Origin of the sequence: uncultured Proteiniphilum sp. (assembly GCF_937873925.1) — a bacterium.
Taxonomy (GTDB): domain Bacteria; phylum Bacteroidota; class Bacteroidia; order Bacteroidales; family Dysgonomonadaceae; genus Proteiniphilum.
Map to the genome: position 1 here is coordinate 1 of NZ_CALNAT010000229.1, position 44,790 is coordinate 44,790.

Consider the following 44,790-nt stretch of genomic DNA (forward strand, 5'->3'; position numbering starts at 1 on the left):
ATAACTGGGTGATGTTTTTGGGCGAATTGCCGTTTGCTCAACATATATGATCAAGCAATAGGTGACCTTGAGAAGACTGGTGACTTGCTTCCGGTGAACATAAAAACTACTGAGTATTATCACATAATTAAACATCCTAATAATTTTATATGAAAAGTTTAAAGTTTTATTTCCTATTTTTACTTGGTGGAATCCTATTTACCGGATATAATGCGGAAGCGCAAACCTGGCAAAAAAAGGAACCTAAACTCAAGACAGATTGGACAGACAAGGTCGATCCCGGCAGGGTATTACCCGAATATCCCCGTCCTCAAATGGTGCGGGACAATTGGGTTAATCTGAACGGTATTTGGGATTTCGCTAAGAAAGACACGCCAAATATTGGTAATTATAACGATTTCACCTCTTTCGATCAGAAAATATTGGTGCCATATCCTATCGAATCTGCCCTTTCTGGAATTATGGATGATGATTATACCAATATGAATAAATCGTATGCTTATAAACGCACTTTCAATGTTCCTGCAAGCTACGGGGACAAAAGAATTTTACTGCATTTTGGTGCAGTAGATTGGCGGAGCGTAGTCTTTATAAACGGACAAAAAGCAGGAGCCCACGAAGGTGGTTATGATCCTTTCTCATTCGATATAACTGACTATCTGAATCCTTTAAACCAGGATCAGGAAGTGGTGGTGCAAGTGTACGATCCAACCGAAGAAGGTCAGCCAGTGGGAAAACAAGCCAAAAAGCGTGGTGGAATCTTTTATACCCCATGCAGTGGCATTTGGCAAACAGTATGGTATGAAGCGGTCAATACTCAATACATAAGCGATTTTCTTATTGTTCCCGATGTAGATAACAAAGCGGTTAAAGTTACTATTAATACAATCGGCGCTGCAGAAGCAGATGTTGAAGTAATAGTCTTGGATAGCGATAAAGAAGTAAAGAAACAAACAATTCCCGTAGGAGTCGAAACTTCTATTAAAATCAACAGTCCTAAATTGTGGTCGCCCGACAGTCCTTTCCTTTATAAACTAAAATTCAGCTTAAAAGACGGAAATAATGTAGTTGATAAAGTTGATAGTTATTTCGGTATGCGGAAGATTCATTTGGGAAGAATCCGCGGTGTTCCTTATACGTTCTTAAACAATGAGCCTATTTTCCATTATGGACCACTGGACCAGGGTTACTGGCCGGATGGAATTTATACTGCTCCTACCGACGAAGCCTTACTTTATGATTTGGAAATAACCAAGGGCTTTGGTTTTAATATGACCCGCAAGCATATTAAAGTAGAGTCTGCCCGCTGGTATCACTATTGTGACTCGATAGGTTTGATGGTGTGGCAGGATATGCCTTGCACCGGTTATTTGGGTGGAGGCAGGGAATACCTCGGGGATGAAGAGTGGAGCAAGCAGAACTTTTATCGGGAAACCGAAAATATTGTCAAAAGTTTGATCAATTACCCGTCCATTGTGATGTGGGTGCCTTACAACGAAGGATGGGGGCAATATACCGGGCAATCGCCTTATCGTCCCGACCATAGCAAGGAAATATATGCAGAACACACTCGAAATGGAGTGGAAGTTATACGCCGAACAGATCCTACCCGCCTAATCAATCAATCCAGCGGCTGGGGAAACTTCGAAATGGGCGATATTATCGACGTACACTCTTATACGCAGGTTGGTTTATGGCCTAATCCATTTGACCATAGAGCTAATATGTGCGGAGAAACGGGTGGTTTTGGTCTAAAAATCCACGGAAATATCTGGCCTAAAGTGGGTACTCCGTACGGAGAATTGGAAACTACGGCTCAACTTGCTGATGAGTTGGAAGCATTTAATGAAAGAGCTTACGGATTAACTTCCAGGGGATTATCTGGTATCGTGTATACTCAGATTACCGATTTGGAAGAAGAAATAAACGGTTTGTACACTTACGACCGAAAAGTTTCCAAATTAGATCTCGCACAAAAAGCATGCTTCAAAGCTGGTGTAGAAAAACTGTTGACACAAACTTGCTATTCAAAAGCCATTACTCCAACGGCTATGCAATCGGGAACTATGTGGAAATATACATCTATAGATCCGGGACCTGGTTGGAATACTTCTGAATTTAATGATTCCAAATGGCATGAAGGCGCTGCTGGTTTTGGAGCGGGTGATCCTCCTGGTACAAACATTCGCACCATTTGGAATACGTCCGACATTTGGTTGCGACAAAACTTAGTTGTGCCTGCTTTAACCGGGCAAAACTTAAAAGACCTGAAGTTGCTTATCTACTATGATGAAGATTATTCCGTATATATCAACGGTGTATTGGCGGCCTCTGGTAGTGGATGGACCAGCACTTACACTCCTGTCGATATCAACGATGAAGCTAAAGCTGCAATCCGTTTCAATCAGGAAAACTTGATTGCTGTTACTTGTCATAATACAGAAGGCGGACAATATGTGGATGTGGCTTTATCTCTGGTTATTAAAGATATTCCTATTAACGAGGATATAGAGTTTGCAGAAGCAGCAAAAGAATATAAGGAGATTTCTGATCGTGCAGGTCTTGAAGCCATAAAGAATAATCTTTCCGGTTCTTATATCTTAACGAAAGATATTGATCTAAGCGGTACTGATTTTATTCCAATAGGATCAGAAACCTCTCCTTTTACTGGTTACTTTTCCGGGGGAAAGCATACAATCAAAAATCTAAAAATAACGAACAACGCTGACAACCAGGGTTTATTTGGCTATACAAAAGGGGCACAAATAGAAGACCTGATTTTGGGATCGCCTCAGGTAAATGGAAACGAACATGTGGGCTCACTCGCAGGAAAAGCAGTCAACACTACCATACAAAGAGTTCAAGTAAACCGTCCGGTTGTGTCAGCTCAGGAAGTTGCTGGAGGAATTGTTGGCACCTTAGGAGACATGGACAAAGGAATAAGTGGTGTGTCCTGGATGCTTGATTGCTATGTTGTTGATGGTACAATAAGCGCTTCAGCTTCTCGTGCAGGTGGTCTTATCGGACAAGCCTATGATATAAGTTTACAAAGATCTTACTTTACTGGCACGGTCAGCGCTTTAGATGGAGCTGCAGGTGGTATTTTGGGTGAGATAGGAAACTTTAGAGTTCAATTCAAGGGTGTTGCCTCTTTAGCAAGCACTGTGGCAGGTCGTACTGCAGGAGAATTTGCCGCAAGTACTGCAACTGAAAATGTTGTTCTGGTTGAGCGCGAGAAAATATATACGCGAAACGATATGGATATTGTAGGTAGTAGTGAAGGACTTCGGGCAGTGGATTTTGAAGTAAAAGAATTGAACGTATTCAAAACCCAAGCATTATACGAATCTATGGGATGGGATTTTAACTCTGTGTGGACAATGTCGGCACAGGGATACCCTGTGTTTCGGTGATTAATAATTGTAATTGACACAAAAAGATGAGGCTGTCCGATTGATAGCCAATCTTTTTATATGTCGGGCATGCTACTAAGCTGGCAGGATGTAAGTTCCTGTATGTGCCGGGACTGGTTCTTTTAAGATATACTCCCGATCTTAATGATCATTTCTTCAAATTGGTCGCTCTCGATCACCGCTTTCCCTTTTACTTTACTTTTATAGTTGTAAACGGTCTGCACCGAATAGTGCAGGAAATCGGCGATCTGCTTCATGTCTGTGATCCCTAACTTGATCAAAGCGAATATACGAAGTTCATTGTTTAATTCCCCTCTTTCAGGAGAATATTGCTCATCGGGCCTGAGCAGGGAATTGAACTCCGAAACAAAATCGGGGTAGAGGGCCAGAAAAGTTTTGTCGAAGTTAGTATGTAATTCGGAGATGTCTTTTTCCAATTCGTCCGTGGATAATTTAAAAAGATTGTTTATCTGGCCGGTCTTGATGTTCAGGTTTACATTTTTGCGGTACTTGTGGAGTTTATTGACATAGACCGAGCATTGGTTCATGAAATAGCCGATATAGTGTTCCTTCACGGTATTGGCTTCATCCAGCTTCCGGTTCAGTTGCAGGAGATCTTCGTTCATTATCCTGAGTTCTTTCCGGGCTTTTGAAACGGCTTTGACCTGGAGATACAGATAGAATAAGGTGATAATCAGCACTAATGCAAATAAACTGGTGATAATTGAATAGTTCTTCAAATTCTTTTGTTGGGAATAGATCTTTTGCAGATAGGTGTCTTCAATAATGGGTTGTACCCGTGCAATGACGGAATTTTTAAATCTTGCATTGTAAAACAACGCATCATCCAATGCTACCCTGATATACTCGTAAGCCCTGTCTATATCGCCGTTTTCATACAGGTTCACGGCCAAAGACAACAAAGCTTCATTTTCTTTTACTGCCAGCTCGATATCGGTAATTGCTGCGATGGTCAGATAATGATTTTCGAGTTCCTTTTTACCTGCCTGACGGTATAATTTGGCCAGGTTCATCGCAGCCATTGCATGGTCGTGTGTCTCAGGTGTCTGATTATAAAAGACAGGTAATAATAAATTTTCCGCTTCGGGAAACCGCCCTTCCTGTTGTAATTTATGTGCCAGCTCTTTCTTGTATTCTTCGGATTCTTCATACAACAGCCCCATCACTTTATCCCTGTATGCTTCCTTCTCTTTTTCATATTGTTGGGAATACTTTATATCGGCAGTATAGAATATAAGATTCTCAAAATACCGGATGTAATTCCAGCAGTACCATACCTTGTTATTATCCGTCAGATCTTCATAATCCAGAGACTCGAAAATTTCGGAAGCTTGTAGGAATAAGCCGGATAGTGAATAGATATAAGACAAGCGCAACAGATTTTCCACAATAATATCCTGCTTATTCAATTTGTTTGCAAGAGATAGGTTTTCGTTGATATAAAATTCAGCCGAGTCACAGATGAAACTGTTGTACTGATCAATGATCTCCCGGTTGATATTGATTATATCATCTATATCCTCCAGTTGTTTTTTTCTCTGTTTTAGCTCCATTATCTTAGCTTCCCTTATCTTTGTGTAGTGGGAACGTTCCGAAATTACTTTATCCAGGACTTTCAGCAAGGAATCGGTTTCCCTTTCCATACTGGAAACGGACATTGGAAAAATAATCAATAAAAGTATAATGAGGGTATGCTTCATAGTAAATAATCTCTCCTGTTAGTTCACTAATATGCTTTTAAGTATTCATGACGGTTTACCCCTTTGATCAAACACTGAGGGACAAATATAATAAAATTTTGTGGTCTGTTGCCCTTTTTAACATAATAATCTTAGTGAGAGTTGTAAATATTTTTTTCATTGAGTATGTTGGAGTTGACATATATTAATTTGTATACCTGATAGATTTTACCTAGCTTTGGTACTATCAACAACAGTTCGGGTGTTTTCAGATATTTGTCTACAAGTATTTGATTATTAATAATCAATTCTTTTTATGTCTGCGTTGCTTATCTTGTTAAGTAGCCTTTAAACAAAAATTTACCGAATTATTATACGACAAGTCGAAAATAGGAAGAAAATAATACTTGAAACAGGCACAAAGAATGTTTCAATCGATTGTAAATGAAATAAAAAATAAATTGAAGATTTCCGATAAAGAAAATAAAAAGAAAAAGGATTGGAAATCGGAACGCCTCCATGAACTTGAAATACACAGGTTACATCTTGATACCCTACCGTTCAAAATTGTGGAGGTGAAAGAGTATGGTTTTTTAGCCAAAGTGAAAGGGATATATGCTTATATCTCCTTCCATCATATGCCATGGAAATATGTGAACAGGGATGCATGGAATCATGTTGCTCCCACGTTGATCGGGAAAATTTTTTATTCTAAGGTTATCAAGGTCGATATGGAGCGCATCTCTATTCATTTGGATGCTGACCTGCCTCAATTCAAGCAGGCGGAACTGTCCATAGGAGAATTGTATAGGGGGGTGATCATCAATAAGAAAAAATATGGGTTGTTCATTGATATTGGTTATCATTTCAATTGGAGATATGGCTCTATTGTAGGCCTAATGCACAAATCGCAGTTGGATGTATTGGTGAACTTCGATGATATGGAGGCTGGTTCTACGACGGTGGTGATATATTTGGGAGAAAATGAAGAGGGTAAGGTAAGTCTTACACAAAATGAGACAGATGTGGACTGGGCCTTGGGTATTCCGCAACAAATGGTTGGCCAAAACGTATGGGTGGAGGTCGGCTCAAATGAAGTCCCTCCTGATAGGAGGTTTATAGTGTTGGGTAAGTATAGAGGCAAGATTATCATCAACAGGATATTATATCCCACAGGGAGCAAAAAAATGGGCCGGGCAAAAAAGGCTTTACCGGAGGGTGAGATCATCACCTGCGAAGTGCTCGGGTTTGACGAAAAAAGGAGGGTCCTGGAATTGAAATGGCTGAAGAAAAATCAACCGGAAAAAATACCCCTTTATGGATATTCCATGAATGAGTTACTTGATTATCAGTCCCTGGTAAATTTGTTGCATATCAAAACAGAAAACGATTATAAAGTCGAAGAGAAATGAAAGACCGAATTAATTTCCTTTTTTTGCCAATTTTTCAAATTTCAAGTATTTCTTTCTTTGTTCATCGTTTAAACGGTTCGTTTTAAAATAGTTCTTAGTCTTGTTATGCCAATCGTGCAACATCTTCTCAAGACCTTTGCTGTCTGAGGAAGGCATTCGTTGGTTATTGGATACAAAATTAATGAGCATGTTGTACTTGCTATTCCACTCATAGGCTCTTTTATCTGTATCAAGATCGGTATATTGATCTTTAATTCTTTCTATTTCATCTTTTTGCTTTTCTTCCAACTTATCGAAATGCATGCGCTGTAATCTCCACCATCTATACAGCGAAGTTTCATTTTGATCGGTTGAAGCAGAAAAAGGAAAATGCCAGTTTTGTGATAAGAATCTTTCCAAATCAGCCAGCCTCTCGTTAAACAAGCTGTCGGAGATGTTTGTCGTTGGCTTGATACCGGCGGGATAGGTTTTATTGCTCAGACCGAAACACCCCCTTCCGAATCTCGAAAAACGTTTCCGGGTATCGTTATACATTATTGTGCGGATACTTTTTTCATTGGTTTCAGGATAGTGCACTAAAACATGATCCGTGATTACTTTGATCGTTTGCGGAGTATCATGTTCCTCTAAAAAATCAACAATGGTATCCCCGATAGTGCCCGATTTGATGTGTTCCCATTCTTTGAGCATATATGTGTTATTTTGCCCTTTATGGGATATTATTTGGTTATGTTGCGATAAGCGGTAGCGGAGTTGTACAGGGGCTGTATATTTGTGTTGGGGAAATTGTTTTTTGAATTCTGTGAAGATAGCATTGATGTACATAGGTTTTTCTTGTTGCTTCAATATTTCGAATAATATTCCGGGAATTTTTTCGGGTGGGGAGACGGATCTATGACTTTTCCCGAAACGATTGACAAACCAAACTCATATTGCAGTATATCTTTCGCTACCTCTACTATACCTCCTATTATTCCGTTCTTGTATTTTTTCCATCCGGGAGAGCCCAATATATAAACCTCGAGGTCTGATATAATGTCTATCCTGTTAATTGATACAAGCTGTTTTATATCAGCAATAAATCTGTCGAAATTGAAAGCGTCTGCCAGTCCTGTCGGAATCAATACACTGTTTTTCCATGTTTTATCGTCTCCCCGGGCAACAAAGCTACCCCTATACGTGTGTCTAGAATCGGTAAACAAAGAAAGTAACTTCAGTATACAATCCCGGGTAAAATGAATATTTTCCTGTTCAATGAATGCAGATATGCGTTCATCGTTTTGCCACAGAATATCGTCGTCCTTGATTGAATTTTGATAAAAGGGCCACTCTTCTTTCAATTGTTGAATTAAAGGATTATCCGCTGAAAAGAAGTGCTGGTATGTTTTATTTTTTATTTGATTGACACGTTGGGTTGATAGATTGTGTATTTCCCCTAATGATTTGTTTGTCAGGTGCTCATCGTTTTCGAATATGCGGTATGAATGAAGAAGAATGTGGATTTCTCTTGTGTCATTTGACTTTAACTCCTTTTCGAGTATCCAGAACAGGGGCATATGGCCCTGTTGTTGATGGTAATCGTATACAAAATCTTCCCTGAACCATTTACCCTTTTCTAATATTAATTTCTCCCGCTGAAAAGCTTCCTCCGGTGAATGGATAATATTTAAAAGTTCATTTTCGAGCCTTCTTTTCAACGCGATGAGTTCAGGGTACGCTTTCTTTCCTAAGTTTCTGATATTCATAAGAGTTTTGTCCTGCTCGATTAGGTAATCATACATAAAATACTCAAAATCGATTGTACTTAACCATTTGGCTGTCCGTTTAGAACAAGATGAAACAAGTTCTTTATATCTCTTTTCAACCAATATCTTTTTTAGGGGAGACAAGTAATTCAATAATTCGGCAGGAGAAATAAGTTTGTGATTGATGGTATGAAAAAAATCATTTTCAATCAACTCTTTTACTTCTGATACTCTGTTAGCTACCGGACTTGTTTCTTTCGGATCATCCAACTGAAGAATAAATTTGTGACATAGCTCTCCCAATTCCTGCGAGGTCTTACGGCCTACATTTCGCATTTTTATAAAAGAACCCCCTTCTTCGTAATACGAGACAATATCGTAGACTGTGTGTAAATCGATAGAAAAACAACAGTTGAGCGCACGTACGGATAATCCGCGATTTTGATACAGGTCGTGGAGGGAGATAGTCTTCAGTGATTCTTTTAACATAGTAAATCATAAATAATAGGTTATACAAAATATACACCAACTTGTTATGTATTAACCCCAAAGATAGATATATAAACGATAAATAAAAATTTGAGAATAGGAAATTTCTTTCTATTCTTATTTTAATTACTATTTTTGTGTTATCGAAAGGGACAGTTACCTCGATAGAACAAGGTGGGTCTGTTGGTAAAGTGAAAGTCATGAGTACCTCGGTCGGATGGATTTTGGAAATGATGTGTCGGGTGTAAATGGGATTTAGAATATATATAAACAATGACTAAGTAGAATTTATAGGGGTGAGTGCTAAGATAAGGATAAATATATTGACGGTATTTTTCTTCATTCTCTCTGTTATTTTGGCTGTTCTGCTTCTGGCGGGCAATAAAAGAGCGGAGAAGGAGAGAGGATACGACAGTTCGTCGGTGATGAATCGTATTTCATATATACAGGAATTGGCATTGGTAAGGTATAACTATGCGGGGGTTATCAGTTATAAAGACTACCGTAAGTTTTTGAATATCAATGTGCCGCTGACCGACAAGTATTTTCTGCTGAAATATAACGGATACATTAAAGCGGGAGTGGATTTCAGCCGGATAAAGGTGACTGTGGATAACGACACTACTGTACATATTTCAGTCCCCAAACCCAGAATACTGGATACAGTGATCGATGAAAAATCGATACAGGTGTATAATGAAAGCGAGAACGCGTTTAATCCCATTAAAATATCGGATTATAACGAGGCGCTTTCCCGGGAGAAAAATGTGATGATCCGCGATGCTATTGAGCAGGGGGTTTATAAACAGGCGACCGATGAGGCGAAGATAGCCATCACTTCGCTTCTGAAAGAAATGGGTTTTACGGATATCCATATTACCGAAGAGCTGGTTATACCCCAACTGCATTGAACGAATGTGACTAATGAGACTAATGTGCCAATGAAACTAATGTGATTAATGTGGCGATGTGAAAAAGAGGCAAGATAATTAAGTTTTTAGTTTTTCACTTTTAGTTTTTAGTTTATTTTAATTATATGAGATTTACCTTCAGGCTGTACTTATATTGGGTCTCTATTTTCCTGATTTTTTTTGTCGGGATTATTGTTGTGGTCAGTTTTTTGTGGGGGACGCGTGTGAATCTCTGGCAGGCGGCGCTGGTGTTTTTTATTGTCGGGATGATCCCGCCCGCGGTCATTACACGCTGCTTCTCAAAGCGACTCGATTATATGGAATCCGACGACCCGGATCCACCTTCTTTCTCCGGTCAAAAAACGGGCTTGTTCCATTTTAGCGGACGTACCGAGCAGCCTTTCGATGAAGTAATGCAGCGGATTGACCGGCAATGGATCATCTCTTATTCAGACAGGAAAAAAGGCATACTGAAATTCAGAACCGACGCGAGAATGGCTTCCTGGGGGTTAGGGGGATACCTGAAGATGGAGGATAAAGAAACTATCTTAGTAATTATCTATCCCGTGTATCCCCGGTCCCAAAGAGAAAAGCTGATGATGGATCAACTGCTTCACCTTATGAAATCTGTGCTTGGTTCTTAACCTCTTCAAACGGATAATCTTCAATTATATTAGTTGTTCACAATACCGGATCACCTCCTCATTCACAAACCGGAGAAAATCATGGTGCTGTTCTTTTGTGATCATATGGGGATAGCTTAATATAAGCAGTTCCTGGGGTTGGGCCTCCAGACGGTAGGGAAGGTGTACAAACCTATAGGGGGTAAGCGTATAACCTGCCCGTTCGTAAAACTGTAACCGACGTACCGATAACTCGTTGCTGAGAGGATCGATCTCGAGGATGATGGTATGCTCGGAGTCGCGCAGATACCTCAGCATCTGCGATCCGAAACTTTGTCCCCTGAGCTTCGGGTTTACCGCAAGATACTCCAGATAACGATAGGAATTCCATTCCCAGAAGAACATCAATCCTATCAGTTCCTGCCCTTCCCAGGCCGACAAGGGAAAGAATCGTTCATCTGCGTAAGCACGCAGGTGATCTTCCTTTTTCCGCCTTTCCGCTAAAGGAAAGCTCTCTTCATACAGTTCCCAGACACTGTTCCAGCGTGCTGTATCGTTGGGGTCGATCCGCAAGTATTCCATTGATAGGCCTCTTTTAAAAAAGTCGGTAAATGACCTGTTGGTCTTAATTGGTTGTGCGGCAAAGATACCATAAACCTTTCAAAGATGAAAAATTTAAATCTCACACATCCCGTCTGCATTGCATGATTTGCCTTTGGTTACTTCCGGTCCCGGCGTAGTTTTTTTTTCTGTCCGGTTTTTCCAGTCGCCATACGCTTTGTTCAGCACTTTTACGAACAGGTCCACCGGTTCGGAACCTACAATGGCTTGCTGCCTGTCCATCAGGAAAGTGGGCACGGTATCGAATCCAAGGTTGGCAGCTTCGTGCATATCCTGCTTTATCTCATACAGGTAGTCGCGGCTGTCCAGCATACGACGTATCTCTTCTTCCTCTAGACCCGCTTCTTTCCCGATAGTTACGAGCAATTCCCAATCGCTGTAATCTTTGGCCTCCTCGAAATAAGCTTTCGACAGTTTTCCCAGGACAACGGAATCCAGCTCCTTTTTTGCTGCCAGCTTGATCAGCCTGTGCGCATCGCGTGTATTGGCGGCAATCGCATTGGGAAGAGCAAAAGGAATCCCTGCGTCATCAGCTAACTGCTTGATTCCGTCAAACATGTGGTCTACATTTTCCACGGGATATCCCGCCATTTTCGTCAGATATTCCCTGACAGGGATGCCGTTCCCTTTATCGGGAAGGTTCGGGTTGAGCTGATAGGCCTTCCATTCGAGAATCACTTCATCGGCATGATCGAACTGCCGGAGCGCCTTCTCATAATGTATTTTACCGATATGGCAATAGGGGCACATGATATCGGTCCAGACTTCTATTTTCATTGATCTTAATTGTCATTTCTGTAATTGAATTAAACAAGTTTTCTGCTGTTTTGTTTATCAACAGGTATGTGTTTATCGATTTTCGGGTTAATGAACTTTTTCGTTCAACGGGCACAGAGGCAAAACTTGTTTTGACTATGTCCAGCGCAGATGACTAATTTTAATGAGCTGTTTCGTTAAGCGGCATACAAAAGAAGAATTTTCTCGTTTAAAGTAAACTCGCCGGAAGTGGTTTTTAGGTATAGGATAATCCTGTGCCTGAATCCTTTAAAAGCAATAAAAGTCTTATGTTGGTGGCCATCTTTAGAGTTCCGAAATGAAAAAGCAAAAAGAAGATAAAAGCATTTTTACAGAATATTTTAAAGCTTTTTACCTGCAATATGCGGGAGATCTGGTCTTTTTTGCCCGGCAGTTTGTAGATGTCTATGCGGGGGAGGATATTGTCCACGATATTTTTCTGAAGATATGGGATAAAAGGTCGACGATCATTGTGGAAGAAAATATCAGAAATTACCTTTTGTCTATGGTTCAGCACGCGTGTTACGATTATTTGAAACATCAACAGGTGGAGGACACTTTTATGAATAAAGCCGTTCAACAGATTAAACTGGATGAATTAAAATATTACGAATCGCCGAAAGATTATTTGTGGGATAAAGACAAAATGGAAGCCGTCTATGACTCTATTGAAAAATTACCGTCCAAAAGCAGGAGTATTTTTAAAAAAGCCTACCTCGAAGGGCAAAAGCATACCGATATTGCCAAAGAATTGGATATTTCCGTCAGAACGGTGGAGACCCATATTTATAAAGCGTTGAAATTTCTTCGAGACAGTCTGAGTATTTTTCTCCTTCTTTTGCCTTTTTCGATATAAAATTTTTACTTTTTCTATCAATATTCTGAAAAGACCCTGAGATGGTTGATCAATACATTGTGATTTCAATCCCCGGCGTGCGGCCGGAGATATCAGTAAGTTTACCGTTGAAAAAGCTATATTCGAAGCGGGTATTGCCGATGCGCGATATCTTTTCCGTATGGAAATCATACTCTACCGGGTAATCGCCGATCTTTTTGACTCTGTCGGTATGAAAATCGTACTCGATAGCGTACCCGCCGATTTTTTTCACCCGGTCGGTGTGAAAGTCATATTCGATTTCATGACGGCCTATTTGTTTTAATTTGCCGTTCATTTTATCATACAGCCTTGATCCGCCCGTCAGGATAGAAAAATCTTCTAATTGGCCGTTATGTAAGAAAATCATGATTTCTTCCCCTATGAAGATACGGGCTTTTTTTCCGCTTTCTCCCGCCCCCTGCGGATGATGTTCGGGGATGTGCAGATATTCCCATGTCCCGTCCCTGTGAAGGATGACCCTTCTACCGTCTTCGGTAACGGCATACTGCTGCGCGTATGTCGATGGAATATAAGCGATTGTTGATAACAGCAAAAATAGGTAGAGACATAAATGTTTCATGATTCAAAAATACAGTATAATATTGATAAAATAAAGGGATTCACTCAAATTATTATAACCCGATTGAAGGAACTCCCCCTCATTTTTCTGGTATCTAATATAAATTTTTCACAAAAATAATACGTAATTGTCTTTTAACAATCGTATATATAATATATCGAAAAGAAATAATCAATGAATAACGATGTTCCGGAAATAGTAGTGCGTGTGCTCCATGGAATCCAGACGGAGGAGGAGATGCATGTTTTTTTGCAGTGGTACCATGCCTCGCAGGAGAATAAGAATATTTTCTTCCAATTAAAGCATATCCATGATCTTCGCAAGGAAGGGCAGAGACCCGATGGGATAGAAATGGACACAAGCTGGGAACGTTTATGGGAAAAACTGAAAAAGCGATCTGTAACCCATTCGCCATCTCCCGAAACGGTTCGTAGGAGGCGCTATACCGGCATCGTACGATATGCAGGCGTAGCGGCGATCGCTGTTTTACTGATTGTTGCAGGTATTCGTTTCTTCTATAAGAGACATGACCGGATGATATGGGTTGAAGTCAGGACCGGCGCCAAAAGTAAGCCGCAAACCATCCGGTTATCCGATGGTTCCGTCGTTTGGTTGAATGCCTCCTCACTGTTCAGGTATCCGGAAAAATTCGGTACAAAGAACAGGGAAGTATATCTGGACGGAGAAGCGTATTTCAGTGTAATGAAAAGTGAACTGCAGGCTTTTGTGGTCCATACCGATAAACAGGAAATCAATGTGTTGGGGACCGAATTCAACGTCCTCGGCTATTCTTCCGACCCCTATACCATTACAACGCTGGTAACGGGTAAAGTGAAACTTGGGACATATGATAACGAAAAACACCTGAAGAGTGAGATTGTGATGCAGCCCAATCAACAGGTATATTTTGACAGGGAGTTTCATCAAACGACCCTCTCGGAAGTAAATGCCCTGGACGCTACATCCTGGATGAAAGGGATCTATTCTTTTAGAGACGCACCATTGGAGGAGATCACCCGCCGGTTGGAAAAGATCTACGGTGTTGCCATTATTATTCCGGATGAAGTGAACAGAAAAGAAAAATATACGGGTAAATTCTTTTCCCATCAAACCATAAAAGAGATTCTAGACGTACTGAATTTCAAAGATCAATTCCGGCTACAATTCAGTGATGATACGATTTTCCTTCGGAGAAGATGATCAATGTAATTCATAATAAATAATAACTAAATAACTTAATAAAAACAAATGCCTATGGAAGAAACCTGAGAATAATAAAGAAAGCCAGGAAACTGCGCCAACAGCATCCCGGCTTAATTCGTTTTCAATCAATTAGATTATCCCTATTGTCTAGCGAACAACAGTAAAATACTATTTTTTAATTCATTAAAAACATACAAATATATGAATAAATTAACAGATACCCATAGACTTATATGGAAAAAAATACCTTTAACCGTAAAGTTCATTCTTGCCTTTTTGATTGCCGGGCATATTACTGCTTTTGCCGGTAGTTATACCCAAAATGAAAAATTATCGGTAAAGGTACACCAAGTAACTTTTGATGAGATTGTTTCCGTTATCGAGAACCAGTCTGATTACGTGTTTTTCTATAAAAGCAGCGATGTGGACCGTACCATACTCTATGATGTGGATTTGGAAAACAAAAGTATCCATGAAATTCTGGATCAGTTAATGGAGCATTCTTCCCTCACTTACCGGGTATCCGGAAAATATATTTTTATCGATAAAAAAGAGATCAGAAAGGATAAAGAGGTAGTGAATAAGGAAAATTTTGTGCTCCAGCAGAGAAAGCAGATCACCGGAAAAGTTACCGATGAACAGGGAGAGCCTGTCATCGGAGCGAACATTATAGAAGAGGGTACGACCAATGGAACGGTGACCGATATAGACGGTAATTTTTCATTGCTGGTTGAACAGGACAATGCTACCATCCGCATCTCTTATATCGGCTATATCGAGCAGGCAATCGATATTACCGGAAGAAACTCCTTCAATGTTGTTCTACAGGAAGATACGAAATCGCTGGACGAATTGGTAGTCGTAGGGTACGGGGCCATACGCAAATCAGACGTAACGGGTTCTATCTCTACCGCTAAAGGCAGCGATATTATCAAAACCCAGTCGTTCAATGCACTGGAAGGATTAAAAGGGAAAGCGGCCGGTGTGAACATTTTCTCCAACACGGGACAGCCGGGTGGTGAGATGCGTGTTATTATCCGCGGTATTTCCACCATCAATGCTTCGGCCAGCCCGTTGTACGTAGTGGACGGAGTGGTTATGTCGAACTTCCAGTTCCTCAACCCGAATGATATTGAATCGATCGAAGTACTGAAAGATGCTTCGTCGGCAGCTATCTATGGAGCCCGCGGGGCCAATGGCGTGGTGCTGGTAACCACCAAGCGGGGAGGTAACACGGGAGACCGGGCACGTATCTCTTATGACGGCTCGATATCCGTCAGTACAATGTCAAGATATATGGACGTGATGGATTCCAACGAGTGGATGGCTACCTTCAAGCAGGGACTGGAGAATGCCAATGCCTGGCAGGGCAGGAACTTCACGACCGACCTGTCGCAGATATTCACCGATGAACGTTTTTTCAATGCCGACGGTACGCCAATCTATAATACAGACTGGCAACGGGAAGCATCCCGTACTGCTCTTTCCCACAACCACCAGATCAACATCCAGCGCGGCGATGAAAACTCGTCGATGGGTGCGTTCCTGAACTATACCGATCAACAGGGTATCCTGCATAACTCCTATTTCAAACGGTTGAACGCCAAAATGGCGTATGACGACAAACCCACCAAGTGGTTATCTACCGGTGTGAACCTGATGGTGAACCATACGTGGGGGAACAGGACCTCGGACAACCCGTACGGGCAGGGGGCGTTGCGTACCATGGTGGAATTGTCGCCCTTTTTGCCGGTAATGCTGGATGGGGTGTATATCCAGACGAACGATGTAGAAACAGAATCCATTTATAACGATAAGGACAATCCCGATCCGGAAAGAATGCAGGGGTATAGCCCGGAGGGTGTCGGTAACCCGGTGGAACTGTTGAAGCGAATGGTGGCTATGCAGTACCGGACACAGATCTTCGGGAATGCGGCCCTCACCTTTCATCTCACCGAAGACCTGGAATTGAAAACGCAATTCGGTATTGATTATCACAACAACCGCAATGTCAACTACACGCCATTTACCCCGCGCCCGCTGATCAATCAAAGTTCTACGGGAAGGGCAGAAGGGGTAAACGAAAATATCCTCTACTGGCAGGAAGAAACGTACCTGACGTATGATAAGGAGTTTGACAAGCATTATATCAACGCGTTGGCGGGTATCTCGTGGCAGGAACGTACCTTCACCCAGTTCAATGCGGTTGGGACCAATTTCACGGACGATTTTTACGGTTACTATAACCTGGGAGAAGGAGAAGACAGGCCCTCCGTGGGCAACGACCACGACCGGTGGGCAATGAACTCTTACTTCCTCCGCGGGGTATATTCATACGACAGCAAGTACATGGCTACCGTGACAAGCCGTTGGGACGGTTCCTCGAAATTCGGAGCCAACAACAAATATTCATGGTTCCCTTCTATAGGTCTTGGGTGGATGATCTCCAACGAGGAGTTCCTGAGAGATCACCCGGTGATCAGCCGGTTAAAACCGCATACCTCTTTCGGGGTAACGGGTAACTCCGAGATAGGGACTTACGCGTCGTTGCCAACCATCGGGCAGGCTACCACGATTATCGGAGGCACGTTGCGAACGGTGTCTTATGTGGGCAGGATGCCTAATCCCGACCTGAAATGGGAGCGGACAAACCAATGGGATGTGGGCGTCGAGCTCGGCCTGTTCAACAACCGGCTCAATCTGGAAGCTTCCTATTACTATAAATTTACCACCGACCTGTTGCTCAGCCGCCCCCTTCCGAGGTCTACCGGCCATTCGTCGATCACGAGTAATATCGGCCAGGTTTCAAACCAGGGAGTGGACCTGCTGATCAACGCGTACCTGATCGATACTTCCGACTTTCAATGGAACAGCACGTTTAACGTGAGCTTCAATAAGAATCGGGTCGAAAAACTGGACGAGAGTTCATCGGTGGACCCGGTTACCGGCAAACGCCAGATCCTTCTCGACGGTTTCGTGGGGTATGACATGCTGATCCGCGAGGGAGAAGAGCTTTCCACGTTCTACGGGTATAAGCGGGCCGGTATCTACGATGGCAACCCTGACAACTGGGATCCGGAAACAATGAACGTGCCTTCCACGATCGGTGAGAAAGTCACTTACAAGGAGCGACAGATTCTTGGCAATGGCCTGCCCGACTGGATGGGGTCATTTATCAACACTTTTAACTACAAGGGATTAGACCTGACGATCGACCTTCAGTTCTCGCTGGGCGCTGATATCATGCAGGAGTTTTTCCATTCCACCGAAGGACGTTTCCTCACGAGCGGTATCGATCGTTTGTGGCAAGAGGCATGGCATCCCACGTTGAACCCTGACGGCGAGGCACAAGCAATCCGCCTGGCTAACTTCGGGATGGGTAACAACGCCAATGCTGATGACACCTGGGTGGCCGACGGTTCTTACCTGCGGGGTAACCTGATCCAACTGGGGTATACCTTCAACCCGGACCTTCTACGGAAAATAGGGCTTTCTGCGTTGCGCCTGTACGGGAACGTGAACAACTTGTTCCTGATTACCTCGTCGGATTACCTGGGCTACGACCCGGACAACTCTTCCCGGTTAGGGGACAACAAGTGGGGTACCAACCGGCAGTTCTTCACCTACCCGCGTCCGAGGACATTCACGTTCGGCCTCAATGTGACATTCTAATTCATAGCAATAAACCAATAAAAACAGTATCATATGAAATTATATAAATATATATCCATCCTTTGCCTGTTTGTATTTTCGTTGTGGATGAGTTCATGCACCAGTTTTCTGGAAGAGAATCCACTGGATGAAAAAACCGAAGGCCAGTTCTGGAGAACCGAATCGGATGCTCAAACGGGTGTTAACGGGCTTTATTTTGGAGGGGTTCCTTACTTGCATAACATCGATGTGGACGGTGGCTGGACCCCGAAAGCTACCATGTGGGGAGGCGTTATGTCAGGGCTATTCGTGGACAAGCGTAAAGACAGAACCTTTACCAATGCCTCTGAAGGAGCCAATTTTAATATCGAATCCTTCGATGCTACTGCCCAGAAGATATGGACCGAGTTTTATATCGGTGTTTCCCGGGCGAATTTCGTGATCGCCAATATCCCGGAGATGACCGACGTGCTGACCCCTGCCCAGATAGAAAACTTTGTCGCCCAGGGCAAGTTCTTCCGAGCCTACGCTTATTTCTACCTGGTGAAAGAGTTTGGCGACGTGCCGTATATCGACTTTCCGTATACCTCCCTGGAGGGAATCTACCAGGAGCGCGTCCCGGCGGCACAGGTATACCAGAATATTGAAAACGACCTGCTCGATATCATCGGGGGGAACGCGTTGCCCAACGTGGCGTTTTACGACAATGACGGATATGCGACCCGCCCGATGGCGCAAACCTTGCTGGCACAAGTATACCTGCAGTGGGCCGGCGTACCGGTCAACGGCGGGAACGAATATTATACCAAGGCGGCCAACATGGCCCTTAACGTGATCAATGGCGGGCAGCACGCGCTTATTCAGCCTGGTGGAAGCAGCAACGGTCTCAATTCGGCGTTCAACGTGATCAAGACCACGAAATCGTCCAACGAGATCATCTTTGCCAAGGAATACGATCAAACCAATTTTAATATAGGCAACTCCTATGCGGTCCGTTCCATCGGGACCGACGCGTTTCAATGGCGGGACGGTAATAACAACAATGTTTTCAGTCCGGGAGGAGATGTGTTGTATAATGCCTACCTGCCATGCGACATGTTGATCAATAGTTATCATCCTTCCGATATACGTAACATGGAGAAACAGTTCTTTTTCCGTGAATATACCGATGTTACCGGTGTCTCGCATACATTGAACAATGTAGGAAACTGGGCATGGTTCGACGAGAGTTCGTTGACCAACGGACGTGACGGCGACAACAACATGCCGATCTTCCGGTATGCCGAGGTGTTGTTGATTGCCGCCGAAGGGCTTGCGCGGACAGGAAACGAAGGCGATGCCCGGGGCTACCTCAACCAGGTGCGACGGCGTGCCGGGCTGGCAGATGAAACCGCGAGCGGCGACGCGCTGGTACAGTCCATCCTGACCGAGCGGTTCCACGAGTTTCCGCTGGAATTCAAGATATGGGATGATATCCGCCGCTATCCCGAAGCCGATGGGATGCAGTCGGGCAGGCTGAAATGGGTTCCCCTCGCGACGGCAGCCATCCAGAACAAACCGGAAGGAACTACCTGGGTAGGTGCTATCCCGGAATATGCCCTGTTATGGCCGATCCCATTGAGCGATATGCAGGCAAACCCGTTGCTGGAAGGGCACCAGAATCCGGGATGGAATTGAAATAGATAAAAATTGATTGAAAAAACGAGGGGTATGTCGCGCTGCGGGGTACCCTTTGTTTATAGGTGCCCGGTAAATCCTATCTTCATGGAATAGGCTGTAAAATAAACCGTCCCATGTAGCAAATGCTGCACGGGACGGAAATATGGATGAACCGGGAAAGAAGAGTGGGGTATGTTATATTACCTTCTCTTTTTCCTCTACTTTCATTACAACCTGCTGATTTTTATCGTCAAAATCCACCAGAACGGTATCTCCTTCTTTCATGCCGGTACGGATGATCATTTCGGCCATTTCGTCTTCAATGTATTTCTGGATGGCCCGTTTTAGCGGACGGGCTCCGAACTGTACATCGTATCCCTTATTGGCAATGAATTCCTTAGCCGGCTCAGTGAGCACAACAGCGTATCCGAGGTCTCCGATACGTTTGTAAAGGCCTTTAAGCTCGAGATCGATAATTTTGTAGATCGACTCTCTGCTCAGTTGATCGAACATCACGATGTCATCCACCCTGTTCAGGAATTCGGGTGCAAATGCCTTGTTCAGCGCTTTCTGGATAATGTTGCGTGAATATTCGGTCTCGCTCACGTCGTGATTCGTATTGAATCCGATACCACGGCCGAACTCCTTCAACTGCCGTGTTCCGATATTGGACGTCATAATCAGGATCGTATTCTTGAAATCGATCTTCCGTCCGAGGCTGTCCGTCACATGTCCCTCATCCAGGATCTGAAGCAGGATATTGAATACGTCGGGATGTGCTTTTTCGATCTCATCGAGCAGCACTACGGAGTAGGGCCTGCGACGCACCTTCTCGGTAAGCTGTCCGCCCTCTTCATATCCCACATATCCCGGAGGCGCTCCCACGAGGCGCGATACATTGAATTTCTCCATATATTCGCTCATATCGATGCGGATGAGATTTTCGGACGAATCGAACAGAAACTCCGCCAGCTTCTTGGCGAGATGGGTTTTTCCCACACCCGTAGGGCCGAGGAACATGAATGTGCCGATGGGTTTGTTGGGATCTTTCAATCCCACCCGGTTCCGTTGGATGGCTTTTACGATCTTGTTCACCGCCTCATCCTGTCCGATCACCTTCCTTTTCAGTTCATCACGCATTTCCAGCAATCGTTGCCCTTCGGCCTGTGCAATGCGTTGTACCGGAACACCCGAGATCATTGCCACTACTTCGGCAATCTTATCTTCGTCCACGATCTCCGGCTTTTCCTTGATCTCTTTCTGCCAGCGTTCCTCTTCCGCTTCGAGCGCCAATAGCAACTGACGCTGTTTGTCGCGGTAGCTGGCGGCCAGCTCATATTTCTGCGCTTTCACCGCATCGGTCTTGTGCTGTTCCACCTCTTTCAATTCTTCTTCCAACTGTTCGATGGCTTTGGGTATCACAATATTGGAGATATGTACCCGGGCGCCGGCTTCATCGAGCGCATCGATCGCCTTGTCGGGGAAAGTCCGGTCGGAAACATAGCGGTCCGTCAGTTTCACACACGCCTGCAACGCCTCGTCGGTATACCGCACATTATGATGCTCCTCGTACCGCTCCTTGATATTACGCAGTATCTGCAGTGTCTCTTCCGGAGTGGTGGGATCTACGATCACCTTCTGGAACCGGCGCTCCAAGGCACCGTCCTTTTCGATGTTCTTCCTGTATTCATCCAGCGTGGTAGCTCCGATACACTGTATCTCACCCCGTGCCAGCGCCGGTTTCAACATGTTGGCGGCATCAAGCGATCCGGCAGCGCCCCCGGCACCTACAATGGTGTGGATCTCATCAATAAAGAGGATGATATTGGGGTTCTTCGACAGTTCGTTCAATATTGCTTTGATACGTTCTTCGAACTGGCCGCGATATTTGGTTCCGGCCACGATCGACGCCATATCGAGGGCGATCACCCGTTTATCGAACAGGGCACGGGAGACTTTCTTCTGTGTGATGCGCAGTGCAAGCCCGTCCACAATAGCCGATTTTCCCACACCGGGATCACCGATGAGTACCGGATTGTTTTTCTTGCGGCGGCTGAGGATCTGTGCGATGCGTTCAATCTCTTTTTCCCGTCCCACTACCGGATCGAGGCGGTTTTCCAAAGCAGCGCGGGTAATATCCGTTCCGAAATTATCGAGCACGGGCGTATCCGACCCGCTGCTTTTCGTCTGCTGGGAAGAGCCTTGCCCTCCGCCGGGATTGAACGGGTATTTTTCGTTCGCATCATCATCATCGTCGTCGGTGAAGTTGGCACCTGCTGAGGGTGATTGTCTATCCCCATCTTCAGTCCGGTTATCAAGGATGCTCTTTATGTAGAGAAAGGCACTTGAATAATCGAGTTGAAACTGCGTGAGGATATCATATATCAATGTGCTTTTTTCTTTTAAAAGCGCCAACAGAATATGCTCGGAATCGGTCTCCTGACTCTTTGTGAGACGCGCTTCCAGGATACTCATTTTTAATGCTTTTTCCGTATTTTTATTGATCACGAGTTCACTGGTTCCATCATAAGGCTCCTGGGTGGCGCGCACGTGCGAATCGATATAATCTTTGAGCACATGCAGATCGATATCGAAATCCTGGAGCACCTGAATAGCTAATCCGTCGCCATCACGAAGGATGCCGAGCATAAGATGTTCAGGTCCTATATAGTTATTCTGGAGCCTTTCCGCTTCTTCGCGGCTGTATGCCATGATGTCCCTGACTCGCTGAGAAAAGTTGCTATCCATCTATTTAATCCCTTCTTTTAGCTGTGTATAGACTACAAATATAATCTTTTATTTTAAATCGATTGAAATTTTTTGGAGGTCTTCTGAAAAAATGATCTCTCATTTAGACGGCCTTTGGATGGTGAAGTGCAAAAACAATGCCAAAGAATGGGGAGGGGATCAGCATCAATAAATCTGATCAATCGGTAAATTAATAAATCGATAAATCAACCGATATCCTGTACGTTTTTCTTTTTGGATTTGACCGATTCAACCATCGGGATCTTCACCTTCCTCGATTTGATGCGTGTGGTAACGCGTGGTTCTGCTTTTGATCCCGGCACATATTCGTGGCGGAACATATTGAAGAAGAGAATGAACAGGGAAAGCAGCAACGGCCCGAAGATGACTCCCCAGAACCCGAACATGGGAATTCCGATGAGTACCCCGAATACGGTGATCAACGGATGGATGTCGGCCAGTTTTTTTTGGAGCAGGAAACGGGCTACATTATCCACGCCTCCAATAATAAACGTACCATAGACGAGCAGTGCGATACCGTTCACATAATCACCGCCCAACATCAGTGTAACCCCTAACGGAACCCAGATGATCATGGTTCCCACAATGGGCAGGATGGTGGAAAAAGCAGTAAGAATGGCATATAAAACCGCATTTTCTATGCCGAAAAAAAGATATCCCATATAGGCAAAAAAGCCCTGGATAATTGCCAGAAGCGGGATTCCCACGGCATTTGCCTGAATGATCATGCGGGTTTCTTCCGCCAGGATCTGCTTATTTTCCTCCTTGAACGGCAAGACTTCCCTGATAGCTATTTCAAACTCATCGTTGTTGAAAAGCATATAATACAATACGAAAAGGATCACAATAACATTGATCACAAATGAATAGACGCTGTTCCCGAGCATTTGCAGGATATTGGAGCCGGCTCTTGGCAAAGCGGCCAGGTTTTCGGGAGTAAATATATTAAATCCCAGTCTTTCTTCCAATGTATCGACAAATTCGTTAAACTGCCGTAGAATTGCTTCGGGATTGATCGATATCCCTGAAACGGTATCGATTACCAGAAAAGTGAGTCCGGTGAGGGGGATGAGAATGAAGAAAAGTACTTCCAATACGATGAGCAACGCGCTGAGCGACTTTTTGAAGTTAAGCTTCTGCGTGAGGAATTTCTGTTGCCCGTTCACAAGCACATACAAAGTGGCCGCACCCAGGAAACCGCTCATATAGGGACGTGTATGTCTGAAAATAATCAATCCCAACAGGATGAGAAATCCGATCAGGATATATTTATACCGTGTTTCTTTTTTTTCTTGTTCTACTATCATAGGAAATTCTGCAAAATATATGATATTGAATCTTTGCCCAATTGCTCATCCGATCAACCCTACTCAATCTGATTCAATCTGATTCAATTCAATCTCACTCATGCTGATCCGGTCTTAAAAAACGCCGAACCGTTGAAGTGACGACTGCCAGGGGCTATAGAAAATCTTCCGGTTTTGAAAATCCACCATCAATCAGTGCCGCTTTGGCCCTTTCGTAATCGGAACTTTTCACCTGCATCTCTATATCGCCGAGAGGATATGTCAATCGGTTGAGGGTAAGGTTTTTCATATAGATTTCAACCCCTCTCATTTCCATAAATGTCTGTACAATAGGTACATCGGAGGCAAAAGTAAATGTTTTCACTGTGATAAAATTTTCTTCCATAATAGAGGATGCGTTTGTAATATAGCCTTATCTTTCAATAACGTAAAAATACACTTTTTGTTTATTAAAATAAGGGTTGTGTGGGTTTTTTTACTATTTTTGGTACGGTTTAAGCTAAAAGTCTTTGGGAATGGAAAAAATAGCATTGGTTACGGGAGCAACTTCCGGGATCGGGGAAGCTACGGCCCTGAAACTGGCCGGAAATGGTTTCGATATAATAATTACCGGCAGACGGCAGGACAGATTGGATGCATTGAAGCGAAAACTGGAAGAGACCGCTTCCCATATATTGGATCTCTGTTTCGACGTACGGGACGAAGCGGAAGTGAATGCCACCCTGGGAAACCTGCCTCCGGAATGGAAGAATGTAGATGTGCTGGTCAATAATGCCGGACTTGCCGCCGGGCTGGATCCCGTTCAGCAGGGGGATAGCGATAACTGGAACCGGATGATCGATACCAATGTGAAAGGGCTGTTGTATGTTACCCGGTGCATTTCACCGGGAATGGTCGCCCGCAAGAAGGGACATATTATCAATATAGGCTCCATTGCCGGAAAAGAGGTTTATCCCAACGGGAATGTATATTGTGCCACTAAGCATGCGGTGGACGCATTGACGAAAGGAATGCGTTTCGATCTGCTTCCCCATAATGTAAAAGTGACACAGATCTGCCCCGGCGCTGTGGAAACGGAATTTTCCATCGTGCGTTTCCATGGGGATAAGATTCGTGCCGGTAAAGTATATGAGGGATATGAATGCCTGGTGGCCGATGATGTGGCGGAGTGCATTTGGTTTGTAATTTCCCGGCCGCCGCATGTGAATATCAATGATATAGTCGTGATGCCTTCGGCACAGGCGTCGGCTTCTGTTTTTCATAAATATAGCACATGATAAACAAAAATATACCCGCAATGAAACGAGTATGAAAAATATTTACATACCAGAACATAGTTATTGCGAGCTTCATAATATACTTTTGAAAATCAATAGTTTATGAAACGAACTTATATTTTTTTATTTGTTTTGCTTATGACAACCCGGCTTGTTGAATCGCAGGAAAATATCACCTATCAGACTCCGCCTGAAGAAATCCTTGACTTGGTCGATATCGAGAGAGCTCCCACGGTAAATATGGACAGCAAAGGCGAGCAGATGTTGTTCTTTTACCGGAATACGTTCAAAACATTGTCCGAACTGAATCAGCCTGAAGTGCGACTCGCAGGTCTGCGGATCAATCCCGGTGCCAATATATCAAGCACCGTTACCTATTTTAATAATATCCGCTATAAAAAAACGACCGATAAAGAGGTACGGCAAATACAAGGCTTACCGTCCGAACCGCTTATTACCAATGTCTCTTTTTCGCCCGATGAAACAAAACTTGCTTTTACCAATACGGTGAAAAATGGAGTGGAACTATGGATTGCCGATATGAAAACCCTGGAGGCAAGAAGATTGACGGATGCCGTTGTCAATGCCAATGCCGGATTTCCATACAGTTGGTTCAATGATGGAACCGGGCTGCTGGTAAGGGTCCTCCCCGAAGACCGCCCCGGATTGATCGATACCCAAAAAGCTTTGCCGGAAGGGCCGGTTGTTTCCGTCAGTGACGGACAGATCTCTCAGAACCGTACCTATCAGGATCTGTTGAAGAATCCGGTCGATGAGACCAATTTCGAAACGCTGATGACATCGGAACTGTATAGAGTCGGGCTCGACGGATCGAAAGCTCAATGGAAAGAGGCAGGGATGTATATAGGCCAATCGTTTTCCCCCGACGGAAAATATGTGTTGCTGACCACCCTTTCCCGTCCGTTCTCGTATACCGTACCCTATTACAGTTTCCCCAACGTGACGGAGATCTATACGGCCGATGGGAATTTCATGATGAAATTCAACGAACAGCCGCTGCTGGACAATCTCCCTATAGGATTTATGGCCACGCAGGAAGGGAAGCGGAATATTTACTGGCGCTCCGACAAGCCGGCCACCCTCTACTGGGTGGAGGCGCTCGATAAAGGCGATCCGGAGGTGAAAGCGGATTTTCGCGATGAGGTGTTCGAACTCGATATCCCGTTTACCGGAACGCCCCGTTCATTAGTGAAAACCATTAACCGTTACGCGGGTATCACCTGGGGAAACGATGAGTATGCCATTCTTCGCGATCGATGGTGGAATACGCGGAATCAGAAAATATATGTCTTTAACCCGTCGGATAATACGCAGGAACCACGTATCATTATCGACCGGAATTACCAGGATGTCTACGGCGACCCCGGTTATCCGCAAACCGAAAAGAACGCGTGGGGAACTTATACGTTGAAGATGGATGGTAACTCGGTGTATTTTTTCGGGGACGGTTTCACGGCGGAAGGACAGTTCCCTTTTATCGACCAACTGGATTTGAAAACACTGCAAAAGAAACGGATCTATCAATCCGCTTATACCGATAAAGTAGAGGAACTGGTCACATTTGTCGATAGTAAGAAAGGTACGGTAATCACCCGGATCGAGTCACCGGTGGAATATCCCAATTATTATATCCGTAATATCAGGGACAAGCGTGCGCCGGAACCGTTGACCGCCTTTGAAAACCCGTTCAAAAGCATTGCGGACGTGCATAAGGAAGTGATCAGCTATAAACGGGACGATGGAGTGGAACTTACCGGCACATTATACCTTCCGGCGGATTACGACAGGGAGAAAAAGGAGAAATTGCCAATGATCATGTGGGCATATCCCACCGAATACAAAGACCGGAGCAGCGCGGGACAAACCACAGCCAATCCCAATTCGTTCACCTACCTGTCGTATGGAAACCCTGTTTACTGGGTAACGCGCGGCTATGCCATCCTGGATGATGCGGCCTTCCCCATCGTGGGGGAAGGAGACGAACAACCCAACGATACTTTTGTGGAGCAATTGGTCGCCAATGCCAAAGCGGCCATAGATGCCGTGGAAGCGCTGGGATACATAGACCGGGAACGGGTAGCTGTGGGCGGTCATTCTTATGGCGCGTTTATGACGGCGAACCTGCTTACGCATTCCGACCTGTTTGCCGCGGGGATCGCCCGTAGCGGGGCATACAACCGTTCGCTCACGCCGTTTGGTTTCCAGAGCGAAGAACGGAATTACTGGGTTGCTTCTGAGGTATATAATACCATGTCGCCTTTTATGCATGCCGATAAAATGAAAACGCCTATGTTGCTTGTGCACGGGGAAAGCGATAACAATTCCGGCACGCACACAATGCAGAGCGAGCGTTATTACCAGGCGTTGAAAAGTTTCGGCGCACCTGTCCGTTTGGTGATCCTGCCGAAAGAAAGCCATGGGTATGCCGCCCGGGAAAACATATTACATCTGTTGTGGGAGCAGGATCAATGGCTGGAAAAATATGTAAAGAACAAAGGGAAAGAACAATAAATGAGAAGAAAAGACCGTGAAATGGATCGCGATTGGGGGTTGCAGGTGATCGACCGTGCTCCATTTGCCGTGCTTTCGGTTACCGACACGCATGGCGATCCTTATGCGATCCCCTTATCAGTAGCCAGGGAGGGCGAATACCTCTATTTTCATTCGGCGAGGAGTGGGACGAAAGTGGATCTGTTGCAATCGCAACCCCTTGTCTGTATGACATTCGTAACGGATGTGAATGTACCGGAACTGTTTTCAGAGGAGGAACTGGAAGAGATGCGTACGAATGGGGACAAGGCGCCGGATATCGGGAGCAAGGTGTTTACCACCGAGTATGCCTCGGCAATTGTGTACGGCAAGGTTGAATCCGTCACAACCGAGGAAGGAAAACGCCGGGCGTTGGAGGTGATCTGCCGGAAATACGCTCCTGATAAAATGGCGTTGTTCGATATGGCGGCAGCATCAGGAATGAAATTGACCAATATCTACAGGATTGCCATAGAACAGATCACTGCCAAACGAAAAAAATACGATGCCGAGGGCAGGGAGATGAAAGGGGGAAGGGAGGAGTAATTGACCCTCTCTGAGAATAACTTTATGTATTCGATTCCCAGGAGTTTAATTTCTATTTTAAACCGGTCTATTATTTCGCGATAACAAATTCGATCCCGTCGCCGCTACGGATAGCGTGCCGGGTTGTGAAACCAGCATTTACCTCCACCACATAAAGGGCCGGTTCCGTAGAGGCATAATTCCATTCCTTCAGCGGGGTAGTATTTGCCTGAATGGTCACGATCTTTTTAGCGGTATTTACAAAAAGGATATCCAGTGGGATATAGGTGTTTTTCATCCAGAAACTCTGTATCTCTTCCATATCCTGAATGAACAACATTCCTCCGTTTTCCGGAAGGGTACGCCGGTACATCAGTCCGCGGGCGCGCAATTGGTCGTTATCAGCCACTTCAATGTCAATCATAGCCAGCGTATCCCTATTCTGTTGGCTTATGAAAAATAGCTCTCCCTGTTTGCGGAAAGGGATGTCTGTCATGGGGTCTTCCGGGGAAGGAGTTGTACCGGTTACTCCTTGTGGGTTGGATCGTTGCGTAACGTAAAAAAGGATAATGGACACGATCAGCACCAGGATTATCAATGATAATAACACGATTCGCGGAATGTGTCTGTTTTTTCGTGTAGCGCTCATTTCAGGATATGTTTGTTAAAAGGATGTTCGAATAGGTTGTTACTTCACTTAATAAACATTTTTATGCGTTTTATTTTTCCATTATCCTTTTCAGGTTTTGCAGCCCTTCTTTAAAGTCTTTATCCATATTCATAAACAATCCGATAAAATTCCAGGGATAAGGCGATTTTCCGGAAATGCCCCAGGTTACATGGGTCTGATCCGGGTTTATTTCTTTTAGGATGAAATATCCTTTCGCAGGCTCGCCAAAACTGAAATCCAACTCCGACTCCATATGTTCGTCTTCAACGATTTTAGTGATGGTTTGGGAGCCTTTTCCTACCTTTTTCCCATCCCAACTGTATTTGAATCCCACCGTTCCGTCTATTCCTTCGGAGGTGGTTTTCATTCCGGGATCCATTAGCTGCCAGACGCCGAAATTGTCCTGATTCTTTATATACTTAATGTAATTGAAAACTTCGTGTTTCGGTTTGTTGATAATGATTTCACTTTCGCTGACGAAATCCTTTGGAACAAACAAGGCAATAATTAACGGAATCGCAATTAAAATGGCGATAATCAGGAGGATCTTTTTTAGTAATTTCATACGATTATTTTACTTTTTATATTTCGGTGTATGTAACTCGCTATAATCATGTCCCTGTGTGAGAACAATTCTCATGCTCGTTTCATAGCTTTTGCATTTTAAGTTGAAGTGCACATTTAATTTTATTTCTTTTTTAGCGGGAAAATTATCTCATTGCTTTCACTTTCCTGATTTTTATGTCAGCTGAATTTCTTATTATTATTTCGGATTTCACCTCTTATGAAACAAACAGTGAAAAATATAGTTCATTAAAATTAGTCGTTTTTCACGCTCGACATAGGCAAACAAGTTTTTCTTCTGTGTTCGCACTAGTGATTCGATAAATCTATATCAAGATAATTGTCTTTTGGTTTCGCGGCTCAAAAAAGATGGAATAATCCGTAAAGGGATGCGATGATCGCCAGCATCATTGTCATGGTAACACGCAGGTTGATGAAACAGGCACGTCGCACATCGGCATGGGTGAGATCCCGGTCGTTCTCCCCGATATACGGTTTTTCGACGAGTTTACCCTGATACACGTTCGGGCCGCCGAAACGGCAGTCGAGTATCCCGGCGAGTGCTGATTCGGGATAACCGGAATTGGGACTTGAGTGGCATTTGGCATAAGTGCGGATAAAACGGAATCCGCGTCGTGAGGGCGGCACCAAGACCATCAATAAAGCTGTCAGCCGTGCGGGAATAAAATTAGCGGTATCATCGAGGATGCGGGCGGCAAACCATCCGAAATCGCGGTACTTTTCGTTTTTATATCCGATCATAGAATCCATCGTATTCACCATCTTGTATGCCATTATCAGGGGAATGCCGCCGAGCGCATAGAAAAACAGGGGGGCGATTACACCATCGCTCAGGTTTTCGGCCAATGTTTCGAGCGTTGCCGTACGGATCTGTTTTGCTGTTAACCGGGATGTGTCGCGTCCTACGATCCAGCTCAGTTGTTTCCGTGCAGCCGGAATATCTCCTTTCATGACCAGTTTTTCTACTTTCATCGCTTCGGAGATCAGGCTCCGGTTCGCAATTGCAAAGAAAAACAGAATCGTGTTGAGAATGTTTTTAGCAGTAGTGTATTCGTCCAATAACCATTCTATGGTTGTAAAAACGGCAAAAACCGAAACGACCAGCCCTAAAGCGACAAATACGCCTTTCGCCTTCCGATGGTTTCCCCGGTTAAACTGCCGGTCGCACCATGAGATTATGCGACCGAACAGTCGGATGGGGTGCGGTAAACGGTGCGGATCACCGATAAGCGCATCCAGCAGCAGTCCCCCTAATAGCGGGATCAGAAAATCCTGGTATATAATAAAAAAGTGGTACAAAGTCGTTTTATTTTAAGAAGAACAACTTTAAGGCTTCAATGAGTTGCCGGTTCCACGCTTCTTCCTGTACCGAAATACGAAAATATTGTACGGTTAATCCCCTGAAATTGGACGCATCGCGGATCAATAATCCGAATCTGTCAATCATGAACAATTTCAATTCCGCTGCCGTTCTCTCTTTCATTTTTACTAAAAAGAAATTGCACGGCGAAGCGGTCACTTCGAGTTGTGGCAAGGCGGTAAGCCTTTGTTGTAGCCATGCCGATTCGGCACAGATAGAAGCGATATCAGGGAGCAACTTATTCCAATTCTCCAGAATAAAACTTCCGGCTTCCAGCGCCAGGGCATTTACCGACCAGGGCGGACGCAACGAACGGATGCCGTCGATTATCTGCCGGTCGGCAACAATATATCCCAACCGCAATCCGGGAATACCGAAGGTTTTTGTAAACGAATAGACGGTAATGAGATTCCTGAGCCCGCCTGGTAACGATTTCACGGATTCGTTTCGCGGGCATACATCGTCGTAAGCCGCATCCACGATGAAAGAGGTAGAGGGATTTTCGCTGCAAAAACGGGAAATTGTGGCGTTGTCCACGAGTGTTCCGTCGGGATTGTTCGGTACGCCGAACCAAACCGTGTCGGCTTCAAAACGGACGATGTCGCATAATGATCTCACGGGTAGGAACGAAATCGCGTGCCGGTAAGCGCGACAGGCATCCTCATATTCCGAAAAGGCAGGGTAGGGAATCAGACTTTTCCGGTTTTGAAAAAGGTGTGCCAGCAAATAAAACGCTTCGGCAGAACCGTTCGTGATCAATATATTATGGGCAGAAACAGCGTGGAAATCCGCCAATTGTGATGTCAGCTTGCGGGCATTCGGATCGGGGTAATTCCCGATAGCTTCCATGCGTCTTTTCAGATAAGCCGCCATGGCTTCCGACGCGTTCCGGTAAGGAATATTGGAGCTGAAATCGCACCTTATATTGTCCGGATAGTCGTATAGGTCGTTACCATGTCCTGTTAGCATCCCTTAATTTTTAGTTATCAATTACCCATTATCAATTATCAACTGTCAAATCAACCTAATCACCGTTCCACTTAATCACTATCCCGCAGACATCGATAAATATACTCCATATCCACATTTTCACGGATCACGTCGGCGAGCCGGTTATACCCCTCTTCCTTCCGGGTCTTATAATTGACGGTAGCGGAAATGGCCGGGTCTATCCGGCGCAGCACCGGTTCAATGACCGATGCATTGTCGAAAATCCCGTGGATATAGGTTCCCCAGGTCTTGTCGTTCAGGAAGTAACCGTCCGTTTCGCCGTTTTCCATGCGGCAGAGCGGTTGACCGGAAGGTGTGTGTCCGGCGTGTATCTCGTACCCCTCGCCTGAAGCGCCGCCTTCGATGAACGAAAACCTGCATTGCCGTGTCTGTTTCCCACCGGCAAGGGTAGTGACAACCGGTAAAATGCCCAGCCCGGGCAATGCGGTGATATCGCCCTCCACGCCGTCGGGGTCGCGCACCTCTTTTCCCATCATCTGGTAACCGCCGCAGATACCGTAAACCGGTTTCCCGTTACGGTGATGTGCCACAATGGTCTTATCTAGACGCTTTTCCCGTAATATTTTCAAATCGGACAGGGTATTTTTCGACCCCGGGATCACAATAATATCGGCCTGCGACAATGTTTCAGGCTTGTCCGAGTAGAAAAGATTCACGCCCGCCGTCTGCTCCAGCATATTGAAATCGGTAAAATTCGACAGGTGTTTCAGCAGCACCACCCCGATATTGATTTTTCCCGCTTCGAAAGCCGTTCTTTTCTTTTCGAGGATCACACCGTCTTCCTGTTCGATAAAAAGCCCCTGGCAATAAGGGATGATACCGACTACCGGCTTTCTGGTCAGTTCTTCCAATATCTTCTTTCCGTCGGTGAACAGGCTGATGTCCCCCCTGAACTTATTGATGATAATTCCTTTGACGGCAGCGCGCTCGGCTTCGGGAAGCAGTTGGATAGTTCCGTACACACTCGCGAAAATACCTCCTTTATCGATATCGGCCACCAGAAATGTTGCAGCGGCGGTATGCAATGCCACGCGCATGTTCACGATATCTTTTTCCCAGAGGTTGATCTCGGAAATACTGCCGGCCCCCTCAATCACCACCGGATTATAGCGGGCTGCCAGTTTATCGAACGAACGCATTACTTCCGCAAACAGCGCATCGCGGTCGGTCTTGTTGAAATATTCCCGTGCCGATTTATTACCTGCGGGCTTGCCGTTGAGCACGACCTGGGAGGTCGAATTACTGGTCGGTTTCAGCAATACCGGGTTCATTTCCACCGAACAGTCGATGCTACACGCTTCAGCCTGTACAGCCTGTGCGCGGCCTATTTCGAGGTTGTCGCCGGTAGGATAGCTGTTGAGCGACATGTTCTGAGCCTTGAACGGGGCAGGGGAGTAACCGTCCTGCAGGAATATACGGCAAAAACCGGTGTTAACCACCGATTTCCCCACGTCGGAACCGGTACCGACAAACATAATAGGACGAAGTCTGCCATATACTGTATTTTTTCTCATCAGCGTAATATCTCCGAATTATGAAGTAATATATTTACACTTTTATTTTTATTACCTGCCCGTACGCTACGGGCGTGTCGAATGCCTTCCCTATCGTATAATTTTCGAGAATGATAAAAAAAGCCCTTACGATGCCTGCGTGTGTGACAATCAGGATATTTTCCGCATCGGCAGGCAAGTCATGTATAAAAAGTTCTACCCTTTCGAGCATCATCCGGAAAGATTCCCCTTGCGGGCAGACTGTGTTTACGTAATCGTCAAACCACTTTTTGCCTTCATCTGACACGTATATATCATTCCACTCTTTACGTTCCCAATCCCCGAAATTATATTCTTTTATCCGCTCATCGATAATAAAATCGTCGGCTAATTCTTGTGCCAGCATTATACATCTTTTCAGCGGGCTGCAATATATTTTATCGAACGCCACAATGTCCTGCAGTTGAGACCGTACAGACGTGACTTCTTCGGGAAATGTGCCGGCAAGTCCTACATCGGCATGTCCGTAGCAAATGCCTTTCGGCATATCGACCTGTGTGTGTCTTACTAAATAGAGTTGCATATCGCGCCTAAATATACGAAATAATTCCTGTGTACGCCAGGTAGAAAGCTACTTCACAGAATTGCTGCAACGTACCCAGAATATCGCCCGTGAACCCGCCTATTTTCTTTTCCGTATATCTTTTTAAGAAAATTAAAATAAGAGTGTAAACGGCCGTCACGATCAAAGTTATTTGCCAGGGAATGAATATTAACGGTAAAACGGCAAAAATGAGCGCTATAATAAGTGTGATATTGGTCGGATGATTACGGGAATGAGACGATTTGCTGCTTTCAGTGCGAACATAGGTTGACGTTCTCATCAGCACGACCGGGACGAACCTGCTGGAGGCGTGCGCCGCGATAAGGACGACAGGAAGATGCTGCACATTCATGGAGACATATAATGAAAACTTAGCCAGAAAAAGAAATAGGAGCGAGATGACGCCGTACACCCCTATACGACTGTCTTTCATAATCTCCAGAATACGCTCTTTCGTATATCCGCCGCCGAAACCATCAAAGAAATCCGATAGTCCGTCTTCATGCAGGGCGCCGGTAACACCCACCATGGCGATAATGGCTGCCGTTGCCGAGATAGTTTGCGGAAAAGCAAGCATACACAACATGAAAACGGCTCCTCCTACAGCCCCTGTGATAATACCCACCAGAGGGAAATAACGCAAGGAACGGGTGAGATTATCTTCCGAATAATCTGTCCTGCCCACAGGTATCCGGCTGTAGAATTGCAGGGCATGGAGGAAGAGATTCAGTTGTCGTTTCATTTGTCTTGGTTTTCCTTTTCAACTTTACCCCGCATGATGCACCCCGGCTTCGTCAAAACTTGCCATTTCATTGAGAAAAACAAGCGCGGATTGCAGGATAGGATAAGCTAACGCTACACCTGTCCCTTCACCTAACCGAAGATCGAGAGACAGGACAGCGTTTCCATTCATATATTCTACCATGGCTTTATGTCCGCGTTCATTGGAGGCGTGACTGAAGATCACATTGTCTGTGATATCCCGTTGCATCTCGTAGGCCGCCAGGAATGCCGAGGTGGCGATGAATCCGTCGGCGAGGATGATCATGTTTAGCCGTTTGGCTTCGAGCACGGCGCCGCACATCATGGCGATCTCCAGCCCGCCGAAGGTGGCGAGCGTCTCAAGCGGCGTATCGGGATTGTACTTTTCCGCAACCTGTTTTAAAATCCCATATTTGCGGCGGACGCCCGCCTCGTCGTGTCCGGCGCCGCGTCCTACGCAGTCTTCGAGCGGAATACCGGTAAACTTATGTAGCAGTAGTGATGCCGGCGAAGTATTTCCGATACCCATTTCGCCGAAACCGATCACGTTGCAACCGTTCTCAAATTCCTGTTTCACAAATTCCGCCCCTTTTTCCATCGCCTTGCGACAGGTTTCGACGGTCATGGCAGGCTGATGCAACATATTGTGCGTCCCGCGGGCCAGTTTGGCATCGACGATGCCGAGTCCGGCAGGAAAGTCATGATCTACCCCTGCATCGATGATCCTGAGGCGTATATCGTGCTGGTGTGCGAACACGTTGATGCCGGCTCCCCCGTGAACAAAATTCATCACCATCTGGTGAGTGATCTCTTTCGGACAAGGACTTACCCCTTCGTCGGTAATACCATGGTCGGCGGCAAAGACCAGTATGGCGGGGTTACGCAGTTCGGGCGTAAGCGTTTGCTGTATTTTGCCGATCTTAAAGGCGATATCTTCGAGTTTGCCGAGCGAACCCAATGGTTTTGTACGGCTGTCAATTTTGTGGAGGAGCGCAATCTCAAAATTCATGTTTTTTCTTGTTTATCTTCTTTTTCAATATCTCAATTACTTAATTTCCTTTTATTCCCTACCAATTGGTACAGTCGCATATTAACTTCACTTTTGTTGGCTCTGCCCTTTTCCACCTAATCACCTCACCACACCTCACCACGCATTTTCACTTTAATTGCAACGGAATACCCGAGATCATCACATATACTTTGTCGGCCGTTTTGGCTATATATTGATTTACCCATCCCTGAAGATCGGTAAAATGGCGCGACACCTCATCAGGCGCATGCAGGCACATCCCGATTTCGTTACTAACCACAATCAGCCGGAAATCCTGCTGAATAAACCTGTCCCATTCCGACTTTGCTTCTTCCAGGGATGCCTGAAGATCATATTGATGGTCGTGGAAAATATTGGTCAGCCACAGTGTGATACAATCGAGCAGCACTGTCCGCCCGGAAAGTGGGAGCGAACTCAATTGTTTTTCCTCTTCAACGGTTTCCCATTTTTCGCCACGGTCGGCCTGATGGCGGCGGATTCGTTGTTCGAAATCATCATCCCAGCGGCGGGCTGTAGCCAAATACAATGGGTGGGCGGAATATCCTTCCGCCAACTTTTGTGCGAATCGGCTTTTGCCCGACCGTTGCCCGCCTGTTATGAAAATGATCTCCCGCATTTCTCTTTACAATAAATTATTTGATGTCACCATTGAAGGCTCCCAGTGTTGGGCGCAAATTTACCAAATTCTTTAGAACGAATAGCTGACTGAACCCAGAATACTGCGTCCCGGCATATTGTATCCGTCTTTTTCGGTGTAATTCTCATCCAACAGGTTGGATACAGAGATCCCGATGCGTGCCTTTGGTGTTATGTTGTAGTAGACGGAATAATCGAATACCAGATGTGCCGGATGCTGAAGGACCTGATCGCCTGCCGTATATCCACCTTTGACATAATAATCGATTTCCTTAATTTCAGGACGGAGCTGGGCGAAGTTATCTTCCTCCAGTCGCTTTCCAATAAATCGGGCATGCAAGCGTGTAGAGAACTTGTTATTGGTGTCGAAAAAGATGCCGAAATTACCGTTCGTTTTGCGTACATATAGTAAATCCCGTGTGATGATCGTTGCGTCATTCTCACCCTTTCTACCCGTAGAATTGAAATTGAATAACATTGTGAATCCGGTATACACTTCGAACTTGCTCCTGTATCCTGCCAATGCGGCCAGGTCTATCGACCCCATCAGTTCCAGTCCATCCATAAACGCTTTATCGGAATTGATGTAGCGAACGGTATCATCCGTCATTTCCAGATCTTTTACAATCATGTTTTTATGATGGGTATTAAAGTAGGTGATATCGAAGCTGAGTCCTCTTCGATTGTAACTTAATCCTACATCGTAAGTGTTGGACGTCTCGGGTTTCAAATTGCTGTTTCCTACATATACCTGTCTCCACCAGAAATCCCAATCGGGAAAATAAGTTTCTATCTTATAGTCTCCGGCGATTCTGAATGCATCCGGGACACTGAAGGCTGTGCCAAAACTCGAATGCAGTTTTAACCCGTCGATGATATCCAGTTTGATCCCTACCGATGGGTTGAAATTATAGTAATGTTCGGTAACACCTTTTGTTTGTAAATCAGCATTTTCGCGGATACTGTATGTTATATAATTGTAACGCAATCCCGCATTTGCGGACACTCCTCCGGCATTGTAAGCCAGTTGGGCCAGCACCGATAGTTTTTGATTCCGGTTGTCAGGTTGATAGGGAACATCGGGTGTATTTGCTTCTTTAAAACGTTTCGAACGATAATCGTATATATCATAGTCTATGCCCGTCAACAATGAAAAATTACCAAAATGATGGGTGTTGTTCACCTTCACCCCATACTCGCGGGTCTTTCCAATAAGGTTGACAAAACCCTGGTCGGTAATATCACTGAAAAAGCGTTCTCTATCATACGAGAGGTACGGTGAGACAACGAATACATGATTGTCGGAAGAACGTTTTATCTGGCCAAGCAGATTGATCCTGTTAAGGTCTTTTTTACTGTCGGTATATGTGTGCCAGTAGTTTCCGGGTGTTTCCACATCGCGGTTGAGTGTCAGGAATGACGCCAGTGTGGCAGTCCATTTATTTGAGATCAGATAGTTCAATTTTGTGGAAACCTGATTTGTACTATATTTTGAATTGTTCAATGTATCCCCGTATGATTGCTTATCAAGTATCAGTTTCTCTTTTTCGTTGAGCGGCAAAAGATTTTTACGCCCAATGCGATAGTCTTCGGTTTGCACTTTCCGCGACAATCCGAATGAAAATGAAAACCGTTCGTTCATAGGTACATTCGCATATTCGCTGAATTCGAATTGACCGAAGCTTCCTCCTTTAACACCAAGCATTGCTATGCCTTTGTCAGAAGAAGCCTTTGTGATAATGTTAATAACACCGCCCATCGCATCCGAACCGTATAAAACGGAGTAGGGCCCTTTTACTATTTCGATGCGATCGATTATCCCCGTAGGGACGGTTGCCAAATTGGTAGTACCGGAAGGCATTCCGTCAATTAGTAACAATGTATAACTGCGGGAATGTGCCGATGGTGAAAAGCCACGCATCCCAATAGTCGCACTTAATCCCGGATATTGAAGGATATCTAGGTTTGTTACTCTTTTTAGCAGGTCGGCGGCATTATCGGCCTGTACCGTAGTTATCTTTTTACTGTCGATGATCTCCACCTTCTGTGGAACGTTCTTTAGCGGAAGGTTCATGCGGGTGGCGGTGACCACCACTTCATCAAGGTCATACGACTGTTCGGCCGATTCCTGTGCCTGGAGGAACGTGCCGGCAAAAACCAGAGCAATCATGCCCGAAAAAAATTTCTTGTTCATAAAAAAATTTACAGTTAAACAGTGAATTTGTTTGAACCATAAACTTTCGAGGGAGAGGGTGTCGTGAAATTCCGGCTGTTCGGAGGTATAGGAGGCCGGAAGTAATCTCAACGCTGCTTTTATCCCGAAAGCTTGGATGGCTGATGCTTTCGGGCAGGTCTTCCGGCTCGTTCCGATTATCCGTTGTCTTCCCATCCCGTAACGGGACAGTGACGTTCGCGTTTTTCGCGTCGGAGAACCTTGTCAGTGAGACTATTCCCAAAACATCGGGAATAATCTAACCATCGGGAACATACGGCTGCGGGTACAGCTTCGGCTTTTTTGCTTACGGCAAATTACCGAATTCCTTTATACCCGAAAGCGGTGCAAAGGTACTACTTTTATTTGGGATCAGGAAAAAAAACGATTCAAGAAACTTATCCGATCGTAATAATGCCAATCCAGTCAGGAATTAGCAGCAAATTTATCAAGTGTTGTCCAGTATACGGGTTGATAATTAGTAGATTGAAAAATAGATAACCTATTTTTTCCCGTTCCGCAGGCGTTGTTCGGAGACGGGAAAGACCACGGGTTTGCCTGATATGGGATTGGTTTTTACAATTACGACCGTATCGTACACACTTTCAATGTGTTCATAGGTTATTGCCTCTTCCGGTGTCCCTTTGCAAAAGGTCGTCCCGTCTTTCATCATCAGCAGGAAGTCGCAATACTCGGCGGCGAGTGAAAGGTCGTGTACGATCATCATCACGGTCAGTTTCATCTCTTCATTGAGCCGCTGGATCAGGTTCATGAACTGCATCTGGTGAGTAATGTCGAGATGTGATGTGGGCTCATCGAGCAACAGCAGGCGGGGATGTTGCGACAGGGCACAGGCGATATTGGCCATTTGCCGCTCACCGCCGCTTAATTCTGCCATCGATTTGTTGCGCAAGCGGTAAGTATTGGTCAGGTGCATATAATGGTGCGCTATCCCGATATCTTCTTTCCTGTCGAAGAACTGGAACCGTTGACGATAGGGGAGTCGTCCCATCAGCACATATTCCTCTACCGACAGTTCCGCCGTTTCGGAAAATTGCGAAACGATGGCGAGCTTTTGCGCTTTTTCCCTCCAGGTAAGTTTCGACAGGTCACTTCCCTCAAGCAGGATACAGCCGTCCTTTAAGGGTAATGTCCCCGCAATTCCCCTGAACAGCGTAGTTTTCCCCGATCCGTTGGGGCCGATGATTCCGGCAAACGACCCTTCGGTGAGCGACAGGTTGATATCATACACCCGGAAACCGCTACTATATCCGCAGGAGAGATTCTGTATATCGAGGAAATGGCTCATTTGAAATTATGAGTTATAAGTTATGAATTACCACATTATTTTTATTGGCACATTGGCATATTATTCACATTGGCATATTGAATCATCCAGTCATCCAATCATTCATCCATTTTTGACTCTTTTCGTCTCGTGTTACTCAGCAACAGGATAAAAGCCACACCGCCTACAATACCGGTGATCACTCCGATAGGCAGTTCGTTGGGTGAAATAATAGTGCGTGCCATCACATCACACAAAATCAGGAATATGCTGCCGCTCAGGAAGGATGAAACAAGCAGTATACGGTAATCAGTGCCTACCCACCGGCGTACGATGTGCGGGATGACCAGTCCCACGAACCCGATGATCCCCGCCACGGCAATGCATGCGCCGGTCAGCAGTGAGGTCACGATAAACAGGATGCGGATCACGCTGTTCGCGTCAAATCCCAGATGCCTGGCTTTTTCTTCTCCCAGCCGCAGCGCGTTGAGAGGCATCACGAACAGGTACGATACGATGAGGCAGCATACCGAAAGGGCGATCATTACCGTGATCATGGTATTGTTCGATTCGTTGAGTGAACCCATGATCCAGAAAACAATGCCGTGAATGTTGTCTGTGGAGGTGACGGACATGAGGAACATCATCAGTGATGAAGCGATGAAGCTGATCATGACACCGATCAACAACATGCGGTTGACACTGAGCCCGCCTCTTCCGAGGCTGAGGGTATATACAAGGAAGATGGTCGCGAAAGCGCCGATAAATCCGGCCAACGGTAGGAACAGGATATTAATCAGGTGCAATCCCGCCACAATGGCGAAGGTGACGCCCAACGACGCGCCGCCGGAGATCCCGAGGGTATAGGGCTCTACCAGTGGATTCCGGTAGATCCCCTGCAATATGGCGCCGGCCAGGCTGAGGCTTCCGCCGATAGTCAGGCCGAGCAATGTCCGGGGGATACGGATATATGCCAATACGCCGTACTCCATACTCTCTTTATCGGAAAGAATGCGCGGCAGGTCACCGATGCGGATCGGGATCTCGCCCATCCCCAGCGAAAGCAGCACGGCTCCCGTTATCCCCGCCAGAAGCAGCAGGACATATATGCCCCAAACCAGTTGTTTTTGTCCCATTCCTGTGTGATTAGATATCATTGGTCCCAACTAAGAATAATGAGTGAATGATTATTCTGAAGCCTGTGCTGATACGTCAATAATGTATTCAATAAATTTACTTGTTTCAATAGGAACGTTCCTGTTAATATTCAATTCCTTTCCGGCTTCGTATCTTCCGGTCGTACGGATGTTTCAGTTTTTTGCAGAACGATACATAATCGGCAAGCTCCATTATGTTTTCTGTGGCGGCTCTGCCCGTCAGTACGAGTTCAGTGTCTTCCGGCTTGGCTTTAATGAAATCGAGCAGTACGGATTCGTCCAGATAGTGATCGCGGACGGAAATAAGGATCTCGTCCAGGATAAGCAGATCGTAATGTTCCGAAGCCAGCCTCTCTTTTATGGTTTGTACGGCTTCCGGGACTTCCTTTCTGATTTGGTTCTCATCAATAGTTTTATCCAGATGCGGATGCCCTTTGGCGAAATTCAGCACGGTTGCGCCGAGTTTCCTGAGGCTTTCCATTTCGGAGTAGCCGTATTTTTCGGGACGTTTGTGAAACGAGCAGTAACAGACGTTGAAACCGCTGCCCAGAGCGCGTGCGGCCAATCCAACGGCAGCCGTCGTCTTCCCTTTCCCGTCGCCGGTATATAAATGTATTAATCCTAACTTTTTCATCTGACTATCAATTTGGATACGAATTATTTTTTAATTTTTATTGTCTTGGCTCTTGGTTCTTGAATCTTCCATCAGTTCGCCTATTATCTCCATCGTTTGTGCGAATGTGATGGGGGTGGGTTGGCAGGCGATATCCGAGTCGATGATGTAGACCTGTTTCTTTCGCGATGCATTCAGGTTGGAATACTTGTACCATAGTTTCAACTCTTCTTCTCCCACAATACCCATGGTAGCAATAAAAATGTAATCGGGATTGTTGGCGATAACGAATTCACGGGTAACGCTGCCTGAAGTAAGTTTTTTTGTGATGTTCTCAGCGCCCAGCAACGTCATATAGTCATTCATAAACGTGTGGGGAATAACGGCGAACAAGGGATTGGCGCCGATCTGGAAAAATATCTTAGGATTTGTCCGTCGGTTGTTTTTCTTCGCTATCTTCTGAACCGTTTGTTTGCTTTCTTCCACCAGGATATTGGCTTTTTCGGTTTTGCCGGTCAATGCTCCTATACGGACGAACTGATCGCAGATTTCCCGGAAAGACTTCGGAGAATGGAAGATCTCTACCTTTATTCCAACCTTGCGCAGTAGCTCGACGTCTTTAGGATTGGTCAGTCCGGAAGCCAGTACCAGATCGGGTTTCAGGCTGATGATCTTCTCAATGTTCGCTTTTACGGTCGAAGCTACGATCTCTTTGTTACCTCCTTTGGCTGCCTTGCAATAGTTTGTACATCCCACCAGATTATCCTGCGCTTCCAGATAGTACAGGCTTTGCGTGAACGAGGGCGCCAGCGATACGATGCGTGTATATGGCTGTCCCTGCACGGCAAATACCGTGATAATACAGAAGAAAAGAAATATTTTTTTCATCATTCAATTATTTCTATCAATCAATACCCATAGAGCCTGACCCCCTAATCACCTTCCCTCTTTTCCACTTTTCCACTAAATGCCATGCAAAGGTAACAAGAAACGGGAAAAGAGAAGGGTTTTTTTGTCATCGAGATTTCGTATAAGGGGGTGGCTGAAATTTTGTCAGAAATTTTGTCAGTTTCCATTCCCGCTCAATTGTTTTTTTGGCAGAAAAGGGATTTGAATAAATTTGGCACAGAATTCGCAGTTGTGGTTATGTCAATTAGATCAATAACATTAATTATATTAACATCAATTTTAGTAGTATGAACATTAAACCATTGGCAGACAGAGTGCTGGTAAAACCGGCAGCTGCGGAAGAAAAAACAGTGAGTGGAATCATTATCCCCGATACGGCAAAGGAAAAACCACTGAAAGGTGAAGTAGTAGCTGTGGGAAAAGGTACAAAAGATGAAGAAATGGTCGTGAAAGAAGGCGACAAGGTGCTTTATGGAAAATATGCAGGCACTGAAATTGAAATTGAGGGCGTACAACACCTCATCATGCGTCAGTCTGACATTTTAGCAATCATTGACTAAACAGTACCCCTAAAAGGTGGAAGTCAATCTTACTCAATCCATTCAGTCAATCTGTTAAAAAACAAAACAAATAATCGAAATAAAATGGCTAAAGAAATTAAATTTAACATGGATGCCCGCGACCTTCTGAAAAAGGGCGTGGACGAACTGGCAGATGCCGTTAAAGTAACATTAGGGCCTAAAGGCAGGAATGTAATTCTTGATAAAAAATACGGCGCACCTCAGATCACTAAAGACGGTGTTACCGTGGCAAAAGAGATCGAACTGGAAGATGCTTTCCAGAATATGGGCGCGCAACTGGTGAAAGAGGTAGCCTCTAAAACCAATGATGATGCCGGAGACGGAACAACTACCGCCACAGTATTGGCACAATCTATCATTGGAGTTGGGTTGAAAAACGTTACCGCCGGCGCCAATCCGATGGATTTGAAACGTGGTATCGACAAAGCAGTGGCCGCTGTGGTTGACAATCTGAAAAATCAGGCCGTTGAAGTAGGGAATGACCTGAAAAAGATCGAAAACGTTGCTAAAATTTCCGCAAACGGAGACGAAACCATTGGTAAACTGATCGCCGAAGCTATGCAGAAAGTGAGCAAAGAAGGAGTGATCACCGTGGAAGAGTCGAAAGGTACCGACACTTACGTAGACGTGGTGGAAGGGATGCAATTCGACCGGGGTTATATCTCACCCTATTTTGTAACCGATACGGAAGCGATGGAGGTGGATTTTGAGAATCCGCTTATCCTTATCCATGATAAAAAGATCTCTGCTATCAAGGAGCTACTTCCTATCCTGGAAAAAGGAATTCAAACCGGCAAACCAATATTGATCATCGCCGAGGACATCGATTCGGAAGCACTCACCACTTTGGTTGTGAATCGCTTGCGCGGCTCATTGAAAGTAGCTGCGGTAAAAGCTCCCGGATTTGGAGACCGCAGAAAAGAGATGTTGGAAGACATTGCCATACTTACCGGAGGTGTTGTGATCTCCGAAGAAAAAGGGCTCACCCTGGAAAATGCTTCTCTCGATATGCTCGGTAGCGCAGAAAAAGTGACTATTGACAAAGATACCACTACCATTGTGAACGGGGAGGGCGAAAAAGAAGCCATCAGCAGCCGTATCGGGCAGATCCGTGCACAAATCGAGAAAACCACCTCCGACTACGATCGTGAAAAACTGCAGGAACGTTTGGCTAAACTGGCCGGTGGCGTAGCGGTACTTTACGTGGGTGCACCTTCCGAAGTGGAAATGAAAGAGAAGAAAGACCGCGTGCAGGATGCCTTATCGGCCACACGTGCTGCCGTAGAAGAGGGAACAGTTCCCGGCGGCGGTGTTGCTTATGTCCGTGCTATTGAGGCACTTGAAGGCCTGAAAGGCGAAAACGAAGACGAAACCACCGGTATCGAGATCGTGAAACGGGCCATCGAAGAGCCCCTTCGCCAGATTGTGGTCAACTCCGGAAAAGAAGGTGCCGTAGTAGTACAGAAAGTGCGTGAAGGCAAAGCCGATTTCGGTTACAATGCCCGCACCGACCAGTATGAGAATCTCTACGAAACAGGAGTGATCGACCCAGCTAAAGTGACCCGTGTTGCTCTGGAGAATGCGGCTTCCATCGCCGGCATGTTCCTCACCACCGAATGTGTGATCACCGATAAAAAAGAAGAAAATCCTGCTCCGCAGATGCCGATGGGCGGAGGCGGAATGGGCGGCATGATGTAATCACTCCATATAGATTATATCGATACGCTGAAGGCGGATGACTGAGAATGAAA

Annotated in this window: 36 protein-coding genes and 1 riboswitch; of the genes, 13 read left to right on the top strand and 23 right to left on the bottom strand. The window is 45.1% G+C overall.

Annotated elements, in window-relative coordinates; translation table 11 throughout:
• The first annotated feature begins 149 nt into the window (after positions 1 to 149).
• Positions 150 to 3,413: a sugar-binding domain-containing protein gene (locus Q0502_RS15765; RefSeq protein ID WP_298652797.1), complete on the top strand. Its 3,264-nt coding sequence runs from the start codon at positions 150 to 152 to the stop codon at positions 3,411 to 3,413.
• A gap of 122 nt (positions 3,414 to 3,535) precedes the next feature.
• On the opposite strand, the gene Q0502_RS15770 is transcribed toward Q0502_RS15765, so the two are convergent.
• Complete coding sequence (locus Q0502_RS15770) at positions 3,536 to 5,134, bottom strand: DUF6377 domain-containing protein (protein WP_298652799.1); 1,599 nt, start codon at positions 5,132 to 5,134, stop codon at positions 3,536 to 3,538.
• Positions 5,135 to 5,574: 440 nt separating this feature from the next.
• On the opposite strand from Q0502_RS15770, the gene Q0502_RS15775 reads away from it, so the two are divergent.
• Positions 5,575 to 6,525 carry a hypothetical protein gene (locus Q0502_RS15775; protein ID WP_298652802.1) on the top strand — a complete coding sequence of 317 codons (951 nt, stop codon included), beginning with the start codon at positions 5,575 to 5,577 and terminating at the stop codon, positions 6,523 to 6,525.
• Positions 6,526 to 6,534: 9 nt separating this feature from the next.
• On the opposite strand, the gene Q0502_RS15780 is transcribed toward Q0502_RS15775, so the two are convergent.
• Both Q0502_RS15780 and Q0502_RS15785 read right to left on the bottom strand, forming a co-directional pair.
• Complete coding sequence (locus Q0502_RS15780) at positions 6,535 to 7,215, bottom strand: hypothetical protein (protein WP_298652805.1); 681 nt, start codon at positions 7,213 to 7,215, stop codon at positions 6,535 to 6,537.
• Between the two features lie 152 nt (positions 7,216 to 7,367).
• On the bottom strand, positions 7,368 to 8,759 hold the full coding sequence (locus Q0502_RS15785; protein ID WP_298652807.1) for a DNA-directed RNA polymerase subunit alpha C-terminal domain-containing protein: 1,392 nt from the start codon (positions 8,757 to 8,759) through the stop codon (positions 7,368 to 7,370).
• Positions 8,760 to 9,082: 323 nt separating this feature from the next.
• Here Q0502_RS15785 and Q0502_RS15790 point away from each other — a divergent pair, with 323 nt between their 5' ends.
• A complete protein-coding gene (locus Q0502_RS15790; protein ID WP_298652809.1) occupies positions 9,083 to 9,670 on the top strand; it encodes a DUF4230 domain-containing protein in 588 nt (195 codons plus the stop codon).
• A 125-nt stretch (positions 9,671 to 9,795) separates the two neighbouring features.
• Entirely contained in the window at positions 9,796 to 10,314 is a 519-nt protein-coding gene (locus Q0502_RS15795) for a hypothetical protein (protein ID WP_298652812.1), read from the top strand.
• A gap of 24 nt (positions 10,315 to 10,338) precedes the next feature.
• On the opposite strand, the gene Q0502_RS15800 is transcribed toward Q0502_RS15795, so the two are convergent.
• Both Q0502_RS15800 and Q0502_RS15805 read right to left on the bottom strand, forming a co-directional pair.
• On the bottom strand, positions 10,339 to 10,875 hold the full coding sequence (locus Q0502_RS15800; RefSeq protein ID WP_298652813.1) for a GNAT family N-acetyltransferase: 537 nt from the start codon (positions 10,873 to 10,875) through the stop codon (positions 10,339 to 10,341).
• A gap of 93 nt (positions 10,876 to 10,968) precedes the next feature.
• Positions 10,969 to 11,691 carry a DsbA family oxidoreductase gene (locus Q0502_RS15805; RefSeq protein ID WP_298652814.1) on the bottom strand — a complete coding sequence of 241 codons (723 nt, stop codon included), beginning with the start codon at positions 11,689 to 11,691 and terminating at the stop codon, positions 10,969 to 10,971.
• A gap of 316 nt (positions 11,692 to 12,007) precedes the next feature.
• On the opposite strand from Q0502_RS15805, the gene Q0502_RS15810 reads away from it, so the two are divergent.
• Complete coding sequence (locus Q0502_RS15810) at positions 12,008 to 12,565, top strand: RNA polymerase sigma-70 factor (RefSeq protein ID WP_298652817.1); 558 nt, start codon at positions 12,008 to 12,010, stop codon at positions 12,563 to 12,565.
• 49 nt (positions 12,566 to 12,614) lie between these two features.
• Here Q0502_RS15810 and Q0502_RS15815 read toward each other — a convergent pair whose 3' ends face one another.
• Positions 12,615 to 13,166 (bottom strand): hypothetical protein, encoded by a 552-nt coding sequence (locus Q0502_RS15815; protein ID WP_298652820.1) that lies wholly within the window; start codon positions 13,164 to 13,166, stop codon positions 12,615 to 12,617.
• 174 nt (positions 13,167 to 13,340) lie between these two features.
• On the opposite strand from Q0502_RS15815, the gene Q0502_RS15820 reads away from it, so the two are divergent.
• The 3 genes from Q0502_RS15820 (at position 13,341) to Q0502_RS15830 (ending at position 19,697) form a co-directional block, all read left to right on the top strand.
• On the top strand, positions 13,341 to 14,366 hold the full coding sequence (locus Q0502_RS15820) for a FecR domain-containing protein (protein ID WP_298652823.1): 1,026 nt from the start codon (positions 13,341 to 13,343) through the stop codon (positions 14,364 to 14,366).
• Between the two features lie 204 nt (positions 14,367 to 14,570).
• Positions 14,571 to 18,041, top strand: a complete 3,471-nt coding sequence (locus Q0502_RS15825) for a TonB-dependent receptor (protein WP_298652825.1) — start codon at positions 14,571 to 14,573, stop codon at positions 18,039 to 18,041.
• 33 nt (positions 18,042 to 18,074) lie between these two features.
• On the top strand, positions 18,075 to 19,697 hold the full coding sequence (locus tag Q0502_RS15830) for a RagB/SusD family nutrient uptake outer membrane protein (RefSeq protein WP_298652826.1): 1,623 nt from the start codon (positions 18,075 to 18,077) through the stop codon (positions 19,695 to 19,697).
• A 177-nt stretch (positions 19,698 to 19,874) separates the two neighbouring features.
• Here Q0502_RS15830 and Q0502_RS15835 read toward each other — a convergent pair whose 3' ends face one another.
• From Q0502_RS15835 to Q0502_RS15845, 3 genes are all read right to left on the bottom strand, one after another.
• On the bottom strand, positions 19,875 to 22,427 hold the full coding sequence (locus Q0502_RS15835; protein WP_298652828.1) for an ATP-dependent Clp protease ATP-binding subunit: 2,553 nt from the start codon (positions 22,425 to 22,427) through the stop codon (positions 19,875 to 19,877).
• Between the two features lie 206 nt (positions 22,428 to 22,633).
• Positions 22,634 to 23,755: an AI-2E family transporter gene (locus Q0502_RS15840; protein ID WP_298652830.1), complete on the bottom strand. Its 1,122-nt coding sequence runs from the start codon at positions 23,753 to 23,755 to the stop codon at positions 22,634 to 22,636.
• A 154-nt stretch (positions 23,756 to 23,909) separates the two neighbouring features.
• The gene (locus tag Q0502_RS15845; RefSeq protein WP_298652832.1) at positions 23,910 to 24,140 is read right to left on the bottom strand and encodes a hypothetical protein; all 231 of its coding nucleotides are present in this window, start codon (positions 24,138 to 24,140) and stop codon (positions 23,910 to 23,912) included.
• 130 nt (positions 24,141 to 24,270) lie between these two features.
• Here Q0502_RS15845 and Q0502_RS15850 point away from each other — a divergent pair, with 130 nt between their 5' ends.
• The 3 genes from Q0502_RS15850 to Q0502_RS15860 all read left to right on the top strand — a co-directional run bounded on the left by Q0502_RS15850 (position 24,271) and on the right by Q0502_RS15860 (position 28,128).
• Positions 24,271 to 25,032, top strand: a complete 762-nt coding sequence (locus Q0502_RS15850) for an SDR family oxidoreductase (protein ID WP_298652834.1) — start codon at positions 24,271 to 24,273, stop codon at positions 25,030 to 25,032.
• Between the two features lie 102 nt (positions 25,033 to 25,134).
• Complete coding sequence (locus Q0502_RS15855) at positions 25,135 to 27,564, top strand: prolyl oligopeptidase family serine peptidase (RefSeq protein ID WP_298652836.1); 2,430 nt, start codon at positions 25,135 to 25,137, stop codon at positions 27,562 to 27,564.
• Positions 27,565 to 28,128, top strand: a complete 564-nt coding sequence (locus Q0502_RS15860) for a pyridoxamine 5'-phosphate oxidase family protein (RefSeq protein WP_298652839.1) — start codon at positions 27,565 to 27,567, stop codon at positions 28,126 to 28,128.
• 70 nt (positions 28,129 to 28,198) lie between these two features.
• Here Q0502_RS15860 and Q0502_RS15865 read toward each other — a convergent pair whose 3' ends face one another.
• The 14 genes from Q0502_RS15865 to Q0502_RS15930 form a co-directional block, all read right to left on the bottom strand.
• Positions 28,199 to 28,756, bottom strand: coding sequence for a DUF192 domain-containing protein (locus Q0502_RS15865; protein WP_298652841.1), 558 nt, complete (start codon positions 28,754 to 28,756; stop codon positions 28,199 to 28,201).
• A gap of 70 nt (positions 28,757 to 28,826) precedes the next feature.
• Positions 28,827 to 29,342 carry an SRPBCC family protein gene (locus Q0502_RS15870; RefSeq protein WP_298652843.1) on the bottom strand — a complete coding sequence of 172 codons (516 nt, stop codon included), beginning with the start codon at positions 29,340 to 29,342 and terminating at the stop codon, positions 28,827 to 28,829.
• A 359-nt stretch (positions 29,343 to 29,701) separates the two neighbouring features.
• Positions 29,702 to 30,661 carry an adenosylcobinamide-phosphate synthase CbiB gene (gene cbiB, locus Q0502_RS15875; protein ID WP_298652846.1) on the bottom strand — a complete coding sequence of 320 codons (960 nt, stop codon included), beginning with the start codon at positions 30,659 to 30,661 and terminating at the stop codon, positions 29,702 to 29,704.
• A 7-nt stretch (positions 30,662 to 30,668) separates the two neighbouring features.
• Complete coding sequence (locus tag Q0502_RS15880) at positions 30,669 to 31,691, bottom strand: aminotransferase class I/II-fold pyridoxal phosphate-dependent enzyme (protein WP_298652849.1); 1,023 nt, start codon at positions 31,689 to 31,691, stop codon at positions 30,669 to 30,671.
• Between the two features lie 71 nt (positions 31,692 to 31,762).
• Positions 31,763 to 33,247 carry a cobyric acid synthase gene (locus Q0502_RS15885; protein ID WP_298652852.1) on the bottom strand — a complete coding sequence of 495 codons (1,485 nt, stop codon included), beginning with the start codon at positions 33,245 to 33,247 and terminating at the stop codon, positions 31,763 to 31,765.
• Between the two features lie 34 nt (positions 33,248 to 33,281).
• Positions 33,282 to 33,809 (bottom strand): alpha-ribazole phosphatase, encoded by a 528-nt coding sequence (gene cobC, locus Q0502_RS15890; protein WP_298652854.1) that lies wholly within the window; start codon positions 33,807 to 33,809, stop codon positions 33,282 to 33,284.
• Positions 33,810 to 33,816: 7 nt separating this feature from the next.
• Positions 33,817 to 34,572, bottom strand: coding sequence for an adenosylcobinamide-GDP ribazoletransferase (cobS, locus tag Q0502_RS15895; protein ID WP_298652873.1), 756 nt, complete (start codon positions 34,570 to 34,572; stop codon positions 33,817 to 33,819).
• A 24-nt stretch (positions 34,573 to 34,596) separates the two neighbouring features.
• Positions 34,597 to 35,601 carry a nicotinate-nucleotide--dimethylbenzimidazole phosphoribosyltransferase gene (gene cobT, locus Q0502_RS15900; RefSeq protein WP_298652876.1) on the bottom strand — a complete coding sequence of 335 codons (1,005 nt, stop codon included), beginning with the start codon at positions 35,599 to 35,601 and terminating at the stop codon, positions 34,597 to 34,599.
• 148 nt (positions 35,602 to 35,749) lie between these two features.
• Positions 35,750 to 36,259 (bottom strand): bifunctional adenosylcobinamide kinase/adenosylcobinamide-phosphate guanylyltransferase, encoded by a 510-nt coding sequence (locus tag Q0502_RS15905; protein ID WP_298652879.1) that lies wholly within the window; start codon positions 36,257 to 36,259, stop codon positions 35,750 to 35,752.
• Positions 36,260 to 36,331: 72 nt separating this feature from the next.
• Positions 36,332 to 38,473 (bottom strand): TonB-dependent receptor, encoded by a 2,142-nt coding sequence (locus tag Q0502_RS15910; protein WP_298652882.1) that lies wholly within the window; start codon positions 38,471 to 38,473, stop codon positions 36,332 to 36,334.
• A gap of 134 nt (positions 38,474 to 38,607) precedes the next feature.
• A riboswitch (cobalamin riboswitch) is annotated at positions 38,608 to 38,846 on the bottom strand.
• A 147-nt stretch (positions 38,847 to 38,993) separates the two neighbouring features.
• Entirely contained in the window at positions 38,994 to 39,800 is an 807-nt protein-coding gene (locus Q0502_RS15915) for an ABC transporter ATP-binding protein (protein WP_298652885.1), read from the bottom strand.
• Between the two features lie 98 nt (positions 39,801 to 39,898).
• Positions 39,899 to 40,915, bottom strand: coding sequence for an iron ABC transporter permease (locus Q0502_RS15920; protein ID WP_298652887.1), 1,017 nt, complete (start codon positions 40,913 to 40,915; stop codon positions 39,899 to 39,901).
• Positions 40,916 to 41,039: 124 nt separating this feature from the next.
• Complete coding sequence (locus Q0502_RS15925; protein WP_298652890.1) at positions 41,040 to 41,570, bottom strand: cob(I)yrinic acid a,c-diamide adenosyltransferase; 531 nt, start codon at positions 41,568 to 41,570, stop codon at positions 41,040 to 41,042.
• A gap of 30 nt (positions 41,571 to 41,600) precedes the next feature.
• Positions 41,601 to 42,440: a helical backbone metal receptor gene (locus Q0502_RS15930; RefSeq protein ID WP_298652893.1), complete on the bottom strand. Its 840-nt coding sequence runs from the start codon at positions 42,438 to 42,440 to the stop codon at positions 41,601 to 41,603.
• Between the two features lie 305 nt (positions 42,441 to 42,745).
• On the opposite strand from Q0502_RS15930, the gene Q0502_RS15935 reads away from it, so the two are divergent.
• Both Q0502_RS15935 and groL read left to right on the top strand, forming a co-directional pair.
• Entirely contained in the window at positions 42,746 to 43,018 is a 273-nt protein-coding gene (locus Q0502_RS15935) for a co-chaperone GroES (protein ID WP_298652896.1), read from the top strand.
• Positions 43,019 to 43,102: 84 nt separating this feature from the next.
• Positions 43,103 to 44,737, top strand: a complete 1,635-nt coding sequence (gene groL / locus Q0502_RS15940) for a chaperonin GroEL (protein WP_298652899.1) — start codon at positions 43,103 to 43,105, stop codon at positions 44,735 to 44,737.
• Positions 44,738 to 44,790: the final 53 nt, after the last annotated feature.

Excerpts from the sequence above, each read along its gene's own strand:
- Q0502_RS15870 (WP_298652843.1), bottom strand. The coding sequence starts at position 29,342 with ATGAAATTACTAAAAAAGATCCTCCTGATTATCGCCATTTTAATTGCG.
- Q0502_RS15930 (WP_298652893.1), bottom strand. The coding sequence starts at position 42,440 with ATGATGAAAAAAATATTTCTTTTCTTCTGTATTATCACGGTATTTGCC.
- Q0502_RS15920 (WP_298652887.1), bottom strand. The coding sequence starts at position 40,915 with ATGGGACAAAAACAACTGGTTTGGGGCATATATGTCCTGCTGCTTCTG.
- Q0502_RS15815 (WP_298652820.1), bottom strand. The coding sequence starts at position 13,166 with ATGAAACATTTATGTCTCTACCTATTTTTGCTGTTATCAACAATCGCT.
- Q0502_RS15905 (WP_298652879.1), bottom strand. The coding sequence starts at position 36,259 with ATGCGGGAGATCATTTTCATAACAGGCGGGCAACGGTCGGGCAAAAGC.
- Q0502_RS15825 (WP_298652825.1), top strand. The coding sequence starts at position 14,571 with ATGAATAAATTAACAGATACCCATAGACTTATATGGAAAAAAATACCT.
- Q0502_RS15915 (WP_298652885.1), bottom strand. The coding sequence starts at position 39,800 with ATGAGCCATTTCCTCGATATACAGAATCTCTCCTGCGGATATAGTAGC.
- cobS (WP_298652873.1), bottom strand. The coding sequence starts at position 34,572 with ATGAAACGACAACTGAATCTCTTCCTCCATGCCCTGCAATTCTACAGC.
- Q0502_RS15835 (WP_298652828.1), bottom strand. The coding sequence starts at position 22,427 with ATGGATAGCAACTTTTCTCAGCGAGTCAGGGACATCATGGCATACAGC.
- Q0502_RS15880 (WP_298652849.1), bottom strand. The coding sequence starts at position 31,691 with ATGCTAACAGGACATGGTAACGACCTATACGACTATCCGGACAATATA.
- Q0502_RS15855 (WP_298652836.1), top strand. The coding sequence starts at position 25,135 with ATGAAACGAACTTATATTTTTTTATTTGTTTTGCTTATGACAACCCGG.
- Q0502_RS15935 (WP_298652896.1), top strand. The coding sequence starts at position 42,746 with ATGAACATTAAACCATTGGCAGACAGAGTGCTGGTAAAACCGGCAGCT.
- Q0502_RS15840 (WP_298652830.1), bottom strand. The coding sequence starts at position 23,755 with ATGATAGTAGAACAAGAAAAAAAAGAAACACGGTATAAATATATCCTG.
- Q0502_RS15820 (WP_298652823.1), top strand. The coding sequence starts at position 13,341 with ATGAATAACGATGTTCCGGAAATAGTAGTGCGTGTGCTCCATGGAATC.
- groL (WP_298652899.1), top strand. The coding sequence starts at position 43,103 with ATGGCTAAAGAAATTAAATTTAACATGGATGCCCGCGACCTTCTGAAA.
- Q0502_RS15785 (WP_298652807.1), bottom strand. The coding sequence starts at position 8,759 with ATGTTAAAAGAATCACTGAAGACTATCTCCCTCCACGACCTGTATCAA.
- Q0502_RS15865 (WP_298652841.1), bottom strand. The coding sequence starts at position 28,756 with ATGAGCGCTACACGAAAAAACAGACACATTCCGCGAATCGTGTTATTA.
- Q0502_RS15860 (WP_298652839.1), top strand. The coding sequence starts at position 27,565 with ATGAGAAGAAAAGACCGTGAAATGGATCGCGATTGGGGGTTGCAGGTG.
- Q0502_RS15830 (WP_298652826.1), top strand. The coding sequence starts at position 18,075 with ATGAAATTATATAAATATATATCCATCCTTTGCCTGTTTGTATTTTCG.
- Q0502_RS15885 (WP_298652852.1), bottom strand. The coding sequence starts at position 33,247 with ATGAGAAAAAATACAGTATATGGCAGACTTCGTCCTATTATGTTTGTC.
- Q0502_RS15845 (WP_298652832.1), bottom strand. The coding sequence starts at position 24,140 with ATGGAAGAAAATTTTATCACAGTGAAAACATTTACTTTTGCCTCCGAT.
- cobC (WP_298652854.1), bottom strand. The coding sequence starts at position 33,809 with ATGCAACTCTATTTAGTAAGACACACACAGGTCGATATGCCGAAAGGC.
- Q0502_RS15795 (WP_298652812.1), top strand. The coding sequence starts at position 9,796 with ATGAGATTTACCTTCAGGCTGTACTTATATTGGGTCTCTATTTTCCTG.
- Q0502_RS15925 (WP_298652890.1), bottom strand. The coding sequence starts at position 41,570 with ATGAAAAAGTTAGGATTAATACATTTATATACCGGCGACGGGAAAGGG.
- cobT (WP_298652876.1), bottom strand. The coding sequence starts at position 35,601 with ATGAATTTTGAGATTGCGCTCCTCCACAAAATTGACAGCCGTACAAAA.
- Q0502_RS15770 (WP_298652799.1), bottom strand. The coding sequence starts at position 5,134 with ATGAAGCATACCCTCATTATACTTTTATTGATTATTTTTCCAATGTCC.
- Q0502_RS15910 (WP_298652882.1), bottom strand. The coding sequence starts at position 38,473 with ATGAACAAGAAATTTTTTTCGGGCATGATTGCTCTGGTTTTTGCCGGC.
- Q0502_RS15780 (WP_298652805.1), bottom strand. The coding sequence starts at position 7,215 with ATGCTCAAAGAATGGGAACACATCAAATCGGGCACTATCGGGGATACC.
- Q0502_RS15765 (WP_298652797.1), top strand. The coding sequence starts at position 150 with ATGAAAAGTTTAAAGTTTTATTTCCTATTTTTACTTGGTGGAATCCTA.
- Q0502_RS15850 (WP_298652834.1), top strand. The coding sequence starts at position 24,271 with ATGGAAAAAATAGCATTGGTTACGGGAGCAACTTCCGGGATCGGGGAA.
- Q0502_RS15810 (WP_298652817.1), top strand. The coding sequence starts at position 12,008 with ATGAAAAAGCAAAAAGAAGATAAAAGCATTTTTACAGAATATTTTAAA.
- Q0502_RS15800 (WP_298652813.1), bottom strand. The coding sequence starts at position 10,875 with ATGGAATACTTGCGGATCGACCCCAACGATACAGCACGCTGGAACAGT.
- Q0502_RS15805 (WP_298652814.1), bottom strand. The coding sequence starts at position 11,691 with ATGAAAATAGAAGTCTGGACCGATATCATGTGCCCCTATTGCCATATC.